This is a genomic window from Collimonas sp. (genome assembly GCF_035566375.1).
Lineage (GTDB): Bacteria > Pseudomonadota > Gammaproteobacteria > Burkholderiales > Burkholderiaceae_D > Collimonas.
In genome coordinates this window covers 1-57,671 of sequence record NZ_DATMRK010000011.1, presented here as the reverse complement: position 1 = coordinate 57,671, position 57,671 = coordinate 1, and the positions used below count along the sequence as shown (strand labels likewise).

Below are 57,671 nucleotides of genomic sequence, written 5' to 3'. Positions count from 1 at the left end.
AATTCAATGTAATGGCGCCGTCAGTCGATTGTTAGATACCGGCGCTAAGTCATTGACTTTACTCGAATATTTTGCAATTGCCTGCTGCTAAATGGCTTGACCTAGAATAGTGCATCCTCTAAAGTGGGTGGAAGTGTGGAAAAGTGTCTTTTTGTGGGGCATTTTTGCTGGCTTGCAAAGAAATTTTCAGGATCAAACAAAGGAGCGTGTGCGGTGTTTCAGGGTGCGTCAGCATTAAATCTCGATGCAAAAGGACGGATGGCAGTGCCGTCCAAGCATCGTGACGCCCTCACCGTTCAGTGCGAGGGGCGGCTAACGCTCACCAAACATCCACACGGCTGCCTGCTGTTATTTCCGCGCCCGGTCTGGGAAAGTCACCGCGAACAAATCGCGGCGTGGCCCATGTCGGCGCGCGCCTGGCAGCGGATTTTCCTTGGCAACGCCTCCGATGTCGAACTCGATTCCGCCGGCCGGATTCTGGTGGCGCCGGAGTTGCGCGCGGCGGTCGGCTTGACGCGCGACGTCATGTTGCTGGGCATGGGAAGCCATTTCGAGATTTGGGATGCAGCCAAGCTGGCTGAGAGCGAGTCGCAAGCAGTTGCGGCTGGCATGCCCGAAGTGTTAAGTAATTTTTCGTTCTGACGGGCCAGCCATGAGTGAACCAGTGGTGCCCGAGTTCCAGCACCGCACCGTGTTATTGGATGAGGCTGTCAGTGCGTTGGCGATTGTAGATGCGCGCGCGGATGGCATTTATGTCGACGGTACTTTCGGGCGCGGCGGCCATAGCCGAAAAATCTTAGAGAGCCTTGGGCCGCGCGGTCGTTTGATCGCCTTCGACAAGGACCCGCAAGCTATTGCCACCGCGAGCATGATCGCCGATCCGCGCTTTGAGATCGTGCACGACAGCTTTGCGACGATGGCGCAGGCATTGCAGGAAAGAGGAATACAACAAGTCGACGGCGTGCTGCTGGATCTGGGCATCTCGTCGCCGCAGGTGGACGACGCCAGCCGCGGTTTCAGCTTTCGTGCTGACGGCCCGCTCGACATGCGCATGGATACGACACGCGGCATGTCGGCAGCCGAATGGCTGGCAATTGCAGATGAACAAACAATCGGAAAGGTGGTACGTGATTATGGGGAAGAACGGTTTGCTGTTCAGATTGCAAAGGCGATTGTTGCTAGCCGGACAATCGAGCCCATCACTGGCACACGACAGCTTGCCAAGATCGTGGCAAACGCCGTCAAGACCCGTGAGAAAGGCAAAGACCCGGCCACTCGTACCTTTCAGGCTATACGGATTTTCATCAATCAAGAGCTTGAAGAACTCGAGATAGTACTGGATCAGGCATTTCGGCAGATGGCCCTGCAAGGGAGATTAGTCGTGATCAGCTTTCATTCGCTGGAAGATCGGATCGTCAAGCAGTTCATGGCTTCCAAAGCCAAGCTGCCGCAGCCTGACCGTCGCCTGCCGATCCGTGCTGTCGATCTGCCGCAACCGCAATTGAAACTGGTGGCGCGAGTCAAGCCATCCGACGCTGAAGTCGCGGAAAATCCGCGTGCACGCTCCGCCATCATGCGCGTCGGCGAGCGCCTGGCCGCTGCTGGAGCCAATGGAACCCCCGCATCTGCTGGAGCGCAGCCGTGAGCGGGCGTCTCAATTTTGTGTTGGCCCTGGCCTTGGTGCTGTGCGCATTGGCGCTGGTCAATGCGCAATATCAGGCGCGCCAGCTGTTCATCGAGCTGGAGCGGACCGCCAGTCAGGCGCGCCAGCTGGATATCGAGTGGGCTCAATTGCAGCTCGACCAGTCGACGCTGGGCAAGAACGCAAGAATTGAAGCCAGCGCCACGCGTGACCTGAATATGGTGCCGCTGACCGCCGCCCGTACCCAATATCTGACAGTGGGGGAAAAATGACACGCAATCCCCCGCGCAACTCCCACGCAGGACGGATCGCCGCCGGCAAGGGCGTGCCGTTTTCGGCCAGCCCGATGCTCAAAGTCAAATTGCCGGTATGGCGTTCGCGGGTGGTGTTGTTTGCCATGTTCGCAGCCTTCCTGGCGCTGATCGTGCGGGCGCTGTGGCTGCAAGGGATTTCCACCGATTTTCTGCAAAAGCAAGGTGCGTCGCGCTATGCGCGGACCTTAGAGTTGCCGGCCACGCGCGGCAAGATTACCGACCGCAATGGCCAGGTGCTGGCATCGTCGGTGCCGGTCAAGGCGATCTGGGCGATTCCTGAAGACGTGCAGGCTGCGCCGAAAGAGAAGTTGCAGGAATTGGCAAAACTGCTCGACATGAACTATGCCGAACTCAGCAAAAAACTCGATTCCGACCGCAATTTCGTCTACCTCAAGCGCCAGGTCGAGCAAGATGTTTCCGACAAGATCGTCAAGCTAGGCATCGATGGCATCGAAACCCGCAAGGAGTACAAGCGCTTCTATCCGGAAGGTGAAGTGGCGGCGCATGTGGTTGGTTTTACCAATGTGGAAGATGCCGGCCAGGACGGCATGGAGCTGTCACAACAAAAAAATCTGGCTGGCACTACCGGCAGCCGCCGCGTGATCAAGGATCGGCTGGGGCGTATCGTCGAGGATATCGAGGCAGTCAAGGAACCGCATGACGGCAAAGACCTGGTGCTGTCGATCGACAGCAAGATCCAATACATTGCGTTCACCCAGCTCAAGGAAGCCGTCGAAAAATCCAAGGCGAAGGCGGGCGGGATCGTGGTGATCGACGCCAAAACCGGTGAGGTGCTGGCCCTGGCCAACCTGCCCAGCTACAACCCGAATGACCGCTCGGTGCTGACCGGCGCCCAGTTGCGCAATCGCGTGATGACCGATACCTTCGAACCCGGGTCGACGTTGAAGCCGTTTACTGTCGCGCTCGCGCTCGACACCAACCGGGTGCAGGCCACCACGACTTTCCAGGTTCCCGACAAGATGACCATAGGCACCGCGACTGTGGGAGATTCCCATCCGCATCCGGTGCTGAACATGAGTGTGGCGCAGATTATCCAGAAATCGTCGAATATCGGCACCGCCAAGATAGCGCTGCAAATGCCGGCCGAAGAAATGTGGGAAATGTTCACCACCGTCGGCCTTGGCCAGCAACCGAAATTCGGCTTCCCCGGCGCGGTTGCCGGCCGCGTGCGTCCTTTCAAATCCTGGCGGCCGATCGAGCAGGCCACCATGAGCTATGGTCACGGCATCTCGGTATCCCTGATCCAGATGGCGCACGCTTACACGGTTTTTGCGCGCAACGGCGACTTGATTCCGCTCACATTCCAGAAAATCACCGAACCTCCGGCCGGTCAGCGGGTGGTTTCCGAAAAGACAGCGCTCACCATGCGCGCCATGCTGGAGCGGGTCACCGCACCGGGTGGCACTGCGCCTAAAGCGCAGGTGCCGGGTTATCGTGTGGGCGGTAAAACCGGCACCGCTTACAAGATTGAGGGCGGTAAATATGTTAAAAAATATATTGCCGATTTCGTTGGTTTTGCGCCAGCTTCCGATCCGCGCCTGATTATTGCAGTCATGGTCGATGAACCGTCGGTCGGTTCGCATTTTGGCGGCGACGTCGCCGCACCGGTGTTCGCGACAGTTGCAGCGAACGCCCTGCGGGCACTGAATGTACCGCCGGATTCCAGTGTCACCGACATCATCATTCCGACCGACGGTCCGCAGGAGAGCTTGTGATGAAGCCTACGGTACAGCAAATGCAAGACATCCAGCAGTGGCTCAGCGGCGTTGCCCCGGCTGGCGCCGAGCTGGTGTCAGACTCGCGCAAAGTGAAGGCCGGCGATGTGTTTTTTGCCTATCCGGGCGATGCCGCGGATGGCCGCGCCTATATTGAGCAGGCGCTGGAAAACGGTGCATCCGCGGTGTTATACGAGAGCCACAGGTTTACCTGGGATGGCTCCTGGAGCGGCGCTCATCGCGCGGTGAGCGGCCTCAAGCAACTGAGTGGCCAGATCGCCCATACTTATTACGGTCAAGCCGACCATGGCATGCTGGTGGTTGCCGTTACCGGCACCAATGGCAAGACTTCCTGCACCCAGTGGCTGGGCCATGCGCTATCGCATCTGGGCCAGACCACCGGCGTCATCGGCACCTTGGGCACGGGAATATATAGCCACGGCCAGCGCGGTGCATTCGAAGAAACCGGCAACACCACGCCTGATGCGCTGTTGTTGCAACAGGCGTTGAGCAGCATGCGCCAGCAAGGGGTAAGCGCCTTGGCCATCGAAGCTTCCTCGATCGGCCTGGAGCAAGGGCGCATGAACGGCACGCATGTCGACATCGCCTTGTTCACCAATTTCACGCGCGATCATCTGGATTACCACGGCGACGAACAGCACTATGAAGCCGCCAAGCGCATATTGTTCGACTGGCCCGGATTGCAGCAAGCGGTAATCAATCTCGACGACGCCATGGGCTTGCGCCTGGTAAAACATTTGCAGCAGAAGTCAGCCGCCATTCCGCTGATCGGCTATACCTGCGAGGCGCTTGCAGCGCCGCCGGGTGTCGCAGTGCTGCGCGCCTCGGCGATCCGCACCAACGCTGGCGGCACCGCATTTCATGTGGATTCGCCTTTCGGTTCGGCTCAGGTCAAAACGCATCTGGTGGGGCAATTCAATGTCAGTAATGCACTGGGCATTCTGGGCGTGTTGCTGGCCAAAGGGGTTGCCTGGGTTGCTGCGCTGCATGCGATTGAACTGTTGGTTGCCGTGCCGGGTCGAATGCAGCAGTTCGGCGGCCACGATGCGCCGCTGATAGTGATCGATTATGCACACACCCCTGATGCGCTGGAAAAAACCTTGAATACCCTGCGGCAAGTCGCGCAGCAACGGCACGGCGGATTGTGGTGTGTATTCGGTTGCGGCGGCGATCGCGATCCTGGCAAACGGCCGCAGATGGGCGCCGTGGCGGAACTCGCCGATCATGTCATCGTCACCAGCGACAATCCTCGCAGCGAGGAACCGGGCGCCATCATCGCCCAGATTCTGGCCGGGATGAAAGCGCCGCAGGCTGCGCAGGCGCTGGAAGATCGTGCTGCGGCGATTCTGTGGGCAGTGCGCCATGCAGGCAAGGCCGACGTGGTCTTGCTGGCAGGTAAAGGTCATGAAACTTATCAAGAAATAAAAGGAAAGAAATTGCCGTTTTTAGATGCCGACCATACCGCGCTGGCGCTCGCTGCACGGGCCACGATGAAAGGCGGCAACATATGAACGTCTCATTGCAGCAATTGCAGGCGTGGCTAGGATTGCCTTCGGCTGACGTTGGCAGCGCTCAGGTCGTGGTCAATGGCTTGTACACGGATAGCCGCGCGGTAACACCAGGCTCGTTGTTTGTCGCATTGCGCGGCGAGCGTTTCGACGCCCACGATTTCCTGGATCAGGTGCTGGCGCAAGGCGTAGCCGCTGTGGTGGTGGAACGGGCGCCAGCCGCACTGACGGTGCCGGCATTGGTGGTGAGCGATACCAGGGCCGCACTAGGTACGATCGCGCAACGCTGGCGGCAACAATTTACGCTGCCTTTGATTGCCGTCACCGGCAGTAACGGCAAGACTACCGTAAAAGAAATGATTGCCGCGATCCTGGTCGCGGCTTTTGGCGTGGATAAATCGCTGGCGACGCGCGGCAATTTCAATAACGAGATTGGCGTGCCGCTGACCTTGTTGCGGCTTGAGGCTGCGCATCAGGCTGCCGTGATTGAGCTGGGCATGAACCATCCCGGCGAAATCGCGCTGCTGACAGCGCTGGCCGAACCCACTGTGGCGTTGGTCAACAATGCGCAGCGCGAGCATCAGGAATTCATGGCCAGCGTCGCCGCGGTAGCCGAAGAAAACGGCAACGTGATACGCGGCTTGCGGGCGAACGGCATCGCCGTGTTCCCGGCAGATGATCCTTATACCGGCCTGTGGCGCAGTTATGCCGCCGGCAAGGCGGGTAGCATCAGCTTCGGCCTGACGCCTGACGCCGATGTCAGCGCCAGTTACAGCAATGCGGCGAATGGTTTCGGCAGCGATTTGACGGTTACTGTTGCCAGTGCAGCGGGCCCGCAAAAATTTGCAGTGCACCTATCTGCCGCCGGCGAACACAATGTGCGCAACGCGCTCGCGGCCATCGCTTGCAGCCTGGCCATCGGCATCGACATAGCTGCTATCAAGCATGGCCTGGAATCGTTTGCGCCGGTCAGCGGCCGTTTGCAACGCAAGCTGGCGCAAGCTGCTGGCTGCGTTGGCGCACTGGTGATCGACGATACCTACAACGCTAATCCGGATTCGGTGCGTGCCGCCATTGATGTGCTGGCGCAAGCACCGGCCGACGCGCCACGTTTGCTGGTACTGGGCGATATGGGCGAAGTCGGCAATGAAGGGCGCGAATTCCATCAGGAGATAGGCGCTTACGCACTACAAAAAGGCGTCACCCGCTTATTCACCCTGGGCCAGCTGGCGGCCGCCGCCAGCGCCGCCTTCGGCCCGCAAGCACAACACTTTAACGACATCGCAGCGTTGCTAGCCGCGCTCGACGTCACCATGACACCGGACACCACGGTGCTGATCAAAGGGTCGCGCTTCATGAAAATGGAGCGTGCGGTTCAGCATCTGGCCGGTACAACATCTGAGGGGACTCACTAACATGCTGCTATGGCTGGCACAAAATTTTCAGCAGGAATTCAGTTTCCTGCGCGTCTTCAACTTCATCACATTTCGCGCCGTGTTCGCGACGTTGACGGCGTTGATGATTGGTTTGATCGCGGGTCCTGGCGTGATCCGCATGCTGGCGCGCCTGAAAGTCGGGCAGGCGGTACGTACCGACGGCCCGCAAACGCATTTGATTAAATCCGGCACGCCGACCATGGGTGGGGTGCTGATCCTGATCGCGATCGGTATTTCGACTTTGCTGTGGAGCGATCTGAGCAATCGTTTTGTCTGGATCGTACTGGTGGTGACCTTGGGCTTCGGCACCATCGGCTGGGTCGACGATTATCGCAAGGTGGTCTACAAGGATCCGAACGGCATGCGTTCGCGCGAGAAGTATTTCTGGCAATCGGTGATCGGCGTGGTGGCTGCGATCTACCTGGCGTTCTCGGTATCGGCGCCGAACAATACCCAGGTTTGGGATTTGTTTGTGGCTTGGGTCGAATCCGGCTTCAGCCTGGATCTGCCGCCGAAAGCCGATCTGATCGTACCGTTTTTCAAGACCATCAGTTATCCGCTGGGAGTCTGGGGTTTCATGGCCCTGACCTACTTCGTCATCGTCGGCACCAGCAACGCGGTTAACCTGACCGATGGCCTGGATGGCCTGGCGATCATGCCGACCGTGATGGTGGGGGCGGCGCTGGGGCTGTTCGCTTACCTGACCGGCAACGTGACTTTCGCCAAATACCTGCTGATCCCGCATATTCCCGGCGCTGGCGAATTACTGATTTTCTGTGGCGCGATGGCTGGCGCCGGGCTCGCCTTCCTTTGGTACAACGCCTATCCGGCTCAGGTATTCATGGGAGACGTCGGTGCGCTGGCTTTGGGCGGCGCCTTGGGCACGGTGGCAGTGATCGTGCGTCAGGAAATAGTGCTGTTCATTATGGGCGGTATTTTTGTAGTCGAGACTTTGTCGGTGATGTTGCAGGTAATCTATTTCAAGTATACGAAAAAGCGCTACGGCGTCGGCCGCCGCGTGTTGCTGATGGCGCCTTTGCATCATCACTATGAACAAAAAGGCTGGAAAGAAACCCAGGTCGTGGTGCGTTTCTGGATCATCTCGATGATGCTGGTGTTGTTTGGACTTTCAACTCTGAAATTAAGGTAGCTACAAGGCAGAAAGTAAGCAGTAATGAACTATACGGGTAAACATGTTCTGGTATTAGGGCTCGGAGAATCGGGTCTGGCGTCCGCATTGTGGCTGGCACATTGCGGTGCCACCGTGCGCGTGGCAGATACGCGCAGCGCGCCGGAACGTCTGCCGTTGCTGCAACAGGCAATCCCGGCGGTGGAATTCGTCGGCCCTGGCTCTAACGGTGATGGCGGCGGCTTTGCCGTCAGCTTGCTGGACGGTATCGACTTTGCGGTTACCAGCCCGGGTCTGGCGCCAGGCGGCGAGCTGAAAGAAATCTTGTCGGCGGCGACCGACCGCAATATCCCGGTATGGGGTGAAATCGAAGTATTTGCGCAAGCCCTGGCGGCATTGCGCGAGAGCCACTCATATGCGCCGAAAGTGATTGCCATCACCGGCACCAACGGCAAGACCACGGTCACCAGCCTGACCGGATTGCTGTGCGAGCGCGCCGGCTTGACGGTGCAAGTGGCAGGCAACATCAGCCCGGCCGCGCTGGATGTATTGCGCAGCGCGCTGGAGAAAGACGCCTTGCCGCAGGTCTGGGTGCTGGAGCTGTCCAGTTTCCAATTGCACGCAACCTGCAACTTGCAAGCGGATGCAGCGACTATCCTGAATATCACCCAGGATCACCTGGACTGGCATGGCGACATGGATGCCTACGTGGCCGACAAGGCGCGTATTTTCGGCAGCGATACCATAAGGGTGCTGAATCGCGACGATCCGCTGACGATGCAATTTAAAACCGGCAACAGTATCAGTTTCGGTTTCGATGAGCCGATTGAAGGCGATTGTTTCGGCCTGGTCAGCGACAACGGCATGCAGTGGTTGTCGGTGGCGGTGCCGGGCGATGAAGAAGAACGAGTTGACGAAGCAGGCAAGAGACGGCGCGGCAAGAAAGAACAACTGGCCTTGCTGCCAGTGTCGGTCAAGCGCCTGATGCCGGCCGATGCGCTGCGGATCCGCGGTCGCCACAATGCGGCCAACGCACTGGCGGCGCTGGCCTTGTGCCGCGCCATCGATTTACCTTTTGCACCGCTGCTGCACGGTTTGCGCGAGTATCACGGCGAGCCGCATCGGGTCGAATTGGTGACGACGATCGGCGGCGTTGAATATTACGACGACAGCAAAGGCACCAATGTCGGCGCTACGGTAGCCGCTTTGAACGGCCTGGGACGCGGTTGCGACGGCGATGGCAACGCTAGCCGTCTGCTGCTGATCGCCGGCGGCGAAGGCAAAGGGCAGGATTTCGCGCCGCTGGCAGCACCGCTGGCTGCTTACGGCCGGGCATTGCTGCTGATCGGCCGCGATGCTGCGGCGATTCGCGCCGCAGTGGAAAACCAAGCGGCAGGTATCGACATCATTGCTTGCGCGACACTGGAAGAAGCCGTGACGCGTGCCGCCGAGCTGGCGCATCCGGGCGACGCCGTTTTGCTGTCGCCGGCTTGCGCCAGTTTCGACATGTTCCGCAATTACGCCCATCGGGCGCAAGTATTCGTCGATGCGGTACGTGAGTTGGCTTTGTCACGCGGCGAGGTCGGACTATGAAATTCGCGTTTCCATCATTTTCAGGCAAGCCGGCGGACAATGCGCCGTCGCGGCCGCGCACGCTCGATAGCCAGAAACCTGGCGTCCAGCGTTCGAAAATGATGGAGTACGACCAGCCGCTGGTGTGGGTGGTCATAATGCTGATGCTGTTTGGCTTGGTGATGGTGTATTCGGCCTCGATCGCGCTGCCGGATTCACCCAAGTATGCGAACTACACGAACGCGCATTTCCTGGCACGGCAAGCGATTTTTATCGGCGTCTCGCTGCTGGCTGGGCTGGTGACTTTCCGCATTCCGATTGCTACCTGGCAGCGCTGGGCGCCGTACCTGTTCGTGATTACCCTGATCTTGCTGGCGATGGTGCTGGTGCCAGGGCTCGGGCGCGGCGTCAACGGCGCCAAGCGCTGGCTGTCGTTCCGGGTATTCAATTTGCAACCGTCGGAATTGATGAAGCTGTTCATCGTCTTGTACGCCGCCAATTACACCGTGCGCAAACAGGAAGTCATGCACAAGCTGACCAAAGGATTTTTGCCGATGACCGCTGCGGTCGGGCTGGTCGGCCTGTTGCTCATGCTGGAACCAGATCTCGGCGCACTTGGCGTGATCGTTTGCATCGCGATGGGGATTCTGTTTTTAGGCGGGATCAACGGCATCTGGTTCGGTGGTATAGGCGCTATGCTGGCTGGCATGTTTACCTTGGTGATCTGGCTGTCGCCATGGCGGCGCGAGCGGATCTTTGCCTATCTGAATCCGTGGGCGGAAGAAAATGCCTTGGGCAAGGCTTATCAACTGTCGCATTCGCTGATCGCCTTCGGCCGCGGCGAATTGTTTGGCGTCGGCCTCGGCGCCAGCGTCGAAAAGCTGCACTATCTGCCGGAAGCGCATACCGATTTCTTGCTGGCGGTGATTGGCGAAGAGCTGGGGTTTGCCGGCGTGCTGGTGGTGGTCATGTTGTTTTACTGGATCATCAAGCGCGCTTTTGAAATCGGCCGCCAGGCGATTGCCATGGATCAGACTTTTGCCGGCTTGACCGCCAAGGGCATCGGCATCTGGATCGGGGTGCAAACCTTCATCAACATGGGCGTCAATCTCGGTCTGTTGCCGACCAAGGGTTTGACTTTGCCGCTGATGAGTTACGGCGGCTCCGGGGTGCTGATCAATTGCATCGGCCTGGCGATCTTGCTGCGCATCGATTACGAGAATCGGGTTCTGATGCGCGGAGGCCGGGCATGAAGCGCCTAGTCATCATGGCAGCGGGCACCGGCGGTCACATATTCCCAGGCCTGGCGATCGCCGACACCATGCGCGCGCGCGGCTGGCAGGTCAGCTGGCTAGGGACGACCCACGGCATGGAGTGCGATCTGGTGCCGCAGCATGGCATAGCGATGGACAAGATTACGTTTTCCGGTTTGCGTGGCAAAGGTCTGGCCCATACATTGCGTGGCGTCTGGCGCATGTTGCTCAGCTTCCCGGCTTGCTTCCGCATCCTCGGGCGGCGTCAAGCCGATGTGGTGCTCGGCATGGGCGGTTATGTGACGGTGCCGGGCGGCGCGATGGCGCGTTTGCGCGGTGTGCCCTTGGTGCTGGTGAATGCCGATGCCGCCTTGCTGTTATCTAACAAGACCCTGGCGCCGTTGGCGCAACGGGTGTTGTTCGGTTTCCCGGCGGATTTCGGGCGCGCTGCAAGCAAGGCGCTGGTTACCGGCAATCCAGTGCGCAAGGAAATCATGGCGTTGCCGTTGCCGGCAGAGCGGTATAGCAGCCGTACCGGCCCCCTGCATTTGCTGGTGGTGGGTGGCAGCCTGGGTGCGAAGGCGCTCAACGATTGTTTGCCGGCTGCCTTGGCTCTGATCCCGGCCGATCTGCGGCCAAGCGTCACGCATCAATCCGGCAAGCAGCATATCGAGGCCCTGCGCAGCGCTTATGCAGCGGCTGGTGTAACAGCGGAGGTGGTGGCGTTTATCGACGACATGCCGCGCCGCTACGCCGACGCCGATCTGGTGATTTGCCGCGCCGGCGCGATTACGGTCTCGGAACTGACCGCTGCCGGTGTCGCCAGCGTGCTGGTGCCGCTGGTGGCGTCGACTACTTCGCACCAGCGTGACAATGCGCGCTGGATGGCAACCCAGAAAGCGGCGATTCATTTGCCGCAAACCGAATTAAGCAAAGAGCGCCTGGCCGCGTTGTTGACACGGATCTCGCGTCAAGACTGCCAGACGATGGCGCAGGCAGCATATGAAAACGGCCGGCGCGACGCCAATCAGGCGATCGCGCAGGTCCTCGAAGAATTGGCGGGTGCGCAGTGAATCAAGAGCACGGAACAAGATCATGAAACATAAAGTCAAAAATATCCATTTCGTAGGAATTGGCGGAAGCGGCATGAGCGGCATCGCCGAGGTGCTGATCAATCTCGGCTATACGATTTCCGGTTCCGATCTCGGCGATAACGCCGCAACCCGGCGCCTGGCCGGCCTTGGCGCTAAAGTCAGCCGTGGCCATGCAGCCGCGAATATCGAGCAAGCCCACGCGATTGTCACTTCGACCGCGGTGCAAGCGGACAATCCGGAAGTCGTCGCGGCCCGTGAAAAGCACATTCCTATCGTGCCGCGCGCAGTCATGCTGGCGGAGTTGATGCGCCTGAAACGCGGCATCGCGATTGCCGGCACCCACGGCAAAACCACCACCACCAGCCTGGTCGCCAGCGTTTTGGCGCAAGGCGGCCTGGACCCGACTTTTGTCATCGGTGGCCGTCTTACCAGCGCCGGCGCCAACGCCAAGCTGGGTTCCGGCGATTTTATCGTGGCCGAAGCCGATGAGTCGGATGCGTCGTTCCTGAATCTGTCGCCGGTAATCGAAGTGATCACCAATATCGACGCCGATCATATGGATACCTATGATCACGACTTCGGCAAGTTGAAGCAGGCGTTCGTCGAATTCACGCAGCGCCTGCCGTTTTATGGCGTCGCCGTGCTGTGCATGGATGACGCCAATGTGCGTGAAATCATGCCGCAGATTTCCAAGCTGATTACCACCTATGGTTTCCACGCAGACGCCGACGTGCGCGCGATCGACGCCAAGGCGGTGGCCGGCCATATGCAATTCACGGTGATTCAAAAAGGCTACGCGGCAATGCCGATCAGCTTGAATCAGCCCGGCATGCATAACGTCCAGAACGCTTGCGCGGCGATTGCGATTGCGCGTGAGCTTGGCGTTGCAGATACCGCGATCCAGCAGGCATTGACTGAGTTTAACGGTGTTGGCCGTCGCTTCACCCGCTACGGTGAAATCAAATTGCAGGATGCCAAAGGCAAGCCACGCGGTGAATTTGCTCTGGTCGACGACTATGGCCATCACCCGGTGGAAACCGCGGCGACGATTTCAGCAGCGCGCGGCGCCTATCCGGGGCGGCGCCTGGTGCTGGTATTCCAGCCGCATCGTTACACCCGTACCCGCGATCTGTTTGAAGACTTTGTAAAAGTGTTGTCTACGGTGGATGTGCTGGTATTGGCGGAAGTGTACGCCGCCGGCGAAGCGCCGATTGTTGCGGCCGACGGCCGTGCCCTGGCGCACGCTCTGCGGGTGGCGGGCATGGCGGAACTGGTATTTGTGGAAGACATCAACGATATGCCGGCGTCGATCCTGAACATCGCGCGCGATGGCGATGTCGTGATGACCATGGGAGCGGGTTCGATTAGCGGAGTGCCTGGCAAGTTGGCGCAACTGGTAGAGCAATAGACATGGGTAACGACATGAGCAAAAAAATGACAGGTCATCAATTCGGAAAAGTCGGCGTGCTGTTCGGCGGGCGTTCGGCCGAGCGCGAAGTTTCCATCATGTCCGGCAACGGCGTGCTGCAAGCATTGAGAAGCCGTGGCGTCGATGCCCATCCTTTCGATCCGGCACAACGCAGTCTGGCGGAACTGGCGGCGGAAAAATTCGACCGCGTGTTCATCGCCCTGCATGGTCGTTACGGTGAGGACGGTACTTTGCAAGGCGCGCTGGAGCAGCTCGGCATTCCTTACACCGGCCCGGGCGTGATGGCGTCTGCGATCGCGATGGACAAGGTCATGACCAAACGGATCTGGCTCAGCATGGGATTGCCGACGCCGCGCTTCGTGATTCTGGACGCCCACAGCGCTACTCGTGAAGAGTTGCGCCAGGTGCCGGATGTGCTGGGCTTGCCGCTGATGTTGAAAGCGCCGCATGAAGGATCGACCATCGGCATCAGCAAAGTGGTCGGTTATTCCGACATGGCCGAAGGTTTTGCCTTGTGCGCCAAATACGATGAGGTGGTGCTGGCGGAAGAATTCATCAGTGGCAGCGAACTGACGGTGCCGGTGCTTGGCGCCGGCCGCAGCGCCCGCGCCTTGCCCATCGTCGAGATTCGCGCACCGCAAGGTAACTACGACTATCAGCATAAATATTTTACCGACGACACCAAGTATCTATGTCCGGCGCCGTTGGATGAGGCATTGACCAAGCGCATACAAACGCTGGCGGTGCAGGCATTCAACGCCCTCGGATGCGAGGGCTGGGCGCGTGTCGATTTCATGTTGCGCTCTACCGATAACGAGCCATTCCTGCTGGAGATCAATACATCGCCAGGCATGACCGGCCATTCGCTGGTGCCGATGGCGGCCAAGGCGGACGGTGTCAGCTACGAAGATCTGTGTGTCGAAATATTGAAATCGGCGTCGCTCGATTTGAAGCCGTCGGAAGATTGGAAACCGGACTGATCCGGGTTTGCTAAAGAAAGTATGAATATTTAAAGAAAACACTAACGATCCAAGCGATAAAGTCGATAACCATGTGGCAAGACATCAAAATGTTGAACGCGATCTCCGGCACCTTGCTGGGACTGGCTGCGCTCGCATTGCTGGCGTCTGGTGTCTGGTGGCTGGCGCAGCGTCCGATGTTTACGCTGAAGACGATTCGGATTGAAGCGGCCGGACAAAGTGAACTGCGACGCGTTAATCCATTGATCATCCGCGCCAGCGCACTGCCTCGCATCAAGGGCAATTTTTTTACCGCCAATCTGGATACGGTGCGCACTGCATTCGAATCGGTGCCGTGGGTGCGCAAGGCGGCGGTGCAGCGAGAATGGCCGAATACGCTGATCGTGACGGTTGAAGAGCATCAGCCGCTGGCGACCTGGGACGACGATGGCCGTTTGTTGTCGGTGCATGGCGATTTGTTTACCGCCAACCTGGACGAAGCGGAAGAGGACGGCGAGCTGCTGCGCCTGTCCGGCCCGAAAGGCAGTGAGAAAGATGTAACGGCGCGCCTGGCGGATTTTCGTGCGTGGTTTGCGCCGCTCAAGCTGAACCCGGTAGAGGTGGATTTATCGAGCCGTTATGCCTGGTCCGTGAAACTGGACAACGGCATGACGGTGGAGTTGGGGCGTGAGCAAAACAAGAGCACGCTGAAAGACCGTGTGGCACGACTGGTGCAGATTTATCCGCAACTGCTGTCGCGTTTGCAGAACCGGATTGAAAGCGTAGATATGCGGTATCCGAATGGCTTGGCGCTGAAGGCGAGCGGTTTGTCGGGCGGATTGGGAAGCAAGAAAAAATAAGCGGAACACTATGACAAAAGACGCAAAAAATTTGATCGTCGGCCTCGATATCGGCACCTCCAAAGTGGTGGCGGTGGTAGCCGAGGTATTGGCCGACGGGCGCCATGAAGTCATCGGCCTGGGCCAGGCTGAATCCAAGGGCATGAAAAAAGGTGTGGTGGTGAATATCGAAGCCACCGTCGAGTCCATCCAGCGCGCATTGGAAGAAGCGGAGCTGATGGCCGACTGCAAGATCCGCAATGTGTACACCGGGATTGCAGGCAGCCACATCCGCAGCTTCAATTCCAGCGGCATGGTGGCGATCAAGGACAAGGAAGTCAGCGCCGCCGACGTCTCGCGCGTTATAGAAACGGCCAAGGCGGTCAATATTCCTACCGACCAGCAATTGCTGCATACCGTGCCGCAGGAATTTATTGTCGATAGTCAGGAAGATGTGCGTGAACCAATCGGCATGAGCGGCATCCGACTGGAAGTCAAAGTGCATATCGTCACCGGTGCGGTGTCGGCGGTACAGAACATCGTCAAGTGCATCCGCCGTTGCGGGCTGGAAGTGTCGGATTTGATCTTGCAGCCGCTGGCGGCGGCAGACGCCGTATTGACGTCTGACGAAAAAGAACTGGGCGTGGTGCTGGTCGACATTGGCGGCGGCACCACCGACGTGGCGGTGTTCACCGAGGGCGCGATTCGCCACACCGCAGTGATTCCGATTGCCGGCGACCAGATTACCAACGATGTTGCAATGGCGCTGCGCACGCCGACCCATGAAGCGGAAGAAATCAAGTTGCGCTACGGCGTGGCCAAGCAGATTCTCGCTGATCCGGGCGAAACGCTGGAAGTGCCGGGCCTGGGTGATCGCAATCCGCGCACCTTGTCACGCCAGGCATTGGCGGCGGTGATCGAGCCGCGTGTCGAGGAGTTGTTTGCACTGGTGCACCAGGTGGTGCGCGAGTCGGGCTACGAAGAAGTGTTGTCGAGCGGGGTGGTGCTGACCGGCGGCTCGGCCATGATGCCCGGCATGATCGAGCTGGCGGAGGATATTTTCCTTAAGCCTGCGCGCCTGGGCACACCGGAGTATCACGGCCAGCTGGCGGACGTGGTGCGCAGCCCGCGCTATTCGACGGTGCTGGGCTTGCTGCTGGAAGCGAAAAAACAATACCTGCGCGGCTACATCGTGACGCGTCAGGAAGGTTCGGCGAAGGCGATCTGGCAGCGCATGAAGGAATGGTTCTTGGGTAATTTTTAATACGGGTTTTTTGAATTCGACATTTGTTTTTAACGTTGTTTGTGCAACACGCAGTTGTCAGTTGCTAGGCCTCACACAGCGTGATGCCTATTGACTGAATGCTGCATCTTTATGAGGAAATATCATGGAAATCGATATGCTTGACAATGCAACTTTGGGCACCGTGATTAAAGTCGTTGGCGTCGGAGGCGCTGGCGGCAATGCTGTCCAACATATGATCAACAAGGGTGTGTCCGGCGTGGAGTTTATCGCCGCTAACACTGATGCACAGGCGCTCAAACAATCGAAGGCGCATAACGTGATCCAGATCGGCGAGACCGGTCTGGGTGCCGGTATGAAGCCGTCGGTTGGCCGCCAACTGGCCGAGGAATCGCGCGGCCGCATCGAAGACGCCCTGCGTGGCGCACATATGGTGTTCATCGCCGCCGGCATGGGTGGCGGCACTGGCACCGGTGCGGCGCCGGTGGTGGCGCAGATCGCCAAGGAACTAGGCGCGCTGACGGTGGCGGTGGTGTCTAAGCCATTCTCTTACGAAGGTCAGAAGTGCATGGACATCGCCGATGAAGGTCTGGAAGCATTGTCTCAGCATGTTGATTCGCTGATCATCATTCTCAACGAAAAACTCGAAGAGATTTATGAAGACGACAGCATGATGGAATGGCTGCAGCACGCCGACGACGTGCTCAACAATGCGGTAGCCGGGATCGCCGAAATCATCAATGTGCCGGGCCATATCAACGTCGATTTCAATGACGTCAAGACCATCATGGGCGAGCAAGGCAAGGCAATGATGGGTACGGCCACCGCACACGGCGTAGACCGTGCACGTCTGGCGGCGGAGCAGGCAGTTGCCTCGCCGCTGTTGGATGGCATCGATCTGTCCGGCGCCCGCGGGGTGTTGGTCAACGTTACTGCCAGCCGCAGCCTGAAGGGTAAGGAAATCAAGGAAGTGATGGCAACCGTGCGTGCCTTTGCGGCGCCGGATGCCTCGATTGCCCAAGGGATTGCTTACGACGAAACCATGGGCGACGATATCCGCGTCACTGTGGTGGCAACCGGTCTGGGCCGTACCCGCAAGGCGGTGCAACTGGTGCAAGCGCCAATGATGCGGACCGGTACCCACAACGAACCGATGATGCACGGCCAAGCCTCGGTAGGGCATGGCAGCTCATCGTTCGAAGGCATGAAGGCGCCGGCAGTATGGCGCCGCGAGTCGGCTTCCGATACGGTGCGGGCTTTGGAAAAGAACGGTATGGAAACCTACGACATCCCGGCTTTCTTGCGCAAGCAGGCCGATTAAATCGGGGTTGTCCTGGCCAGAGATGATGGCGAGTTCTTATACTCGCTATCAGCGCCGGTCTTCTGCATGAATTTGCGGAACAAGGCATACTGCGGGTTCCACGCCGCGTCGAAAGGCGCGGCGTTTTCTTTTGTGGCATCCACTAACTCCGATGCCTCTGAAATACCGGCGTATTGCTCGGCTTGGCTCAGCGTTGCAGGTTTTCGAGGCTTCATCATCTAGACAAGGATTTCATCATGAGCATCAAGATCGGCGATCGCCTGCCAGAAGGCAAATTAGCAGAATTCATCGAAACCGAAACCGAGGGCTGCGCGCTCGGACCAAATACATTCAATGTCAGCGATCTGGTCAAGGGCAAGAAAATCGCCTTGTTCGCGGTACCGGGCGCTTTCACGCCGACTTGTTCCGCCAAGCATTTGCCAGGCTATATCCAGCACGCGGCAGAATTCAAGGCCAAGGGCGTAGATGAAATCTGGGCGATTTCGGTCAATGATGCGTTCGTCATGGGCGCTTGGGGTCGTGATCAGAAAGCCGCTGGCGTTGTACGTTTGCTGGCCGACGGCAATGCCGATTTCGTCAAGGCACTGGGTCTGGACGCTGACTTTGGCAAGTTCGGCATGGGCGTGCGCTCGCAGCGTTTTTCGGCGCTGATCGACGATGGCGTGGTCAAGCAACTGAACGTTGAAGAGGGTGGCAAGTTCGAGGTGTCGAACGCAGAAACCCTGCTGGCGCAACTGGCATAACTCGCGTTATTGCTGTAGTTATTGCCGTAAACAAGGCGGCGCCTCGGGGCGCCGCTTTTGTATTCATGGACAGCTTACGTCAGGCCGTGTTTTTTCCCCCACAACGACTACACATCGTTACAGAATAATTATCAGTCAGACTTATAATGTCACTATGTTGAAACAGCGTACCATCAAAAAAATTGTCAAGACGACAGGCATTGGCGTCCATTCCGGCACCAAGGTCGAGCTGACCTTGCGTCCGGCAGCCGTGGATACCGGGATCATTTTCCGCCGTGTCGATATCGATCCGGCCGTCGACTTCCCGGCCAAAGCCACCGAGGTCGGCGATACGCGCATGGCGTCGGTGCTGGTCAAGGACGGCGTGCGGGTATCGACCATCGAGCATTTGATGTCGGCTTGCTCCGGGCTTGGCATAGATAATTTATATGTCGACGTGACTGCCGAGGAAATCCCCATCATGGACGGCTCGGCATCGTCGTTCGTGTTCCTGTTGCAGCAAGCCGGGCTGGAAGAGCAAAACGCCGCCAAGAAATTTGTCCGTATCAAGAAAACCGTCGAAGTGCGTGAAGGCCAGGGCGAGCGCGAGAAATGGGCGCGCCTGGATCCTTGCAACGGTTTCAAGCTGAAGTTTTTTATCGAATTCAATCACCCTGCAGTGGATGGCACCGGCCAGACTGCGGAAGTGGATTTCAGCGTCCAGTCGTATGTGAAGGAAGTGGCGCGTGCGCGTACTTTCGGCTTTATGCAAGATGTGGAAACCATGCGTGGCCTGGGGCTGGCGCGCGGCGGCTCACTGGAAAACGCCATCGTGATGGATGAGTACCGCATCCTCAACAGCGACGGCTTGCGCTATGAAAACGAGTTTGTCCGCCACAAGATTCTGGACGCGATTGGCGATCTGTATCTGATCGGCCATCCTCTGCTGGCCAGCTATACCGCCCACAAGTCTGGCCACGGATTGAATAACCAGTTGTTGCGTGCCTTACTGGCTCAGCCGGATGCGTATGAAGTGGTCAGCTTCGATGAGCTGGCAGAGGCGCCCGGCGCCTATCAACGCCAGGTCGGGCAAGAGTGGGCCCTGAACTAAGCGTTGGTACTAAGCGTTGGTACTAAGCGCTGGTGTATAATGCCATTTTTGCAAGATGGCGATTTTCCCCGCCTATAGCGCTTATTTTTTGTCGCTATAGCGCCTGACCATCGCTGCGATGGCGCTTTTCAGTGCTTCGTTTGCAGCCGATGGCTCCAGTTCTTCCATTAACGAAGAGAATGCCGAAACAGCCTTGGACGAAAGTTGGGCTTGCTTGACAGCTGGCGCTTTTGCCTGGTTTTGGCTTACTTGCACTTTGATTCGGATTGCATTAATCTGCCAATTTCCTGCCAGCAATTGGTTTTGCAGGCGTGGCAGTTGCTGCTTCAATTTGCTGGCAAGAGCCGCGTTGGGCGCTGACAGTACCAGCTGCCCGGCTTCGCATTGCAATACTTCGCAGGTACTGAACATGGCAGGCAATTCAATGGCACATTGCTTTTGCAATGCCGCCATGCGTGTGACAGCGGGCAGCAACGCCGCCATCTTGTCATTTCCCCGTAAAAAATCGGCAACGGCTTTTTGAGTTTGAGGCCTGGAACCCGTTGTCGCTGGCCGGTAAGAAGAAGGTGAGAGTCTACGCATCATGGTGAAACCATATCACACCTGTGACCAGGAGCCTATTGAGAGTCAATTTGGGAGATGCGTTCAAACCAAAACGTGTGCTGGCAAGGCGCGTGGCACAGCAGGGGCCGAGGCCCCTGCAAGCCATGCAACGCAGTCCAGCGCACGTTTTGGTTTGAACCCGGAGGGAACGAGCCATAGGCGTCGCATGCCGTTGTTGCAACTCCTTGCCGTAGCACCGCTACGTCGCGTCGTTGCGCCTAGGCCTGCAACGCCTATGTCACGTTCGCACTCCCAAATTGACTCTCAACAGGCTCCAGTCAGGTCGTCACCGGAGCTGCAATGCAGGTAATTCTGTTGCATCCGCGCTTTAATCGCGCAAAGTCCATCACATTAGGTGCCAGGCACATCGCCTTGATGATCGCCGGTTTTTTGTTGGCGGTATTGCTGGCAACCGGATTGCTGTATTTCCTGACCGCTCGTTACGCGGTGGGCTTGCCGTTCCTGCCGTTCATCGGCAAGGAAGTCAGCAACTCCGCGGCCGGAGTGCCGGATAAAGATAAGTATTTAAAAGAAAATCTGGCGGCGATGGCCGTCAAGCTCGGCGAGATGCAGGCCCAGTTGATGCGCCTGGATGCGTTGGGCGAACGGGTGCAGGGTCTGGCGGGGGTCAAGCCGGAAGAATTCAATTTCAAGGAAGCGCCGGGACGCGGTGGCGCCGAATCCAGCAGCCTCTACGACAGGCGCTCTCACGACATGAGCATGAGCGAATTTCAACATGCGCTGGACGCCATGTCGCGCGATGTCGGTTATCGCAACGATTATCTGAATGTGGTGGAAACCGTGCTGATGAGCGACAAGATCAAATCCAAGCTGCTGCCGACCAACCAGCCGGTCAATGTTAATTACAACTCTTCAAGTTTTGGCTGGCGGCTCGATCCTTTTAGCGGTCGCAGCGCGTTTCATGAGGGACTGGATTTCCCGGCCTCGGTCGGCACCGCCATCGTCGCTGCCGCAGCGGGCGTGGTGATTGCCGCCGAATATCATCCGCAATACGGCAACATGCTTGATATTGACCATGGCAATGACATCATCACCCGTTATGCGCATGCGTCGAGGTTGTTCGTGAAGGTAGGTGATATTGTGCAGCGCGGCCAGCATATCGCCGATATCGGCACCACCGGGCGTTCGACCGGGCCGCACTTGCATTTCGAAGTAAGAATCAAAGGCGTGGCGCAGGATCCGCGTAAGTTTCTAAACGCCGGCACTGATTTAGCCAAGGTGGCAACATTGGCAGGCAAGCAATAGATGTTGTCGTAATGCAAGCAGGACGGCTTGGATGCAGAGCCAATCTGGCGCAATTTGCGCAACTTGCTATTGTTTCCTGCCGCATAACCCCAATGTGTCGGGGACTGCATGATAAAATTCTCCGATTATTTAGCCACAGCCCGGTTTCGGGGTCATCCATAAGATGCCTCGGAATGTCGCCGGCACTTTTTTTAGAATCCAAGCATGTCATTACTGACCCAGATTTTCGGTAGCCGCAACCAGCGCCTGCTCAAACAATATAAAAAAGTCGTCCGACAAATTAATGCACTTGAACCCGCATTCGAAAAACTGTCCGATGCCGAGCTGCAAGCTAAGACGCCGGAACTGAAACAGCGTATTGCCGGTGGCGAAAAGCTCGACGCCTTGTTGCCGGAAGCGTTCGCGGTTTGCCGCGAAGCCGGTAAGCGGGTCTTGAAAATGCGCCATTTCGATGTGCAGCTGATCGGCGGCATGGTGTTGCATTACGGAAAAATTGCCGAAATGGGCACCGGCGAGGGCAAGACGCTGATGGCGACTTTGCCGGCTTATCTGAATGCACTTTCCGGCAAGGGCGTGCACGTGGTGACCGTCAATGACTACCTGGCGCAGCGCGATGCCGAATGGATGGGGCGCCTGTACGGCTGGCTCGGCCTGACTACCGGGGTCAACCTGTCGTCGGTTGAGCACGATGCCAAGCAAGTTGCCTACGCGGCTGACATTACCTACGGCACTAACAACGAATTCGGTTTCGATTATCTGCGCGACAACATGGTGTACGACGCCGCCGACCGCGTGCAGCGCACCCTGAATTTCGCAATCGTCGATGAAGTCGACTCGATCCTGATCGATGAAGCGCGTACTCCGCTGATTATTTCCGGCCAGGCCGAAAATCACACCGATCTGTACTACAAGATCAATGAGGTGCCACCGCTGCTGATCCAGCAAATCGGTGAAGAAACGCCGGACGGCAAGGGCAAGGTTGAAGTGCCTGGCGATTACACCAAGGATGAAAAAGCACATCAAGTCCTGCTGACGGAAGCCGGCCATGAAAGGGCTGAGCAGATCCTCACCAATATGGGCTTGCTGGCAGAAGGCGCGTCGCTGTACGACGCCGCCAATATCAGCCTGATCCATCACTTGTACGCTGCGCTGCGCGCACACTCCCTGTATTTCAAGGATCAGCACTACGTGGTGCAGAACGGCGAAATCGTCATCGTTGACGAATTCACCGGTCGCATGATGACCGGCCGTCGCTGGTCGGACGGCTTGCACCAGGCGGTTGAGGCCAAGGAAGGCGTCAAGATTCAAAACGAGAATCAGACCCTGGCCTCGATTACCTTCCAGAATTACTTCCGCATGTACGGCAAGCTGGCCGGCATGACCGGTACGGCCGATACCGAAGCCTACGAATTCCAGGAAATCTACGGTCTGGAAACCGTGGTGATTCCGCAAAACCGGCCGAATCAGCGCAAGGACCGGCAGGACCAGGTCTACAAGACTTCGCAGGAAAAATACGGTGCAATGCTGAAGGATATTCAGGATTGCTACGAGCGCGGACAACCAGTGCTAGTCGGCACCACTTCGATCGAAAACTCGGAGCTGCTGTCGGGAATCCTGACTAAAGCCAAGTTGCCGCACAATGTGCTGAACGCCAAGCAACATGCACGCGAAGCGGAAATCATTGCGCAAGCAGGCCGTCCGCAAGCGATCACTATCGCTACTAACATGGCTGGTCGCGGTACTGACATCGTGCTGGGCGGGAATGTCGAGAAACAAATCCAGTTCATCGAGGCCGACGCCGCGCTCAGCGAAACCGAAAAAAAACTGCGCTCCGACAAGTTGGGCGATGAATGGCAATCGCTGCATGACCATGTGGTCAATTCAGGCGGTTTGCATATTATCGGTACTGAGCGTCATGAGTCGCGCCGGGTGGACAATCAGTTGCGTGGCCGTGCCGGACGCCAGGGCGATCCAGGCTCATCGCGTTTCTACCTGTCGCTGGATGACGCTTTGCTGCGCATTTTTGCCGGTGACCGTGTGCGCGCCATCATGGATCGCCTGAAAATGCCGGAAGGCGAGCCGATCGAGGCTGGCATCGTATCGCGTTCGATTGAATCGGCGCAGCGCAAAGTGGAGGCGCGCAACTTCGATATCCGTAAGCAGTTGCTGGAGTACGACGATGTCGCCAACGATCAGCGCAAAGTGATCTATCAGCAGCGTAATGAGTTGCTCGAAGCGCAAGGCGTTTCCGAGACCGTTGCATCCTTGCGCGAAGGCGTTCTGGACGACACCTTCCGCAGCTTCGTGCCGGAAGAATCGCTTGAAGAGCAATGGAATATTCCCGCACTGGAAGCGGCCCTGGCTAGCGAGTTGCATCTGGAAGTTCCGCTGGCTGAGATGCTGAAGTCGGAGCCGAACCTGACCGATGAAGAGTTGCTGGAGCGGGTGCTGGCAGCGGCAGACAGTTCGTATGCCGCCAAAACTGAAATCGTCGGCAAGGAATCGTTCGCCGGCTTCGAACGCAGCGTCATGTTGCAAAGCGTCGACAGCCATTGGCGCGAACATCTGGCGGCGCTGGACCATCTGCGCCAGGGGATTCATCTGCGCGGCTACGCACAGAAAAATCCAAAGCAGGAATACAAGCGCGAAGCATTTGAATTGTTTGGCCAGATGCTGGACCTGATCAAGAATGAAGTGGTCAAGGTGGTAATGACGGTGCGTATCGAAAACCGTGAGGAAATTGCTGCTGCCGAAGAAGAAATGGCGCAGTCTCACGTTGAAAATGTGCACTATCAACACGCCGACTTTGACCCAAGCGCAGCGCCGGAAGCCTTGCTGGCGCCAACCGCGCATAGCGAAGAATCGCATCAACAGGCCAATGCGTTGCCGAAGGTCGGTCGCAATGATCCTTGTCCTTGCGGCAGCGGCAAGAAATACAAGCAGTGCCATGGCCAACTGATGTAATCGACAATGATCAGCTATAGCTAGAGCAGGGCGGGGAAACCCGCCCTTTGCTTTTGTTGCCGCAGATGTACACATCGCCAAGCCAGGCCATTAGCCCTTAAAATAAGCACCTGAATTACCATGCCGGCCCCACTGGGCCGAGCGGACCAATAGCCCAACAACCACTAATCTCGGCAAATTACCGCCACCAACATCACCACCTAGTTAAGGATTCTCATGGCCGTCAACTCCCCTATTCCTGTCGCCGCCGACCTGCTGCCTGTGGCCGGCATCGAGCTTGGTCACGCCGAAGCCGGCGTCCGCAAAGCGAATCGCAAGGACTTGCTGGTGATGAAGCTGGCGCCGACGGCGACAGTGGCCGGGGTGTTTACGCAAAATCGGTTTTGCGCCGCACCGGTGCAAGTGAGCAAGGCGCATCTGGCCGCTGCCGAGATTGCCGGCGAGCCTATCCGCGCGCTGCTGATCAACACCGGTAACGCCAACGCCGGAACCGGCGAAGCTGGCTTGGCGGCCGCCAATGCTACTTGCGATGCGTTAGCAGAATTGCTGGGTTGCCACGCGGCGCAGATCTTGCCGTTCTCGACCGGAGTGATTCTGGAACAGTTGCCGGTGGAGCGTGTCACTGCCGGCTTGCCGCAGGCGATACAGAATCTGCAGAGCGACAACTGGTTCAACGCCGCTGAGTCCATCATGACCACCGATACCCAGCCGAAAGCCGCGTCGCGTCGCCTGACCATCGCCGGCAAGACCGTGACGCTGTCGGGTATCAGCAAGGGCGCCGGCATGATCAAGCCGAACATGGCGACCATGCTCGGTTTTCTCGCTATCGATGCGAAAGTGGCGCAGCCGGTCCTGGAGCAGATGGTGCGGCAGGCCGCCGACCGTTCGTTCAATTGCATCACGATTGACGGCGATACCTCGACCAACGATTCATTCATGCTGATCGCCACCGGCGCCGGCGAACTGGAAGTCAATAGCGTCGATAGCCCGGAATATGCCGAGCTGGCGGCTGCTGTCACCGATATCTCCCAGCATCTGGCGCAAATGATCATCCGTGACGGTGAAGGCGCCACCAAGTTCATCACGGTCACCGTGGAGCAGGGGCAGAACGTTGCCGAATGCCGCAAGATCGCTTATTCGATCGCCCATTCGCCGCTGGTGAAGACGGCGTTCTTCGCTTCCGATCCAAATCTCGGCCGGATTCTGGCAGCGATTGGCTACGCCGGCGTCGACGATCTGGATGTCAGCAAACTGGATTTGTATCTGGACGATGTGCTGGTTGCCAAAAATGGCGGCCGCAATCCTGAGTATCAGGAAGCTGATGGCCAACGCGTCATGAAGCAAAGCGAAATTACGGTGCGCGTGCAATTGGCGCGTGGCGATGCAGCTGCCACCATCTGGACTTGCGATCTGTCGCATGATTATGTATCGATCAACGCTGACTATCGCTCCTGAGTCCGTTCTTGATCCGGTAGTTTTCCTGTCAGCTACGCTACCTGAGGTCGCTATCGGCCAAGGGTAGCGAATTCCCTCCGACAAATAATATTCATCCGGTAGCGTTTTGCTTTGCGTCAGAATGGGGCGATCATCCCATTTGTTTTCGACCTCTTGTAGCCATGACTCAACTAAATCAATTTCTGATCCGTGCCGAAGCCCTGCTGGCGCGCCTTGAATCCATTTTGCCGCAAGCCAAAGCGGCACCCGACTGGCAGGCGGCGACCGCCTTTCGCTGGCGCCATCGGGGCGGATCGGCGGGCGGCTACTTGCAGGCGGTTGGTCATATTTCGGATATTGCGTTGTCGGATCTGCATAATATCGAGGTGCAAAAGCAGCAGATCGACCAAAATACCCGCCAGTTCGTCGACCGCAGGCCTGCCAATAATGTATTGCTGACCGGCGCCCGCGGTACCGGTAAATCATCATTGATCAAAGCTTGCCTGAATCAGTATGCACCCCAGGGTTTGCGTCTGATCGAGGTGGATAAAGACGATTTGGCGGCGTTGCCGGATATTGTCGACCTGGTGGCCGATCGTCCTGAGCGTTTCATTATTTTCTGCGACGATCTTTCGTTTGAAGAGGGCGAGAGCGGTTACAAGGCGCTCAAAGTGGCGCTCGACGGCAGCATTGCGGCGCAGTCGGACAATGTGTTGATTTATGCAACCTCCAACCGGCGCCATTTGCTGCCGGAGCGGATGTCCGATAACGCCAGCTATAAAACTACCGAGGATGGCGATCTGCATCCAGGTGAAACCGTCGAGGAAAAGATTTCACTTTCCGAACGCTTCGGCTTGTGGGTGTCATTTTATCCATTTAAGCAAGATGACTACCTGGATATCGTCGCTCATTGGCTTGGCCATTTCGGCTGCAATGCGGAGCAGATTGCCGAGGCCCGCGGCGACGCTTTGCGCTGGGCCCTGCAAAGAGCATCGCGTTCCGGCCGGGTAGCCTGGCAGTTTGCCCGCGATTACGCTGGCCGAATGACGCAGCCATGAGCACTACCCCCTCTAACGCAATCATGAACACGCCGACACCAGTGAATGTTGCCGTCGGCATTCTGATGAAGCCCAATGGCGATGTGCTGCTTGGCCAACGGCCGGAGGGCAAGCCGATGGCTGGGTATTGGGAATTCCCGGGAGGGAAGGTGGAGTCGGGCGAGTCGATTTTCGATGCCCTCAAGCGCGAGCTGATGGAGGAACTGGGGGTTGAGATTGCCTCTGCCGAGCCTTGGTGCGGGATTGAGCATCAATACGCGCATGCCCACGTGCGACTGCACTTCTATATCAGTCGTGAATGGCGTGGTGAACCGCAAAGCCTGGAAGGGCAGGCTTTTTCCTGGCAAGGTACTGTAGGCGTGGAGCCCTTGTTACCGGCGGCGATTCCCTTGATTGAATGGCTGGATGAATTGCGCCGGGAAGGTTTTTAGTCTGTCTGGTGTGTGGCAGCTAATGCGTGGCAGCAATGCAGCCGCAGTGACGACTACTGCGGCAGCTTGCCATCATCGTCAATCTCATCCCGCGGATTGACCGCAGGGATTGCATATTTCTCTTCGGCCCAAGCCCCCAGGTCGATCTGCTTGCAGCGCTCCGAGCAAAACGGCCTGAACCGGTTGGCGGCAATCCATTCAACTTTTGCGCCGCAAGTCGGGCAATCAACGGTAGTAGTCATACAAATCTATTCAGAAAAAGCATTTAAAAGTTACAAAGAGTCAGTTCAAACGGTACATCACCCTCATACGCTTTGGGCTTCAGATCGCCGCCTTGGGTGGTGAAACGCACCCATAGCATGTATTTGTTGGCGGATATTTCAGGGATCGCCGCCAGCTGCTCATCGATGATCAGGCGCAGCATCTGGTAGGACTTACCCTGCAGCATTTGCTGATAACTGCCGTTTTGTGCATCTATTTTTACCGAACTCCCCGTTTCTCGCAGTAGCCGAAGTACGATGCTGATGGCGTCGAACAAAGGCGCCAATGGCCCAAACCAGCCGATAATATCGTTAAACCGTCGTTCGGCAGGGTATTGTTGCCAGGCGTAATACGAGGGCAGGTCGAATTCACAGGCGCCGCCGGGAATGATGGTGCGGCCACGAATGCTCATCAGCCATTCATTCTCGCGGATATGCTGGCCGGTTTTCCCTTGAGTTGCCATGAGCGCGGTGCTGACCCTGTCGATCTCTTGCAAGATGGCGTCCAGCATATCGGGGGCAACGTTCGGATTGGATTTAAAGCCGAGCAGGGTTTGTCTTTGTCGTTCCAGTTCTTGCAGCAAATCCGACTTCAAATCGGCACGCCCGGCAACCTCCAGCATCTCGAAAATGGTGGATAGCGCGATGTGGTGCTGCAACGGACTTTCCTGTTGCACGAAAAAACCAAACCTTTCATGCAGGTCTTCCAGCCGCAACAGGGTGCGAATGCGCTCGTTGAAAGGATATTCGTAGACGATCAAAGTGACATCCCTTAAAAATTTGAGCCGGATAAGACATGATTCTGAACGATGCGAACAGAAATTACAAACACCCCTCAATTTTTAACATTCAACGAGAGGTTTTTTCATCCGATATAAAAGCTTTATACCATTATAACGATCGGCTCATTGCTTCATATAAGGCGTGTAATTGCTCTACTTGCGGCAATAGCGCCGCCGGCTCGCTATCATTAACAATCACGTCGTCAGCAGCCTGCAAGCGCTGCTGCCGAGAGGCTTGCGTCGCCATGATGGCGTGTACTTGCGACTGGCTCAACGCATTGCGCTGCATCACGCGGCGTAATTGAATCTGTTCGTCGCAATCTACGACCAGTATGCGCTTTACCCGCTCCCTCCAGTTGCCGGATTCAATCAACAGCGGCACCACGAAAATCAGATACAAACCTTTGGCGCGTTCTGCTGCGTTAGCGGTTTCAGCCCGGATCAATGGATGCAAAATCGATTCCAGGCGCTGTTTTGCCGATGCATCCGAAAATATATGCGCGCGCATCTTGGCTCGGTCCATGGCGCCGCTGGCGTCGATGAATGCGCTGCCAAACTCGCTGATAATCGCTGCGATGGCAATGCCGTTCGCCGCAGTTAGCTGATGGGCGATGACATCGGTGTCGATGACGGCGGCGCCGCGCTCGGCAAACATGTTGGCAACGGTGGTTTTGCCGCTGCCGATACCGCCGGTCAGGCCGACAGTAAATCTGTGCGTAGTTGGCGCTAGTTTGTCGTCATTATCCGCATCGTGCTGGTTCATACGATGTTAGGTAGCAAAACCGAAATAAGTTTCCAGAATTGTCTGGCCGTATAACATGGCCAGCAAGCCGGCTGCGGCAAGGTAAGGGCCAAAGGGGATCGGTTTGTCGCGTCCACGGCGGGCAAAAACGATTAATGCTATTCCGACTGCAGCGCCAACCAATGATGAAAACAAGATAATGATGGGAAGCATTTTCCAGCCCAACCAGGCCCCCAGCGCGGCCAATAGCTTGAAATCGCCGTAACCCATGCCTTCCTTGCCAGTCAGCAGTTTGAATGCCCAGTAAATCGCCCACAAGCTCAGATAGCCGGCGGCGGCGCCGATCACCGCATCGTGCAGCGGCACGAACAGGCCGGACAGGTTAAGCAGCAGGCCTATCCATAGCAGTGGCAAGGTCAGGTCGTCGGGCAGCAGCTGGGTATCGGCGTCGATAAACGTCATGGCGATCAGCAGATAGACAAATACCAGGCTTGCCAGGCCGGCCCAGCCGCTGCCAAAACGCCAGATGAGCAGCCCGGACAAGGCGCCGGTCAATATTTCGACTATCGGATAGCGTATCGAGATCGGCGTTTTGCAGGCCGCGCATTTACCTCGTAAAAACAGGTAACTGATTACCGGCACATTCTCCAGCGCACCGATCTGATGCTGGCATTGCGGGCAGGCAGAGCGGGGGACGACCAGGTTGTAGCGCTCGGTATGCGGCAGCGGTTTACCGCTTTCGTGGGCCACATAGTTGTCCGACTCACGTTGCATCATGACCGGCAGTCTATGAATCACTACATTCAGGAAACTGCCGATCAATAGTCCAAAAACGGCTGCCAGCATGGCGGGAAGCAGGCTCCCCGCCGCCATGAAAAAAATCCCATCTTGCATCAGACCACCGAACCCAGTTTGAAGATTGGCAAATACATGGCGATCACCAGGCCGCCAATCAGCACGCCCAGGATCACCATGATCAAGGGCTCCATCAGGCTGGACAGGGACGCTACCGCGTCGTCCACTTCAGCTTCATAGAAATCGGCAACCTTACCGAGCATTTGATCGAGTGAACCGGATTCCTCTCCGATTGACACCATCTGCGTCACCATATTCGGAAATACGTTGGCGTTTTCCATGGCGGTCGTCAAACTGGTGCCTGTGCTGACTTCGCCCTGGATTTTTTTGGTTGCGTCCAGATAAACCGCATTGCCCGATGCGCCCCCCACCGAGTCGAGCGATTCAACCAATGGCACGCCGGCGGCAAACATGGTCGCCAGAGTGCGGGTCCAGCGCGCAATCGTGGCTTTGCGTATCACCTCACCGAAAATTGGCGCTTTGAGCAATAACCGATCCATGTAGCGCTGCATCTTGAGCGAGCGTTTCCATGATTGGAAGAACAGATATAAGCCGGCAAATATGGTGGGGAAGATGATGTACCAGTTAGCCACCATGAAATCCGAGATTCCCATCACAAACAGGGTCGGTGCCGGCAAATCTGCCCCGAAACTTGAAAATACGCTTTTGAATGCCGGCACCACCCAGATCATGATGACTGCCGTAACGATAAATGCGACTGCCAAAATCGACACCGGATAGAACATGGCGGATTTGATCTTGCTTTTGATCGCCAGGGTTTTTTCTTTGTAGATCGCCAGCCGCTCCAGCAAATCTTCAAGAATACCGGCTTGCTCGCCGGCGCCGACCAGATTGCAGAATAGCGGGTCGAAATACAGCGGAAATTTGCGGAAAGCCTGGCTCAGGCTGGTGCCGGTTTCGACATCGCCGCGGATATCGTTGACCAGTTTCGATACCGATGGGTTGGCATGGCCCTTGGCCACGATATCAAAAGACTGCAGCAGCGGCACGCCAGCCTTCATCATGGTGGCTAGCTGGCGGGTAAACAGCGAAATATCCTTCTCGGAGACTTTTTTGCCGTTGCGGAAGGTTTTCTTTTTAACTTTGGTAACCAGGATCCCTTGACGCCGCAGGGTGACGTTGACCACGGTCTCGCTGCCCGCGCGTAATTCGCCGCGCATCACCTTGCCCTTTTTATCCTTGCCCTCCCAAAGATAAACCGTCTCTTTGACCTGGCGTGCGCTTGCGGCGCTACGTGCAGCAGTTGCCATGAACTATTCCCCTAATTAGATACTAAATATTGGTGCAACCAAGCACTTCTTCGAGGCTGGTCAACCCTTGTTTTACTTTTACTAATCCTGACATGCGCAAGGTCTTGACGCCCTCGCGCTTCGCTTGTGCTTCGATTTCCAGCGCCGTCCCGTGGGCCAGGATAATGCGTTCTATTTCTTCGGTGATCGGCATGATTTGATAGATGCCTACCCGCCCCTTGTAGCCGGTGCCGTTGCAGCGTTCGCAACCAACCGCCTTGTAGGGCATCCAGCTGCCGTCGATGTCATCTTCGGTGAAGCCGGCTTCGAGCAAGGCTTCCTCCTGGATCGAAATCGGCTGTTTGCAATTGCAAAGACGCCGTGCCAGCCGTTGCGCGGTGATCAGAATTACCGATGACGCGATATTGAAGGCCGGCACGCCCATATTCATCAGGCGTGTCAGGGTCGACGGCGCATCGTTGGTATGCAGCGTGGAAAACACCATATGCCCCGTTTGCGCCGCCTTGATCGAAATATCGGCAGTTTCCAGATCGCGGATTTCACCGACCATGATGATGTCGGGATCCTGCCGTAGAAAAGCCTTCAACGCCACCGGGAAAGTCAGCCCGGCGCGGTCGTTGATATTGACTTGATTAACGCCGGGCAAATTGATTTCGGCAGGGTCTTCGGCAGTGGAGATATTGATACCGGGCTGGTTCAGGATGTTCAGGCAGGTATATAGCGATACGGTTTTACCGGAACCGGTCGGACCGGTCACCAGCACCATCCCGTATGGGCGCTGAATGGCGTTCATCAGGATTTCTTTTTGATCCGGATCGTAACCCAGCGCATCAATCCCCATCTGAGCCTGGCTCGGGTCCAGAATACGCATCACGATTTTTTCGCCAAACAAGGTCGGCAAGGTGCTGACCCGGAAATCGATCGCTCGGGTCTTGGACACCACCAGGCGCATGCGGCCATCTTGCGGCACCCGTTTCTCGGAAATATCCAGCTTGGAGATCACCTTGATGCGAGACGCCAGTTTTTCTTTGATCGACAGTGGCGGTTGCGCCATGTCGCGCAATACGCCGTCGACCCGGAAACGGATCCGGTAGAATTTTTCAAACGGCTCGAAATGCAAGTCGGATGCGCCCTGGTTGATGGCGTCGGTTAATATTTTTTGCAAGAAACGGACTACCGGCGCATCGTCGATATCGGTCGCTGCGGCATCCGCAACTGCTGCCGCATCGTCTTCGACGAAGTTGATTTCCTGCTCGTCGCCGACCATCTCGCTCAGGCTTTGTTCGGCCGATTTGACTAATTTTTGAATCTGTTTGAGCAGAGTCGGATGCTCGACGATGATAGGTTCAACCGTCAGTTCGGTTTGAAACTTGATCTGGTCCAGCGCCTGGATATTGGTCGGGTCGGACAGTGCGACATAGATCTTGTTGCCGCGTTTCGCCAGCGCCAGGACCGTATGGCTTTCCATCAGTTTGGCGTCGATTGCTTTTTCCGGCAGCATGCTTAAATTGAGCACGCTCAGGTCTAGCTGGGGATAACCAAAGGTCTCGGCACAAAACAAGGCGAGCGAACGTGCATCCAGATGACCGCTTTCCAGCAAGGCGGCGATAAACGGCGTTTGACTGTCGCTAGCTTTTTTATGCAAGGCCTCGATTTGCGGCACGGAAAGACGCCCGGCTTGCAGCAATGCACGGGCTAGTCCTGAGATCGGGCTAGTGGAATTAGCGTTGGGAAATACTGCTGCCATAGGAGGGTCAATACCAAAAGGTGTGCGGAACCATTCAAACCGACCAATGATGCCCTACGGGAAACTCACTTGTAAAGGATTTGTGGAGAAATGTGTCGTAAAAGTTGCTGTGCGGCAGCTTGCATCATCGTTCTTGTAGTTTATTCGGACGCATCAATTTGGCAACCTTGATCGCTTGATTTTGCACTTGCACGATTTCTATGATGCATCCGGCAATTTTCAGGCTGACGTTGTTGTCGGGAATGTCCTGCAGCCATTCGAGCAGCAAGCCATTCAAGGTCTTTGGGCCGTCCAGCGGGAAATTCAAGCCGAGGCGCTTATTGATATCCCGCAGGGTGGTTGCACCCTCGAGCAGGCATTGCCCTTGCGGGTTCCAGGAAAAACTGTCGGCACGCGCCGCTCCCGGTTTGGATGTGGTGAATTCGCCAATCATTTCTTCAATGATGTCTTCCAGGGTGACCAGTCCCTGCACTTCGCCATACTCGTCGACGATGATGCCCAGCCGCTCGTGGTTTTCCTGGAAATACTGCAGTTGCGTGAAAACGTCAGTGTCTTCCGGTACGAAATAGGGGGTGGTTAGCAGCTGACGAAAATGCTCGACCGTCAGTTCTTCTTCCTGATTCAGCAATGCCATCGCTTTGCGCACATGCAAAATACCAACGATCTGGTTGATTTCACCTTCATAAACCGGCAGTTTGTTGTGATAGCAAGTGGTCAACTGATGTTTGATATCGTCCACCGAGGCCGACAGATTCAGCGCTTCGACTTGCGCCCTGGGCGTCATGACGTCTTCCACCGAGATTTTTTCCAGATCGAATAAATTCAGCAAAATGCTCTTGTGCTTTTGTGGCATGAAATTGCCGCCTTCCAGCACGATGGAGCGCAGCTCTTCCGGCGAGACCCGTTGTTCCTGCGCGTGTTTGCCGGTTTTGATATGCAGGATCTTGAGGATCGCCGATACGAACAAATTGACAAACCAGATCAGCGGCTTGGCCAGCGTCATCAAGGGCTTGAGCACAAAGCTGGTCGGTAAGGCAATCCGTTCTGGATAGGTCGCGCCTATCACTTTCGGCGTGATTTCAGCAAATACGATCAGGAGGAAGGCGACCGCCGCGGTGGCGACGGTAATCACTTTCTGGTGATTGCCAAATGTGGTAATGGCAATCGCTGTCACCAATGCAGTGGCCAAGGCATTGACCAGGGTGTTGACGATCAGAATCAGCGATAACAGTTTATCGGTACGCTCCAGCAGCCACAGGGTAGTGGTGGCGGATTTGCTGCCGCGCTTGGCCAGATGGCGCAGGCGATGCTTGTTGGCGGCAACCAGCGCGGTTTCTGCCATTGCAAAAAAAGCCGACAAGAAGATGAGGACGACTAGTGCAAGTATCTGCACCCATATGGGCACGGCATCCAAAGGGTCACCGTAAAATGAAAAGTTAATAAACCAATGTGTTGTATGGTCGGGGTGAGAGGATTCGAACCTCCGGCCTCTACGTCCCGAACGTAGCGCTCTACCAGGCTAAGCTACACCCCGATCTAGCTGTTCAATGACTTGAACAGGTTTTGGGGCCGCCGACTCGCTGGCAGTCCCCCCTTGTTGAGTTCTCAGTGATTTCTATCCACTGCGAACGCAGATAATTGTAGCAAAGAATCTTTGAACTGACTATTTGGCAAGCCTGCGATCGCTGCTGCCGCACGCTGCGCGGCTTTCTCCGCTTCGTGCCGCGTGTAGTTCAAGGCGCCCGAGCTGGTGATGGCGGCCAGGATTTCATCGAAATGCTTTTCATCGCCGTTTTCGATGCAGCTGCGTACCAGGGCTCGCTGTTCGGCGCTGCCGTGTTCCATCAGGTAAATCAGGGGCAGGGTCGGTTTGCCCTCGCGCAGGTCGTCGCCGACATTCTTGCCAATATCGCTAGCGTTGCCGGAATAATCCAGGACATCGTCGATCAACTGGAATGCGGTGCCGAGCGAACGGCCGTATTCGCCCGCAGCGTCGATCACATCATCGCCGGCGCCGGCAATCAGGACGCCGAGCTGGGCCGCCGCTTCAAACAGCTTGGCGGTCTTGGAGCGAATCACCTGCAGATAGTTTTCTTCGGAAACGTCCGGGTTGTGCATGTTCAGCAATTGCAGCACTTCACCTTCGGCGATGACATTGGTGGCGTCGGCGACGATCTGCATCACGCGGGCATTATCGACTGCCACCATCATCTGAAAGGCGCGCGAGTACAGGAAATCGCCAACCAGCACCGAGGCGGCATTGCCGAACAGGGCATTGGCGGTCTGGCGTCCGCGCCGCAAGGACGATTCGTCGACCACGTCGTCGTGCAACAGGGTGGCGGTATGAATGAACTCGATCACCGCCGCCAGCTCGTGGTGTTTGTCGCCGCTATAACCGTAGGCCTGGGCCATCAGCAATACCAGCACCGGGCGCAGGCGCTTACCGCCGGCGCTGATGATGTATTCGGCAATCTGGTTCACCAGCGGCACTTCTGAATGCAATTGCCGGCGAATCACCGCGTTGACCGCTTCCATATCGGCCGCGATCGGGGACATCATGAATTGTGAGGATGAAGTGTTGGGAGCGGCTGACAAAATAAAACCTGTTGGAAATCGATTGTGCCGTGATTATACGATGAGCGCCGCGATTAGGGCCTGTCGGCGCTAAATTGGCTGTCGTTGGATTTTGTGCCGGCAATGCAACGCTAAGTTGCAGCGGCTGGGATACAGAACGGCTCGGCCCGCGTTAGCACAAAACGAGCCGTTCGATCACGCAGATATTGTTATCCCTTCAACTTTGCAAAAGCCGCCGCCATCGCGCCATTTGCCGGCGCCGCTGTCGATGCTGCTTGACGTTGCTGCGACATGCGCTTGGCGTCATTCCGATCCGCACGTTGCTCCGGCTTGGCGCCGGCGACCGGCGCGTTATCGGTCAAACGCATGGTCAGGGCAATCCGCTTGCGCTTTTCGTCGACTTCCAGAACTTTCACTTTGACCACCTGGCCGGCTTTGACGACCGTGTGCGGATCTTTGACGAAAGTATTGGAGAGCGCCGAAATATGCACCAGGCCGTCCTGATGTACGCCGATATCGACAAACGCACCAAACGCCGCCACGTTGGTGACTACGCCCTCCAGAATCATGTCGGGACGCAGGTCGCGAATCTCTTCGACGCCATCCTTGAAGGTCGCGGTGGTGAATTCCGGGCGCGGGTCGCGGCCTGGTTTTTCCAGTTCCTTGAGAATGTCGGCGATGGTCGGCACGCCGAATTTTTCATCGGCATATTTGGCCGGATTGAGTGACTTCAGCAATTTGTCATCGCCAATCACGCCCTTGACGTCCTTCTTGATATCGGCCAGGATTTTTTCCACCAACGGGTAGGACTCAGGATGCACCGCAGAGCCGTCCAAAGGATTGTCGCTGTTCATGATGCGCAAGAAACCGGCCGCCTGCTCGAAAGTTTTTTCACCCAGGCGCGGCACGTCGCGCAGCGCTGCGCGCGAGGTAAACATGCCCTTCATGTCGCGATAAGTGACAATGCTCTGAGCGACGCTGGCGTTGAGGCCAGAGACACGCGCCAGCAGCGGCGCCGATGCGGTGTTGACGTCAACCCCGACCGCATTCACGCAATCTTCCACCACCGCATCCAGTGAGCGCGCCAGCTGGCTCTGGCCGACGTCATGCTGATATTGGCCGACGCCGATCGATTTCGGATCGATCTTGACCAGTTCCGCCAGCGGATCTTGCAGGCGGCGTGCAATCGACACCGCGCCGCGCAGCGACACATCCATGTCCGGCAATTCGCGCGAGGCGAATTCGGAGGCCGAGTAGACCGAAGCGCCGGCTTCTGACACGACGATCTTGGTCAGCTTCAACTCTGGCCGCAGCTTGATCAGATCCTGCGCCAGCTTGTCGGTTTCACGCGAGGCGGTGCCGTTGCCGATCGAGATCAGTGCAACCTTGTGTTTTTCCGCCAGCTGCGCCAGCGTGTGCAGCGAACCGTCCCAGTCGTTGCGCGGCTGGTGCGGATAAATCGCGGTAGTGTCGACCACCTTTCCGGTGGCGTCGATCACGGCCACTTTGACGCCGGTGCGCAGGCCAGGATCGAGGCCCATGGTGGCGCGCGGTCCGGCCGGGGCCGCCAGCAACAACGCTTTCAGATTGCGGGCAAAGACATTGATCGCTTCGACTTCGGCGGTTTCGCGCAGTTTTGTCATCAGCTCGGTTTCCAGATGCATGAAGACTTTAACGCGCCAGCTCCAGCGCACCGTGTCGCTCAGCCATTTGTCGGCGCTGCGGCCTTTGTTGCTGATGCCGAAACGAGCGGCGATGCGTCCTTCGCACGGATTGTGCGGGGCGTCCCACTTTGGCTTTTCTTCTTCCGTATCGAGACGCAGCACGACATTCAGGATTTCTTCGCGACGGCCGCGGAACAGCGCCAGCGCCCGATGCGATGGAATCGTGCCGATGGTTTCGGAATAGTCGAAGTAGTCGGCAAATTTTTCGCCGGCGTCTTGTTTGCCTTCCACCACTTTGGATTCGACTACGCCGTGTTCGGTCAGATATTCGCGCAACGCTTGCAACAGCGCGGCGTCTTCCGAAAAGCGTTCCATCAGAATCTGGCGGGCGCCGTCGAGTGCGGCCTTGGCGTCGGCAACGCCAGGATTGTCGCCGTTGTCGGTGCTGAACGCCGGCTTCAGATATTTGTCGGCTTCTTGCTCCGGATTCAGATCGGGATTGGCCAGCAGGGCATCCGCCAATTCCGTCAAACCGGCCTCAGCGGCGATTTGCGCCTTGGTGCGGCGTTTGAGTTTGTACGGCAGGTACAAGTCTTCGAGGCGGGTCTTGTCTTCGGCCAGGGAGATTGCTTGCAACAGTGCCGGCGTCATTTTCCCCTGTTCTTCGATCGAGGCCAGGATCGCGCCGCGGCGCGCTTCCAGTTCGCGCAGGTAGCGCAGGCGTTCTTCCAGCAAGCGCAATTGAATATCGTCCAGGCCGCCGGTGGCTTCCTTACGGTAGCGAGCAATAAAAGGCACGGTGGCGCCTTCGTCCAGAAGGGCGACGGCAGCGGCGACTTGCGCCGGTTTGGCGGCAAGTTCAAGGGCGAGACGTTGTTCGATCGAAGGCAGCATGAGAGGTCTTAAGAATGAAAATCAAGCGTTGGATCATACGCAATCCAGATAATTTCGCTAGTCTTGACAGCCCGAAAAGAAACCGGCCTGAAATTCCTGCCGCTTATTTCTGCTGCGTAAATGCTCGTTATATCGCGACAATATGTTTCTCGATGGTACTATTTACGCCGTCAGAGTAGCTGATAGGAAACTGTCAGGACTAGTCTGATCAGAGGTTGATGGAGATAGCTTGCAAATGAAAAACATTGTTAAATAACAATATTTTTCTTGTTTGTCGATGAGTCAGCAAATATGCTTGTGGCCGTATGCGGCAGGGTAAAGCTCTAAAGCCTGTTGTTAATCAAGGTAAAACACACAGTAGTATTTCTTCAGGAGTCGAACATGCATCTTTCTAAACGTCTGGGCGCAGAAGCGCTCGGCACATTCTGGCTGGTTCTTGGCGGTTGCGGCAGCGCGGTGCTGGCGGCGGGATTTCCGGGCCTCGGGATTGGCTTCCATGGTGTCGCGCTGGCTTTCGGCCTGACGGTATTGACGATGGCGTTTGCCATTGGCCATATTTCCGGTTGCCACCTGAATCCGGCAGTGACGCTTGGACTGGCTACCGCCGGCCGTTTTCCAAAAAGCGAAATCCTGCCTTACTGGGTAGCCCAGGTAATCGGCGGCATTATTGCAGCGGGCGTTTTGTATCTGATCGCCACCGGCAAGGCGGGCGCAGATATCGGCGGCTTTGCAGCCAACGGCTATGGCGAACATTCACCCGGCCTGTATTCAATGAGTGCGGCCCTGATCTCCGAAGTGGTAATGACCTTCATCTTCCTGATCGTGATTCTGGGAGCGACAGACAAACGTGCGCCGGCTGGTTTTGCACCGATTGCGATTGGCCTGTGCCTGACCCTGATTCACTTGATCAGCATCCCGGTTACCAATACCTCGGTGAATCCGGCGCGCAGCACCAGCCAGGCCCTGTTTGTAGGCGGCTGGGCATTGCAGCAACTGTGGTTGTTCTGGGTGGCGCCGCTGGTTGGCGCGGTCATCGCGGGCTTTGTGTATCCGGCAATCTGGGGTGAGAAAGACTGATTTCCTGATCTTGTACCGATGAAAAAAAGCGCGGCATGCCGCGCATTTTTGTTTCCTAACTTAGTGCTCCCTGTCTGCTGCATCTGCCGCCGCTGACGCGTTCGATAGCGGCGATGTCTTGCCAACTTTGTACCGCCTCAAACCGCCGTGCTTGCAGCAAGGCGCGGACTGCCGCCGCCTGATCATAGCCGTGTTCCATCAACAGCCAACCGCCAACTTTCAGGTGACGGCCGGCGCCATCGATAATGCTGCGCAGTGCGCTCAAACCATCCGCATGGTCGGTCAGCGCATCCTGCGGTTCGAAGCGCAAATCGCCTTGGGTGAGATGGCTGTCGCCGGCAACGATATACGGCGGATTGGCAACGATCACATCGAAGCGCTGGTCCGCCAGTGCGCTATACCAGTTGCTTTGCAGGAGCTGCAATGGTGTTTGGCCCGGGATCAAAAGGCGTGCCGCATTGCGGCCCGCCACCGCCAGCGCTGCGGCGCTGAGATCCAGTGCGGTCAGCTTAAGATCGGGGCGGCTGTGGGCGATGGCTACCGCGATGGCGCCGGAACCGGTGCCCAGATCCAGTACGCTCAATGTGTTCTGATTGTCGGCGGCAGGTAAATGCTGCAAGGCCAGGTCGACCAGCAGTTCCGTCTCCGGACGCGGGATCAAAACATCCGGTGTGACTTCGAATTGCAAACCATAGAACTCGCGCTGACCGACAATATACGCAATCGGCTCACCTAGCAGGCGTCGCTGAAACAAGGCCGAGAGCTGCTGAGCCTGCTGCGCATCGATAGTCCGCTCGTCTTGGGTAATCAGCTGTATCCGCGTCAGCTGTAGTGCGTGCATCAGCAGAATGCGGTTCTCTAACGGATTCAGCGGTGCTTGTTTCAATACCGCGGCGATGCTGCTGCCGGCGTCTATCTGAAACATATCGGGAATGCCTGCCATTTAATCGCTGCCGTTAATTGTGTTGAAAGCGCGTATGTTGAATGCGCTTGTTAATAGCGGCTGGCGCCATTGCGTTTGAACAGCGTGGCAACCAAAATCACCACCAGCACTGCAAACCACAGCAGCGACCATTGCGGTAACGACAAGCCCAGGATCGGATCGTAAGGGGTCGAGCAGAGTGCGTAAGCATCAACCTTGAACACGGACGGCAGCAGAGCCGCAGGTGGCAGCGCATTCATTGGCGCTTCCAGCGCATCTCTGCCGCATGAGACCGATGGATGGGCGATCACCCACAGATGCCAGATGGCGGTGCCGGCGCCACCCAGTCCTGCCAGAATTCCGATCCCTGCACCGGCTTTTTGAGCGCCTGCCGGCAAGCCGGCGCAAATCAGGCAAATCAGCGCGATCGACGCGAATGCATAGCGCTGGATCACGCACAGCGGACACGGCTGCATATCCTGGAAGTGCTGCAGATACAGGGCGCCAGCCAGGATGGCCAGGGCGATGAAGGCGACTGCCAGCAAAACGGATTTGGATGTTTTCATTTGGAGTGATGGGGTTGGGTCGAAGAGAGCTTATCTTTCGTGCATCTGATGCAGGTTGCGGTGCTTGGTTCCCACGTCAGCCGTTAGCATATGCGATTTTCAAATCGCTTGCGCGTGGATTGTCCGCGCCGTCAAACCGCATCGCCCAACGCCGCCAGCAAATCAGCCTGATGCTCTGCGGCCAGCGCATTGGTCAACTCTGCCAGGTCGCCATCCATGATGAAATCGAGTTTGTACAAAGTCAGATTGATGCGATGGTCGGTCATCCGGCCTTGCGGGAAATTGTAGGTGCGAATCCGCTCGCTGCGGTCGCCCGAACCGATCAGCGATTTGCGGGTTGCGGCTTCTTTCGATTGCTGCGCGCGCAGTTGACCGTCCTTGATGCGGGCCGCCAGCACTTTCAGGGCGGACGCCTTGTTCTTGTGCTGGCTGCGGTCATCCTGGCATTCGACCACGATGCCGGTCGGCATATGGGTGATGCGCACCGCGGAATCGGTCTTGTTGATGTGCTGGCCGCCAGCGCCGGAGGCGCGGTAAGTGTCGATGCGGATATCGGCCGGATTGATGTCGACATCGCCGACTTCATCCGCCTCCGGCATGATGGCCACGGTGCAAGCGGAAGTATGGATGCGGCCCTGGGTTTCCGTGGCAGGCACCCGTTGCACGCGATGACCGCCGGATTCGAATTTCAGCTTGGAGTAGGCGCCAAAGCCGATCACGCGCACGATCACTTCTTTGTAACCGCCGATTTCCGACGCCGATTCCGACACCATCTCTACCTGCCAGCGATTGCGTTCGGCAAAGCGCGTGTACATGCGCAGCAGATCGCCGGCGAACAGCGCCGATTCGTCGCCGCCGGTGCCGGCCCGGATTTCCAGGAAAATATTGCGTTCGTCGTTAGGATCTTTAGGCAGCAGCATCTTTTGCAGATCGGCCTGCAGCTGCTCCATGCGCGCTTTGGCCGCGACGATTTCATCCTGGGCGAATTCCTTCATGTCAGGATCGGCTTGCATTTCTTGCGCAGCTGCGATATCGGCGTCGGCCTGCAGGTAAGACTGGTATACGGCCACCAGCGGCCCCAGTTCCGCATGTTCGCGGGTCAGCTTGCGGTAGCTGTCCATGCTGGCGGTCGCATCCTCCTGCATTAGCAGGTCATTGACCTCGACTAAGCGATTGGCGAGTTGATCGAGCTTGGCGAGCATTGATGGTTTCATGGCGGGTTTCAGTCAGGGCAAGGCGAATCGAAGGGGGGCAACAACGTCACGCGCAAGGCAACACGATCAGACGTGGCCATGCGAGGCATAGCGCAGGCGCGCTAACGTTTAGTACGGAATAATTGCGGCAGGAGGGCTGCCAGGCGCGCGCGTTCGTCGCCATGGGCATTGTGCAAAGCCTGTTGCGGGCCGTGCAGGAACTTGGCGGTCAGGCCCTTGGAGAGCGCTTCCAGGACAACCTCGATATCTTCGCCCCTGGCCAGCATCTTGCGCGCGCGCTCCAGCTCCAGGCGGCGCATGGCTTCGCTCGATTCTTGCAAATCCTGGATCACCGGTACCACCGCCCGGTTATCGACCCAGTGCATGAATGACTGCACCCGGGTTTCGATGATGGCTTCCGCTTGCGCCACCGCGGCCTGGCGATTTTCCATGCCGGTTTGCACAATCGAACCAAGATCATCGACTGTATACAGAAAGATATCGTCGAGACGGCCGATTTCGGTTTCGATATCGCGCGGCACCGCCAGGTCCAGCATGAACATTGGTTTGTGGCGCCTGGCTTTGACGGCGCGTTCGACCATGCCAAGACCGATGATCGGCAAGGTCGATGCGGTACAAGAAACGATAATGTCGAACTTGCCCAATTGTGTCGGCAAATCGGCCAGCCGGATTGCCTGGCCGTCGAAACGGTGGGCCAGCAATTCGGCGCGCTCCAGGGTACGGTTGGCGACTGTCAAGGATTTCGGATTTTGCGCAGCAAAGTGGGTGGCGCATAACTCGATCATTTCGCCGGCGCCGATAAACAATACGTGCTGCCCGGCTACGGTATCGAAAATGCGTTCCGACATACGAACCGCAGCGGCGGCCATGGAGACGCTATGGGCGCCGATTTCGGTGGTGCTGCGGACTTCTTTGGCGACGGCAAAAGTACGTTGAAACAACTGATGCAAATAAGTACCGAGTCCGCCCACGGCTTCTGCGTGACGCACCGCATCCTTCATCTGGCCAAGGATCTGCGCTTCGCCCAGCACCATCGAATCAAGTCCGGAGGCAACCCGGAACGCATGGCGCACGGCGTTGTCTTGCGGCAAGGTGTACAAATGCGGACGCAAGTCGGCATAGGGCAACTGGTGGTAATGCGCCAGGAAATGTGCGGTGGAATCAATCGAAGTATCGATAACGTTGGCGCCGCCATGCTGAAAATTGCCGGCCGCGTACAGTTCGGTGCGATTGCAGGTTGACAGAATCGCAGCTTCATCCGACATGTCGGGCGTGTTGCCACCGCTGAACCAGGCGCGCGCCGCCATCACTGCCTGACCGATCTGGTCAGCAGGGAAGGCCACCTTTTCGCGCAGGGAAACAGGCGCGGTGGTGTGGTTGAGTCCGACGGTTAGCAAGTGCATAGGTGCGGGTGGCAGCGGGAAGGGACAACATTGTTAACCCAAGATTATACTCTTTGTAGCCAAGGAACAAATTTCAGCCCGGCTGGGGCTGCAGGCTAAGGCTGTGACCCGCAGCCCGAGTCTAGTTGGTGAGAGCTGGTAACGTCACCATGAAAGTACTACCTTCGCCCAGAGTGCTTTCCAACATGATTTCACCGAAATGACGTTCCACAACGGTTTTTACAAACACCAGGCCGAGACCGGTGCCGTCCGAATGCGGCTGGCCGGGGGCGCTGACACGTTGATAACGTTGGAATAACCTGGCCTGGTCATGCGGTGCGATGCCGAAACCCTGGTCGCTGATCCGGCAGGTTACCTGTGGCAGCAATTTGACGTATTTCAGGCGCAGGGTGCAGGTAATCCTGGTATCCGGCAGGCTATAGCTGATGGCGTTCGAGATCAGGTTGCACAACGCTCGCGCCATCAGGGAACGATCGATATTGGTCAGGAATTCCTGGCCTTCGATATCGGTGATCAGCTCGATTTTCTTATTGTTGGCAAGACTCCACATTTCATCGACGGCGTCATACAGCACGTCCTGGAAATCCACCTCTTCGAGCCGGTATTCGGAGGACTCGGCGCGCGCCAGCTGGACAAAATTATCCGCCAGCCCCAAGGTCTTGCGTGCAGCCTGCTCCAGGCGGGCGAAGAATTCCTTTTGCGGCAGCGCCGATGAGGGATTTCCTTGCAATTCGAGCAAGGCCAGGATCGACGCTTGCGGTGCCCGCATGTCATGCGACAGGAAGCGCAGGGTCTCATCCCGGCTGCGTTCAGCGGCGCGGATAACGGTGATATCGACGATGCTGACGATCCAGCCGGTCAATACCTGGTGTGCAGAGTGGCAAGGACCGCTCTTGATCAACAGGTCGCGCCCTTGCTGGTCTTGTACCGTGGTGCCGCTGGTGAGGGTTGAGACATGTTCCAGATCGATCAGATCCCACCAGCTGAAGGTATGGCCGGCCGAGGTATTGCTTGCTTGCGGCGTGTTCATGTTGGAAAACAGGTAGGGCAACAGCGCGCCGTCGATATTCCGTATGCCGGCGGCGGCGAAGTAATCTCTGGCGAACTGATTTGACACCAGCACATGGCCGTCGACGGTGGTGATCAGAGTGGCGTCCGGCAGGCTGTTCAGGCTGTCGGAAATAAACTGGCGCAAATCGCGCACCCGGCGTGCCGCCACGCGCATGGCATTGATGCGTTGCTCAAGTATGTCTTCCACCTGTTGCGGAGCGGGCTCTGTATTTATCTCGGGCAGCAAATGCGGTTCCTGGTCCAGCAACATGAACTCTTGCCCGAGATAGGAAATCGCCGATTCGAGGCGGATCCAGTTCCATATGGGATGAGCGATGGCCAGCGCGATCAAGGCTGCGGTAGGGGCAATCCAGAACCCCAGCATCAACAGGAAATAGCTGGCCGCCATCGTCAACAGCATCAGGGCTGCCGTGATCAGCAAGGAAATCCGTGGCGTCCACAGCAGGTAGCTGGATAGCGCGATCAGGACCGGAATAATGCTGAACAGGGCAGTCTGCAGAGGCCGGGCGATGCTGATCGACTTGTGATCGAGCAGGCCCGCCAGGATGTTGGCGTTGATCTCGATGCCCGGCATGACGCCGGAAGTGCCTGATACCGGGGTCGGAAAAGTATCCGCCATGCCAAGCGCGGTGGCGCCGATCAATACATATTTGCCGGTGAAAAATTGATCGGGAACGTCGCCACGCAGTACCGAAGCATACGGTACGGAGCGGAAATGGCCGCTGCCGCCGGCGAACGGAATCTGGATTTGATAATCGCGTTGCCAGCTGTCTGCCTGGTGCGGACCGAGCTTGGCCGGTGTGTCATCGAGGCGCGCACCTGGCAGATTGCCATTGGCGTCGGTAATCCTCTGTCCGGTGACGCCGGCCAGCGCGACCGCAAAATGCGGCCACCATTGGTTGTCCTGGCCTTCTTGCAGAAAGACACTGCGGACTACCCCGTCCGGATCGAGTTCCAGATGTATGTGGCCGACACTGCGTGCAGCGTTGAGAAAATCCGGCGTTGGCGGCAAGGCCTTGAGCCCGGGGCCGGCACTGGCGACGACAATCGGCAGCACTGTCAGTTTGCTGGCGGCCAGCGCTTTGGTCAGCGCCCGATCATCGGCACGCTGGCCAGGGGACTGTCCCTGTTCGGCTTCCGGCATGATCACATCCAAGCCGATTGCCAGGGGATTGGCATGCATGATCCGGTTCAGCAATTTCGCGTGCAGGCTGCGCTCCCAGGGCCAGCGCCCCAGCTTGCTGATACTGTAGTCGTCGATGGCGACGATGATGATGTCATCGCGCGCCGGCCGTGAATCGGCCCGCATGAACTGATCGTACAAGGTTCTGTCGAGACGGCCGAGGCCGTTTACATAACCCATGCTGCCGGCCACGATCAGCATCAATACGGTGATCGCCATCCATTGGCGAAACGCCACCCGTTTGATGAGCGGAAAAACCTGCTTGATCATGAGCGCCTGGCGAGAGATCGCATGGTCACGGCCGGGTTAATAACCGGCCTGGGTAGTGCCGCCGGCATTGAGCAGAGGCGAGCCGTCGCTGGTGACCCAACGGCTGCCGATGTAGATTTTTTGCGGCGCTGAAAAGGGGCTGACATAACCGTCCGGATCAATCGCTTTGACGCGAATGAAATAGGCGCCGGCAGCCGGACGCGGGACGCTGATTTCCGGCGTTGCCGTGGTTTGCGTCAGCAGTAGCGTCGAGAAGGCTGCGTCGCGGCCGATCTCGACCACGAAATTTTGCCCCGGCTCTGCGGACCAGCTGAATGACAGGTCGCCATCAAGCGCATCGGCAATCTTGGGAACCTGCAAGGCTGGCAGCAAGTTGAAACTTTGCGGATCGCCATAAGGTCCTTGATCGCGGCCGTTGGTTTGTTCGACGATGGTAGCTACGCGCCAGTAGTAAGTACCCAACGCCAGTTTGCCGGCGCTGAATTGCGGTGCGGTGAGCGCCGCCTGGTCGACTACCAGTTGCTGGAACCCGGCATCGCTGGCGACTTGCAAATGATAGGCTTGCGCATTGCCGACCTCGGCCCAGCTAAACATCACATCTTCGCTGCGCGATTTGTTTTTTGGTTCGATCGAGATGGGCGGCTCTGGCCGGGCTTTTAATGTAAACGCGGCTATCCGCGGAATACCTTGCAAACCGATTTGATCGAGCGCGGTGATGCGGACGAAATATTGGCCATCCGCCAGTCCGTCGATCTTCAGCTCGATATTGTCCGACTCTGCCTCGCTAACGATATTGCGCGCATCGGCATCGGTGGCGATTTGCGCGCGATAACCATGCGCACCAGCTATCGGGGCGACGGTAAAGCGCACCCTCGGCCGTTCTTGCAGTTGCGGACGGCCGCTGAACTGCGGCGCGGGCAACAGCGCAACCGCCTTGCCCACCCCTTTGGCATTGGTCACATTACCTTGGCCTGGATGCAGGGTCAGCGCTGGCGGCTGGCTTTTCTTTGCCACCGCAACACCGCCGCTCAGCACTTCGGTCATGACGCTGTCGCCGACCAGATCGACCCGGAAGTCGGTGCCGCGTACGCCTGCCACCGCCAGTGGCGAATGGACTTCGAAGCGGCCTTTGTTTTTGTCCAGCGGCGAGACTTTGGATTCGACCCGGCCTTTCAACAGCGTAATTTCAGTGCGCGGACTCTTGGTATACCGTGCAGTACGCAGCTTGCTTAGTTTTACCTGGCTGTTGGAGGGGAGGGCGATATGCGATTGATCGGGCAGGGTGAGAGTCAGAAAGCTGTTGCTGCCGGTATTGATGATGGCGCCTTCGGACAGCGTGGCGCCGATGTTGATGTCGATCGCACGGCCGTCGGCAGCGATTGCATCGATGTTGCCTGACATGGCTGATACCTGGGCAGTGCTGGGATCATCCGGCAGCAGCGCCACCGGAATGATGACGGCGGTGCCGACCGGGATCGTACGGTCGTTCCCGATATGGTTGAGTTGTGCCAGTTGCACCCAGTTGCTCTTGCTGGCAGTAAGCTGCTCGGCGATCACGCTCAAGGTGTCGCCCAGTTGTGCGCGGTAAGTGACGGTTGCGACGCCCACCTGCAGCGCAGATGGATCGAACGCCGGCGAGGCAGCCAATAGCCGGGACGGACCGGCAACGAAAAGAGCCAGAAAAGCTATTTTTTTGAATGTGCTGCGCATGTCTGTCTGTCAGCGCAACCGAAACGCGCCTTATCCTGTTAGTTGTTCTAGTCGATAACCGTAGCTATAAACCGGAGCTAGTCGATAGCCGTTTTCTGGTCGTAATTGTAACTTACTCCGCACCCGCGAGACGTGGGTATCCATGGTGCGAGACGGAATATCGACATCGCGTGACCAGACTGCTTCGAGGATGTAGGCACGTGAAAGGGGACGGCCGAGGTTGCGAAAAAACAACAATGCCAGGTCGAATTCCTTCTGCGTGATCTCGATCGGCTTGCCAGCCAGGGTCAAACGGCCTGAGCGGGTCTCAAACAAATAATCGTTAAACACGATTTGTTCGCTTGAATTCTGAATCGGATAAGCGCGTCGCAACAGGGCTTGCACGCGTGCTACCAACTCGCTGCGCCGGATCGGCTTGATCATGTAATCATCGGCGCCGGCGGCCAAGCCTTCGACAATGTCGTCTTCGCCGGAGCGGCTGGTGATGAACAGGACCGGGATCGTTTTAGGGAGTTTGTCTCTTACCCAGCGCAAGACTTCCGGGCCGCTGAGATCAGGAACCTGCCAATCCAGAACCAGCATGTCGTAGCTTTCCCGACGCAACTGATTCAATATTTCTTTTCCACTCTGAAATGGATGGCAAATATGCCCACTGGATGTGAGCACCTGGCAAACTAGATCGGTTTGACTGGGATCGTCATCAAGGACAGCAATTCTCATATTTTATATATGTTAGGTGACTTCAGCGCTGGTGGCCGGCATCGGTTTGTGGCAGATACAAGGAGTATATTAATCTTATTGCCACATTGCTGTAGACAAATATTTTATATATTTCCAATGTCTTTCATTTGCCACAAAAATTAAAAAATTCAGTGATGTCAGATGCGTTCCACAAAGCCCATGCCAAAACCGCAACTGAGGCAGTATTTGTCTTGGTGTAATACGCAATTGTCACAAACAGTGTACGACGGGATTTGTAAAATTCTACCAACGGCGTCAATAATGAGCGCCCGCTCGGGGCAGGGATCCGAGACAGTCATTGAGCGGGCTTTTGCCGACGCAGCGTTGCGTCGAATCCGGCCTTGAGTCGAGTTTTAATCTCAGCTTTAACGCCAGCTTTAATGACTGGCTTCCTAACCCCGAGCCTTAAATATTGACTTACGCGTCCGGCAGTACCACGTTGACGTCCAGTACTTCAAGATTTCCCTGGCGATCCAGGGAAATCTTGATGTCGTCGGCGTTGACCTTGGTGTATTTCGAAATGACTTCGATCAGTTCTTTATGCAACGCCGGCAAGAAATCGTGGCCCTGGCGGCCATTCCGTTCGCGGGCAATGATGATTTGCAGGCGCTCCTTGGCGGCTGACGCCGTTTTGGGCTTGCTGTTAAACAAGAACGAGAGCAATGCCATGTTACTTCCCTCCAAAAATGCGGTGCAGGAACCCCGGTTTTTCATAGGAGGTAAAACGCAGGGGGACTTCTTCCCCAAGGAAGCGCGAGACCACGTCTTCGTAGGCCAGGGCGACATCGCTACCCTTGATATGAATTGCCGGATTACCCTGGTTAGAGGCGTGCAATACCGATTCCGATTCAGGAATGATGCCGACCAACGGGATGCGCAGAATATCTTGAACGTCGGTATACGACAGCATTTCACCGGCCTCGACGCGTTTTGCCGAATAGCGGGTGATCAGTAAATGTTCCTTGACCGGCTCGCCGCCATTTTGCGCGCGCCGCGATTTTGCCTGGATGATGCCGAGGATGCGATCGGAGTCGCGCACCGACGACACTTCAGGATTGGTCACGACTACTGCCTCATCGGCAAACGTCAGCGCCATCACGGCGCCGCGTTCGATGCCGGCCGGCGAATCGCAAATGATGTATTCGAAATCCATCTTGATCAGGTCATTGAGAACGGTCTCAACGCCTTCTTCGGTCAAGGCATCTTTGTCGCGAGTTTGCGAAGCCGGCAAAATGAACAGATTTTCGCAATGCTTGTCCTTGATCAAAGCCTGGGTCAAGGTTGCTTCTTTATTGACGACATTGATCAGATCGTACACTACGCGTCGTTCACAACCCATGATCAAATCCAGATTGCGCAGGCCGACGTCAAAGTCGAGCACCGCGGTTTTGTGGCCGCGCATGGCCAGACCGGATGCAAAACTGGCGCTGGAGGTGGTCTTGCCAACTCCGCCTTTGCCGGACGTAACAACGATGATTTTTGCCACGAAGAGCTCCTAAGGTTATGCATTGCTGGACAGAGTTTAATAGTCGCCGCCGTGCGACGAATTACTCTGTCCCCAACTGATTAGATAAATGGTTACAAGATCCCAAGTCCGATTAAGTGCGAGCAGCGGAACTGAGCGATAGTACGTCAATCCGATCGCCGCTAAGGCGAATTTGTGCCGGCTGGCCCTTCTGTTCCGGCGGCAGGCCGTTTTCAAAAGTGCGATACACGCCGGCGATTGAGACCAGTTCGGCTTCCATGCTGGCTGCAAAAATACGTGCCGAGGTATCGCCGCTGGCGCCGGCCAGCGCCCGCCCGCGCAGTGGCGCGTAGACGTGAATGCTGCCGTCGGCAATGATTTCGGCGCCATTGTTAACTGTAGCGGTGATGACCAGATCGGCGTCGCGCGCATAAATCCGTTGCCCTGCGCGTATCGGCGTATCGATGATCATGGTGCTGGCGGCAACTCTGGCAGGCGCCGCAACCGGGGCCGGCGGCGGCGCAGGGGTGGCAGGCTCCTGGCGTGTGGCTACGACCTGATCGATGCTCAAGCCGCTGGCGACGATGTCGGCTTCCATTTCCGTGGGTGCATTGCGCACCGCAACCGCATTCAAGCGATATTTCTTCAGAAGCGCAATCAATTGCGGCCAATCTATATGCGATCGGTCCGATCCCAGCGCAGCAACATCGATAACTGCAAACTCGTTGTCAAAGAAATCGGCGCTGCCGCCGGTCATTTCCTGCAAGGCAGCCTCCAATGCCATCGGATCGGAATCATGCAAGATGGCGGATACGGCGACCACGGTTGCAATTTTTATTTCAATCGGCTTGCGGGATTTGTTTTTGAGCATAAAGCAGTGAGATGTATGGGCAGACCAAGGCGGAAAGTGCTGACGAATTGGTTTATAGAACGTTTAGATGGCAATTGGTTCGGTTTGAATGAATATAAAATACTGTCTTAATTTGCGATCTTACCAAATCTCGGGAGGATCACGAAAAAAGCATTGCCGCTGTCTATCCGTTGTCTCATATTTGTTTGCCGATCTCGTTGCATTTGCATGCTGCTTTACCTGGCCCGGCCAGCGGATTCCGGCGCTTCGGATTGGGTAGCTGGTTGGGTAACCGATTGGCTAACCGATTGGCTAACAACTCGCGCCACAAATGCAAAAAGGGCTTAGCCGAAGCTAAGCCCTTTTCTGTTCTTGGTGGCCCGGGGCGGAATCGAACCACCGACACAAGGATTTTCAATCCTCTGCTCTACCGACTGAGCTACCAGGCCAAGGGACAGGAGTATAGCAAAACATTTTCGATCCGCAAAGCCCCTTGTTGAAACTTCTTGAAAAAACTTTGTGTTGCTCAAATTGTGAGCGGAAATTTCGGGCCGGGGTTCATGGAAACCCTTATTTAACGGGGTAGACGAGGCCTCGTATGCGTAGTCGTTATAATGACGGCATGAAAGATATCGGATCAATCTCGAAAAATGCTGGCGCCGCGCCGACGGTGAAATACGATATTTGTATTGTGGGCAATGGCGCTGTCGGCAAGGCGGCGGCATTGGCCTTGGCGCAGATCGGCTTGCGCGTCACTTTGCTGGGGATGCCGGCGGCTGCATCTGCGGCAGCGGCAAAGCCAGATGTTTGGGATACGCGCGTGTACGCGCTGAATCATGTGGCGCGCAGCCTGCTGTCGACGATCAAGGTGTGGGACGCCTTGGACCAGGCGCGGGTTAGCGCCGTAGACGGCATGGCGATCAAAGGCGGGACTGACAGCGCAGCCGGCAATCTCACGTTTGACGCTTACAGCGCGCGTGTCGATGCGTTGGCATGGATTGTTGAGGATGACAATTTGAATCAGGCGCTGGATGCAGCGCTGAAATTTGCGTCGAATGTGCGCGTGCTCAGCGGCCGCGTCAAGACGATGCTGGTGGATGCGGCAGCGGCGACTTTGCAACTGGAGTCCGGCGAGACCATCAGCGCTGCCCTGATCGTGGGCGCCGACGGCGCGCAATCCTGGGTCCGTAGCCAGTGCCAGATTGGAATCGATTACCGCTCTTATAAGCAGCGCGGGGTGGTCGCCAATTTCTCATGTGAGCGGCCGCATCATGGCATTGCCTATCAATGGTTTACCGAAACCGAAGGGATCGTCGCCTTGCTGCCTTTACCGGGGCAACGAGTATCCTTGGTCTGGTCGGCGCCGGAAGCTCTGGCGCTTTCACTATTGGATGAACCGCTGTCGCAACTGGCCGTGCGTCTGTCTTCGTTGGCAAGCGAGAAGCTGGGGCCGTTGCAACCATTGCACCCGGAACTGGCGCAAGCGTTTCCTTTGTCCTTGCTCAAGACCCATGCCTTGGTGGCGCCGCGGGTCGCTCTGATCGGTGATGCCGGCCACGTGGTGCATCCGCTGGCCGGGCATGGCATGAATCTCGGTTTCGGCGATGTCGCGGCCTTGATCCAGGTGCTGGCTGAGCGCGGCATGCATCGCGATTGCGGCGACGCCAGTGTGCTGGCGCGTTACGCCCGTGCGCGCAAGGAAGAAATACTGTTGATGCAAGTGACTACCGACGGTCTGGAACGGCTGTTTGGCGTCGATTTCGGTCCGCTGCGCTTGCTGCGTAATGTCGGGTTGAACTTGCTGGATAAAATACCGGTCTTAAAAAGACAATTGATGACCCACGCGGTGGGTCGAACCACCGATAAAGAATAACTGGAATAACGATGAAAAAAATAAGCGTGATGTTGGTCGCCTTGCTGGGCTTGTGGGTAAGCGTTGCAGGCGCCGAGACTTTGCAGGAAGCGTCGGTTAAAAAGCTGATCGAGCCGCGTCTGGGGGATGGCGTCAAGGTTGATGAAGTGACCAAGACCCCTTATTCGGGTTTGTTTGAAGTGCGTGTCGGCAACGATATTTTTTATACCGACGCCGCTGCCAAATATGTTTTTGTCGGCCGCATCATGGACGCGCAAAGTTCGCGTGACTTTACCCGGGAACGGGTGGATGAGTTGAGCAAGATCAAGTTTTCCGATTTGCCGCTGGATCTGGCCATGAAAAAGGTCAAGGGCAACGGCAAGCGTGTGATCGCGGTGTTCGAAGATCCCAACTGCGGCTATTGCAAACGCTTCCACAAGAACACTTTGCCGGAAGTCGATAACGTTACTGTATATACCTTCCTGTATAACATTCTGGCGGAAGATTCCGCCGTCAAAGCCCGAAACGTCTGGTGCAGCACGGATCGCAACAAGGCCTGGACCGATCTGATGGTCGACGGCAAAGCCGCCGTTGCCGCCCCGACTGCCTGCCAGTCGCCGAACGACAAGGTGCTGGCGCTCGGTCAAAAATTGAATGTGACTGGCACCCCGACGATTATCTTTGCCGACGGTTCGCGCGCGCCAGGCTGGATCGATGCGAAAACCATGGAAGCCAAATTCAGTTCTTTGAAATAAATCAGGCGCCTGCCATTCGGCATTCGCGACATCTCTCTGAATGCTGAAACCTGTCATGGGTCTTCAACAATATAGTGGGCAAATGAGTGGGCAAATGAGCGGACAAATCGTCGGCCTGTTGCTGGCCGCTGGCCGCGGCCGGCGCTTTGACCCGAGCGGCAGCCGCAGTAAATTGCTGCAATCGTTGCCGACCGCTTGCGGCCAGACGGTACTGGCAACTGCCGCCGGCAATTTGGCCGCAGCGTTGCCGATATGTGTGGTCTTGCGCTATGACGTAGCGGAACTGATCACGCAAGTTGCAGGCTACGCGTGGGTGCAATGCGAAGCTGCCGACGATGGCATGGCGGCGTCGCTGGTATACGGTTTGCAGCAGACCGCGGATGCCGCTGGCTGGGTAATTGCCCTGGCCGATATGCCCTATGTGCAGACATCCACCATCCATGCTCTGGCCTCGGCGCTGCGGCTAGGGGCTGACATTGCCGTGCCGACTCATCTGGGCCGGCGTGGTAACCCGGTCGGCTTTGGCCGCAAGTATTTGCCGCAGCTGCTGGCTCTGCGCGGTGATCACGGTGCGCGCAGTTTGTTGCAGTCATTGCCCGTCGTTGAAGTAGCGGTGGACGATCCTGGCATCCATCAGGACATCGATACCGTCGCTGATATACGACATTCCTCGACCTGAAGCCGGTAATCCGCCGGTCTTTTTTGTTCCTGGCAACCGAGGCGAGGTCTAATCTGCGCAATCCCGCTACACTATCGTCTTTTTTGCGCAGCCGGCGACCAGCCCGCGCATACTGACGTTTCCCCTGACGAAGCCCCCCAGATGAATCCACATTTCCTGAACAAACGTATTATCCATTTACTTGGTTATGCCGGGCTGATTCCGTTCGTGCTATTGACGCTTGCCTGCTGGCTGGTCAACGCCGACTGGCTGCGTGATTTTATTCGCGGGCAACTGGCGTATGGCATCGCTGCCTTGTCTTTTCTCGGTGGAATCCACTGGGGCGCGGTGGTGTTGCGGGCCGATCTGTCGGCTGATCACACGAAAAAAGCCTTGATCTGGGGCGTGGCGCCGACCAGCATCGCCTGGTTCTCGACCATGGCCGGCGGTTTCGGTTTCGCCTTGCTGATCGCGGGTTTTATCGCGGCTTACCAGGCAGACAAGCGCTTGTTCCCATGGTACGGCTTGCCGGCCTGGTTTATTAAATTGCGTTTCAGATTGACTTGTGTAGCGGTGGCGGCGCTGATGCTGACCGTGATCGCGGGTAATGTTCGGGGATAAAAGATGAAAAAAAATACTGCCAAATTAAGTGCCAAGTCTGCTCTCAGCTACAGCATCGTTGCCGCCGATCCTGCGGCCCATTTGTTTGCCGTTACGCTGAGTATTGCCGAGCCGGCTGCGGTCGGGCAGATCGTCGCCTTGCCGGCATGGATTCCTGGCAGTTACATGATCCGTGAGTTTGCGCGCAACGTCGTACAAATCCGCGCTGAGTCGAACGGCCGCAAGATCGCCCTCAAGAAACTCGATAAGCATTCGTGGCAGGCAGCGCCCTGCGACGGCCCGCTGACCTTGCATTACCTGGTGTACGCATGGGATCTGTCGGTGCGCACCGCACATCTGGACCAGACCCATGGTTTCTTCAACGGCACCAGCGTATTTTTGCGCGTAGTCGGCCAGGAAAGCACGCCGCATATCGTCGATATCCAACGTCCGCAAGGCGAAGCATTCGAAGCGTGGCGCATCGCCACCGCGCTGCCGACGCTGAAAGCCAAGCGCGGCTCTTTCGGCAGTTATGTCGCCGCCAACTACGACGAACTGATCGACCATCCGGTCGAAATGGGGACTTTTCAACTGGCCAGTTTCAAAGCGCACGGCGTGCCCCATGAGATTGCGATTACTGGCAATGTGCCGAATCTGGATCTGGTGCGCCTAAGCGCGGACCTGAAAAAGATTTGCGAGACCCAGATCGCTTTCTTCGAACCGGCCGGCAGCAAGTTTGCCAGGCGCGCACCGATGCAACGCTATGTGTTCCTGACGCTGGCAGTGGGCGATGGTTACGGCGGACTTGAGCATCGCGCTTCGACCGCATTGATCTGCGCGCGGGCCGATTTGCCGGTCAAGGGGCAAGCGGAAATGAGCGACGGTTACCGCACATTCCTTGGCCTGTGCAGCCATGAATACTTCCATACCTGGAACGTCAAGCGTATCAAGCCGGCTGCGTTTGCGCCTTATGATCTGCAAGTGGAAAATTACACGCCGCTGTTGTGGCTGTTCGAAGGTTTCACCAGTTACTACGATGATCTGATGCTGTTGCGCAGTGGCTTGATTGACCAGCCGGCTTATTTCAAGCTGATTGAAAAAACCATCAACGGTGTATTGCTAGGCAGCGGCCGGCATAAACAAAGCGTGGCCGAATCCAGCTTCGATGCTTGGGTCAAGTATTATCGCCAGGACGAAAACGCGCCAAACGCTATTGTCAGCTATTACACCAAGGGTTCCCTGGTGGCGCTGGCGTTGGATCTGACTATTCGTAGCGAAACCAAGGGGCGGAAATCGCTGGACGACGTGATGCGCGCCTTGTGGCAAAAATATGGCCGCGATTTTTACGCTGACAACGCCTTAAGCGGCCGTGGTGTCAGCGAGGCTGCCGCCGAAGCCTTGTTCGACGAGGTAACCGGCCTCAAACTGAAACGTTTCTTCGATCGCTATGTACGTGCAACCGATGATTTGCCGCTGGCGAAATTATTGGCGCCGACCGGCATCGTGTTGAACGATAGCCGCAAGCCGGGCAAGCCCTCGCTCGGCGTGCGTACCGCGCGCAATGGCGGCGATTGCAAGCTGGCGAATGTGTATGAAGGCGGCGCTGCCCATCGCGCCGGTTTGTCTGCCGGCGACCTGCTGGTGGCAATCGACGGTATTCGGGTCCCTAACAGCCTGGATGCATTGCTGGCCCGTTACCGGGTTGGCGACAGCATCATCGTCCACGCTTTCCGGCGCGATGAGTTGATGACTTTCAAGGTCAGATTGTTAGCCGACAGCGCGCCGCAAATTGGCCTGCAAGCGGAAGCAAGGCCGGCGCTGGTGCCGGCGTTGCGTACCGCATGGCTGGCGGGGCGCAGCGGACGTTAAGCGCATAAAAATGTAAAAAAGAAGTGTAAAAAAAGCCGGAGCAGTTTGTCCGGCTTTTTTTAATCGGCTTTCAAGCCATTCCAGCGTGGCGTCAGCGTATGCTGGACGGCGAATAAATCCAGCACCCGCCCCAGCGTATGGTCGACCATCTCTGCAATGCTTTGCGGCCGGTGATAGAACCCCGGCAGCGGCGGGAAGATGATGCCGCCCATTTCGGTGACGCTGGTCATATTGCGCAGATGCGCCAGATTGAAGGGCGTTTCGCGCACCATCAGGACCAGGCGTCGACGCTCCTTGAGCACAACATCGGCGGCGCGTGTGATCAGATTATCGGACAAGCCGTTGGCAACTGCAGCCAGGGTTTTCATCGAGCAGGGCGCGATGATCATGCCTTCCGATTGAAACGAGCCGCTGGCGATGGCGGCGCCGATATCGCGCACATTGTGTACTACGTGCGCCAGCGCTTCGACTTGCTTGCGCCGCATCTCCAGTTCCTGATGCAGGTTGAGGACGCCGGCATCGGAAATCATTAAATGGGTTTCGACGCTGGGTATTTCGCGCAACAACTGCAATAACCGCACGCCGTAAATGACACCGGTAGCGCCGGTAATGCCGACAATCAGGCGGCGCGGCGATTGCGTGGTTTCTGCGGCTGGACGGTTGGGCGAGACCACTTGCGGTCTCAGGCCTTCAACAAGGTTTGCAGTTCGCCGGATTCAAACATCTCGTTCATGATGTCGGAACCACCGACGAATTCGCCGTTGACATAGAGTTGCGGAATGGTAGGCCAGTTGGAATAGTCCTTGATGCCTTGGCGCACGGTCGGGTCTTCCAGGACATTGACGGTGACGATGTTTTCAGCGCCGCTGGTCTTCAATAACTGGATGGCGCGGCCGGAAAATCCGCATTGGGGAAATTGCGCGGTTCCTTTCATGAACAGCACCACTGGGTTGCTGGTCACGGTTTCCTTGATCCACGCTTGTACATCGCTCATGGCAATACCTTAAAAAGTTTCAGAATACCGTCATTATATGAAAAAGGCCGTTGTGCTGCTGATGAGTCTGTGGCGGCGAGTGGCCGTACGGCAAGATTTGACCAGAGTTGCCCGGCAGCAGCGCAGAAGTGTGGTGAATTCCGCACTTGTCAAGAGATTTTGACGAAACTGCCCAGTCCATGTACAATCTCAGGTTCTCCCGATTCCGCCCAGCGATTTAGTGTTTGTTTGTCGCTGAATATGGTGTTTTAGGAAAGAAATTTTTTTAATAGTCTTCAATCATTTCGATGAGGTTTCATATGTACGCGGTCATAAAAACCGGTGGCAAACAATATAAGATTGTTGCCGGCGAAAAACTCAAAATAGAACAGATACCTGCAGACATTGGCACCGAACTCACTATTGATCAAGTGCTCGCAGTTGGCGCTGGTGACACCATTAAGTTTGGTGCACCGCTGGTCGAAGGTGCTACGGTGTCGGTTAAGGTATTGGCGCAAGGTCGCCACGATAAAGTCAAGATCTTCAAAATGCGTCGTCGTAAGCATTATCAGAAGCATCAAGGCCATCGTCAAAATTACACCGAAATTCAAATCGTTT

52 protein-coding genes and 2 tRNA genes are annotated in these 57,671 nt (G+C 56.9%); 29 read left to right on the top strand and 25 right to left on the bottom strand.

What is annotated here, in order from left to right:
• Nucleotides 1-213 precede the first annotated feature (213 nt).
• The 15 genes from mraZ to ftsZ all read left to right on the top strand — a co-directional run bounded on the left by mraZ (nucleotide 214) and on the right by ftsZ (nucleotide 17,496).
• A complete protein-coding gene (mraZ, locus tag VNZ60_RS02520; protein ID WP_325656846.1) occupies nucleotides 214-642 on the top strand; it encodes a division/cell wall cluster transcriptional repressor MraZ in 429 nt (142 codons plus the stop codon).
• Nucleotides 643-652: 10 nt separating this feature from the next.
• Nucleotides 653-1,645 carry a 16S rRNA (cytosine(1402)-N(4))-methyltransferase RsmH gene (rsmH, locus tag VNZ60_RS02515; protein WP_325656845.1) on the top strand — a complete coding sequence of 331 codons (993 nt, stop codon included), beginning with the start codon at nucleotides 653-655 and terminating at the stop codon, nucleotides 1,643-1,645.
• Nucleotides 1,642-1,914 (top strand): cell division protein FtsL, encoded by a 273-nt coding sequence (gene ftsL, locus VNZ60_RS02510; protein ID WP_325656844.1) that lies wholly within the window; start codon nucleotides 1,642-1,644, stop codon nucleotides 1,912-1,914. The genes rsmH and ftsL overlap by 4 nt, the downstream gene beginning before the upstream one ends.
• The gene (locus VNZ60_RS02505) at nucleotides 1,911-3,692 is read left to right on the top strand and encodes a peptidoglycan D,D-transpeptidase FtsI family protein (protein WP_325656843.1); all 1,782 of its coding nucleotides are present in this window, start codon (nucleotides 1,911-1,913) and stop codon (nucleotides 3,690-3,692) included. Before ftsL ends, VNZ60_RS02505 begins: the two co-directional genes overlap by 4 nt.
• Entirely contained in the window at nucleotides 3,692-5,224 is a 1,533-nt protein-coding gene (locus tag VNZ60_RS02500) for a UDP-N-acetylmuramoyl-L-alanyl-D-glutamate--2,6-diaminopimelate ligase (protein ID WP_325656842.1), read from the top strand. The genes VNZ60_RS02505 and VNZ60_RS02500 overlap by 1 nt, the downstream gene beginning before the upstream one ends.
• Nucleotides 5,221-6,636 carry a UDP-N-acetylmuramoyl-tripeptide--D-alanyl-D-alanine ligase gene (locus VNZ60_RS02495; RefSeq protein ID WP_325656841.1) on the top strand — a complete coding sequence of 472 codons (1,416 nt, stop codon included), beginning with the start codon at nucleotides 5,221-5,223 and terminating at the stop codon, nucleotides 6,634-6,636. The genes VNZ60_RS02500 and VNZ60_RS02495 overlap by 4 nt, the downstream gene beginning before the upstream one ends.
• A gap of 1 nt (nucleotide 6,637) precedes the next feature.
• Nucleotides 6,638-7,807 carry a phospho-N-acetylmuramoyl-pentapeptide-transferase gene (gene mraY, locus VNZ60_RS02490; protein WP_325656839.1) on the top strand — a complete coding sequence of 390 codons (1,170 nt, stop codon included), beginning with the start codon at nucleotides 6,638-6,640 and terminating at the stop codon, nucleotides 7,805-7,807.
• Nucleotides 7,808-7,831: 24 nt separating this feature from the next.
• Entirely contained in the window at nucleotides 7,832-9,379 is a 1,548-nt protein-coding gene (gene murD, locus VNZ60_RS02485) for a UDP-N-acetylmuramoyl-L-alanine--D-glutamate ligase (RefSeq protein ID WP_325656837.1), read from the top strand.
• A complete protein-coding gene (ftsW, locus tag VNZ60_RS02480) occupies nucleotides 9,376-10,611 on the top strand; it encodes a putative lipid II flippase FtsW (protein ID WP_414648762.1) in 1,236 nt (411 codons plus the stop codon). Before murD ends, ftsW begins: the two co-directional genes overlap by 4 nt.
• Nucleotides 10,608-11,684, top strand: coding sequence for an undecaprenyldiphospho-muramoylpentapeptide beta-N-acetylglucosaminyltransferase (gene murG / locus VNZ60_RS02475; RefSeq protein ID WP_325656835.1), 1,077 nt, complete (start codon nucleotides 10,608-10,610; stop codon nucleotides 11,682-11,684). Before ftsW ends, murG begins: the two co-directional genes overlap by 4 nt.
• Nucleotides 11,685-11,706: 22 nt before the next feature.
• On the top strand, nucleotides 11,707-13,113 hold the full coding sequence (gene murC, locus VNZ60_RS02470; protein WP_325656833.1) for a UDP-N-acetylmuramate--L-alanine ligase: 1,407 nt from the start codon (nucleotides 11,707-11,709) through the stop codon (nucleotides 13,111-13,113).
• 26 nt (nucleotides 13,114-13,139) lie between these two features.
• Nucleotides 13,140-14,114, top strand: coding sequence for a D-alanine--D-alanine ligase (locus tag VNZ60_RS02465; RefSeq protein ID WP_325656831.1), 975 nt, complete (start codon nucleotides 13,140-13,142; stop codon nucleotides 14,112-14,114).
• Nucleotides 14,115-14,185: 71 nt separating this feature from the next.
• Complete coding sequence (locus VNZ60_RS02460; RefSeq protein WP_325656828.1) at nucleotides 14,186-14,953, top strand: cell division protein FtsQ/DivIB; 768 nt, start codon at nucleotides 14,186-14,188, stop codon at nucleotides 14,951-14,953.
• 10 nt (nucleotides 14,954-14,963) lie between these two features.
• On the top strand, nucleotides 14,964-16,196 hold the full coding sequence (gene ftsA / locus VNZ60_RS02455; RefSeq protein ID WP_325656826.1) for a cell division protein FtsA: 1,233 nt from the start codon (nucleotides 14,964-14,966) through the stop codon (nucleotides 16,194-16,196).
• 124 nt (nucleotides 16,197-16,320) lie between these two features.
• On the top strand, nucleotides 16,321-17,496 hold the full coding sequence (gene ftsZ / locus VNZ60_RS02450; RefSeq protein ID WP_325656824.1) for a cell division protein FtsZ: 1,176 nt from the start codon (nucleotides 16,321-16,323) through the stop codon (nucleotides 17,494-17,496).
• On the opposite strand, the gene VNZ60_RS02445 is transcribed toward ftsZ, so the two are convergent.
• Nucleotides 17,493-17,714, bottom strand: a complete 222-nt coding sequence (locus VNZ60_RS02445; protein ID WP_325656823.1) for a hypothetical protein — start codon at nucleotides 17,712-17,714, stop codon at nucleotides 17,493-17,495. The two genes, ftsZ and VNZ60_RS02445, sit on opposite strands and share 4 nt — an antisense overlap.
• An 18-nt stretch (nucleotides 17,715-17,732) precedes the next feature.
• Here VNZ60_RS02445 and VNZ60_RS02440 point away from each other — a divergent pair, with 18 nt between their 5' ends.
• Together VNZ60_RS02440 and lpxC are read left to right on the top strand one after the other, a co-directional pair.
• Nucleotides 17,733-18,239 (top strand): peroxiredoxin, encoded by a 507-nt coding sequence (locus VNZ60_RS02440; protein WP_325656822.1) that lies wholly within the window; start codon nucleotides 17,733-17,735, stop codon nucleotides 18,237-18,239.
• 154 nt (nucleotides 18,240-18,393) lie between these two features.
• Nucleotides 18,394-19,329 (top strand): UDP-3-O-acyl-N-acetylglucosamine deacetylase, encoded by a 936-nt coding sequence (lpxC, locus tag VNZ60_RS02435; RefSeq protein WP_325656821.1) that lies wholly within the window; start codon nucleotides 18,394-18,396, stop codon nucleotides 19,327-19,329.
• Between the two features lie 81 nt (nucleotides 19,330-19,410).
• On the opposite strand, the gene VNZ60_RS02430 is transcribed toward lpxC, so the two are convergent.
• Nucleotides 19,411-19,782, bottom strand: coding sequence for a hypothetical protein (locus tag VNZ60_RS02430; RefSeq protein ID WP_325656820.1), 372 nt, complete (start codon nucleotides 19,780-19,782; stop codon nucleotides 19,411-19,413).
• A gap of 450 nt (nucleotides 19,783-20,232) precedes the next feature.
• Between VNZ60_RS02430 and VNZ60_RS02425 the strand changes: the two genes are divergently transcribed.
• The 5 genes from VNZ60_RS02425 (at nucleotide 20,233) to VNZ60_RS02405 (ending at nucleotide 27,085) form a co-directional block, all read left to right on the top strand.
• Nucleotides 20,233-21,198, top strand: coding sequence for a M23 family metallopeptidase (locus tag VNZ60_RS02425; RefSeq protein WP_325656819.1), 966 nt, complete (start codon nucleotides 20,233-20,235; stop codon nucleotides 21,196-21,198).
• A 204-nt stretch (nucleotides 21,199-21,402) separates the two neighbouring features.
• The gene (gene secA / locus VNZ60_RS02420; RefSeq protein ID WP_325656818.1) at nucleotides 21,403-24,162 is read left to right on the top strand and encodes a preprotein translocase subunit SecA; all 2,760 of its coding nucleotides are present in this window, start codon (nucleotides 21,403-21,405) and stop codon (nucleotides 24,160-24,162) included.
• Between the two features lie 216 nt (nucleotides 24,163-24,378).
• On the top strand, nucleotides 24,379-25,617 hold the full coding sequence (gene argJ, locus VNZ60_RS02415) for a bifunctional glutamate N-acetyltransferase/amino-acid acetyltransferase ArgJ (protein ID WP_325656817.1): 1,239 nt from the start codon (nucleotides 24,379-24,381) through the stop codon (nucleotides 25,615-25,617).
• A 161-nt stretch (nucleotides 25,618-25,778) separates the two neighbouring features.
• A complete protein-coding gene (locus VNZ60_RS02410) occupies nucleotides 25,779-26,654 on the top strand; it encodes an ATP-binding protein (RefSeq protein ID WP_325656815.1) in 876 nt (291 codons plus the stop codon).
• Complete coding sequence (locus VNZ60_RS02405; RefSeq protein ID WP_325656813.1) at nucleotides 26,651-27,085, top strand: NUDIX domain-containing protein; 435 nt, start codon at nucleotides 26,651-26,653, stop codon at nucleotides 27,083-27,085. The genes VNZ60_RS02410 and VNZ60_RS02405 overlap by 4 nt, the downstream gene beginning before the upstream one ends.
• Before the next feature lie 53 nt (nucleotides 27,086-27,138).
• Here VNZ60_RS02405 and yacG read toward each other — a convergent pair whose 3' ends face one another.
• The 10 genes from yacG to VNZ60_RS02355 all read right to left on the bottom strand — a co-directional run bounded on the left by yacG (nucleotide 27,139) and on the right by VNZ60_RS02355 (nucleotide 37,874).
• On the bottom strand, nucleotides 27,139-27,327 hold the full coding sequence (gene yacG / locus VNZ60_RS02400) for a DNA gyrase inhibitor YacG (RefSeq protein WP_325656811.1): 189 nt from the start codon (nucleotides 27,325-27,327) through the stop codon (nucleotides 27,139-27,141).
• Between the two features lie 23 nt (nucleotides 27,328-27,350).
• Nucleotides 27,351-28,106: a cell division protein ZapD gene (gene zapD, locus VNZ60_RS02395; RefSeq protein ID WP_325656809.1), complete on the bottom strand. Its 756-nt coding sequence runs from the start codon at nucleotides 28,104-28,106 to the stop codon at nucleotides 27,351-27,353.
• A gap of 130 nt (nucleotides 28,107-28,236) precedes the next feature.
• A complete protein-coding gene (coaE, locus tag VNZ60_RS02390; protein WP_325656807.1) occupies nucleotides 28,237-28,890 on the bottom strand; it encodes a dephospho-CoA kinase in 654 nt (217 codons plus the stop codon).
• A gap of 6 nt (nucleotides 28,891-28,896) precedes the next feature.
• Nucleotides 28,897-29,763 carry a prepilin peptidase gene (locus VNZ60_RS02385; RefSeq protein ID WP_325656805.1) on the bottom strand — a complete coding sequence of 289 codons (867 nt, stop codon included), beginning with the start codon at nucleotides 29,761-29,763 and terminating at the stop codon, nucleotides 28,897-28,899.
• Nucleotides 29,763-30,995, bottom strand: a complete 1,233-nt coding sequence (locus VNZ60_RS02380; protein ID WP_325656803.1) for a type II secretion system F family protein — start codon at nucleotides 30,993-30,995, stop codon at nucleotides 29,763-29,765. Before VNZ60_RS02380 ends, VNZ60_RS02385 begins: the two co-directional genes overlap by 1 nt.
• 22 nt (nucleotides 30,996-31,017) lie before the next feature.
• Nucleotides 31,018-32,742, bottom strand: a complete 1,725-nt coding sequence (gene pilB, locus VNZ60_RS02375) for a type IV-A pilus assembly ATPase PilB (RefSeq protein ID WP_325656801.1) — start codon at nucleotides 32,740-32,742, stop codon at nucleotides 31,018-31,020.
• A 124-nt stretch (nucleotides 32,743-32,866) separates the two neighbouring features.
• Nucleotides 32,867-34,156, bottom strand: coding sequence for an HlyC/CorC family transporter (locus VNZ60_RS02370; protein ID WP_325656799.1), 1,290 nt, complete (start codon nucleotides 34,154-34,156; stop codon nucleotides 32,867-32,869).
• Between the two features lie 43 nt (nucleotides 34,157-34,199).
• Nucleotides 34,200-34,276 (bottom strand) — tRNA-Pro (locus VNZ60_RS02365).
• Between the two features lie 71 nt (nucleotides 34,277-34,347).
• On the bottom strand, nucleotides 34,348-35,298 hold the full coding sequence (gene ispB / locus VNZ60_RS02360) for an octaprenyl diphosphate synthase (protein ID WP_325656862.1): 951 nt from the start codon (nucleotides 35,296-35,298) through the stop codon (nucleotides 34,348-34,350).
• Nucleotides 35,299-35,525: 227 nt separating this feature from the next.
• Nucleotides 35,526-37,874 (bottom strand): Tex family protein, encoded by a 2,349-nt coding sequence (locus VNZ60_RS02355; protein ID WP_325656797.1) that lies wholly within the window; start codon nucleotides 37,872-37,874, stop codon nucleotides 35,526-35,528.
• A gap of 381 nt (nucleotides 37,875-38,255) precedes the next feature.
• On the opposite strand from VNZ60_RS02355, the gene aqpZ reads away from it, so the two are divergent.
• Nucleotides 38,256-38,951, top strand: coding sequence for an aquaporin Z (gene aqpZ / locus VNZ60_RS02350; protein WP_325656796.1), 696 nt, complete (start codon nucleotides 38,256-38,258; stop codon nucleotides 38,949-38,951).
• Between the two features lie 55 nt (nucleotides 38,952-39,006).
• Here the strand turns inward: aqpZ and prmC are convergent, their stop codons facing one another.
• The 11 genes from prmC to VNZ60_RS02295 form a co-directional block, all read right to left on the bottom strand.
• A complete protein-coding gene (gene prmC / locus VNZ60_RS02345; RefSeq protein ID WP_325656795.1) occupies nucleotides 39,007-39,894 on the bottom strand; it encodes a peptide chain release factor N(5)-glutamine methyltransferase in 888 nt (295 codons plus the stop codon).
• A gap of 50 nt (nucleotides 39,895-39,944) precedes the next feature.
• Nucleotides 39,945-40,439 carry a disulfide bond formation protein B gene (locus tag VNZ60_RS02340; protein WP_325656793.1) on the bottom strand — a complete coding sequence of 165 codons (495 nt, stop codon included), beginning with the start codon at nucleotides 40,437-40,439 and terminating at the stop codon, nucleotides 39,945-39,947.
• Nucleotides 40,440-40,570: 131 nt separating this feature from the next.
• Nucleotides 40,571-41,653: a peptide chain release factor 1 gene (gene prfA / locus VNZ60_RS02335; protein ID WP_325656791.1), complete on the bottom strand. Its 1,083-nt coding sequence runs from the start codon at nucleotides 41,651-41,653 to the stop codon at nucleotides 40,571-40,573.
• Nucleotides 41,654-41,754: 101 nt separating this feature from the next.
• Complete coding sequence (hemA, locus tag VNZ60_RS02330; protein ID WP_325656789.1) at nucleotides 41,755-43,056, bottom strand: glutamyl-tRNA reductase; 1,302 nt, start codon at nucleotides 43,054-43,056, stop codon at nucleotides 41,755-41,757.
• Nucleotides 43,057-43,177: 121 nt separating this feature from the next.
• On the bottom strand, nucleotides 43,178-45,580 hold the full coding sequence (locus tag VNZ60_RS02325) for a CHASE2 domain-containing protein (protein ID WP_325656787.1): 2,403 nt from the start codon (nucleotides 45,578-45,580) through the stop codon (nucleotides 43,178-43,180).
• 36 nt (nucleotides 45,581-45,616) lie between these two features.
• Nucleotides 45,617-47,290 carry a FecR family protein gene (locus VNZ60_RS02320; RefSeq protein WP_325656785.1) on the bottom strand — a complete coding sequence of 558 codons (1,674 nt, stop codon included), beginning with the start codon at nucleotides 47,288-47,290 and terminating at the stop codon, nucleotides 45,617-45,619.
• A 30-nt stretch (nucleotides 47,291-47,320) separates the two neighbouring features.
• Entirely contained in the window at nucleotides 47,321-48,010 is a 690-nt protein-coding gene (locus VNZ60_RS02315) for a response regulator transcription factor (RefSeq protein ID WP_014007885.1), read from the bottom strand.
• Nucleotides 48,011-48,448: 438 nt separating this feature from the next.
• Nucleotides 48,449-48,700, bottom strand: a complete 252-nt coding sequence (minE, locus tag VNZ60_RS02310) for a cell division topological specificity factor MinE (RefSeq protein WP_325656780.1) — start codon at nucleotides 48,698-48,700, stop codon at nucleotides 48,449-48,451.
• A gap of 1 nt (nucleotide 48,701) precedes the next feature.
• The gene (gene minD, locus VNZ60_RS02305; RefSeq protein WP_325656778.1) at nucleotides 48,702-49,517 is read right to left on the bottom strand and encodes a septum site-determining protein MinD; all 816 of its coding nucleotides are present in this window, start codon (nucleotides 49,515-49,517) and stop codon (nucleotides 48,702-48,704) included.
• Nucleotides 49,518-49,629: 112 nt separating this feature from the next.
• Complete coding sequence (gene minC / locus VNZ60_RS02300) at nucleotides 49,630-50,367, bottom strand: septum site-determining protein MinC (RefSeq protein WP_325656776.1); 738 nt, start codon at nucleotides 50,365-50,367, stop codon at nucleotides 49,630-49,632.
• A 352-nt stretch (nucleotides 50,368-50,719) separates the two neighbouring features.
• A tRNA-Phe gene (locus VNZ60_RS02295) sits at nucleotides 50,720-50,795 on the bottom strand.
• Nucleotides 50,796-50,968: 173 nt separating this feature from the next.
• On the opposite strand from VNZ60_RS02295, the gene VNZ60_RS02290 reads away from it, so the two are divergent.
• From VNZ60_RS02290 to VNZ60_RS02270, 5 genes are all read left to right on the top strand, one after another.
• Nucleotides 50,969-52,219, top strand: a complete 1,251-nt coding sequence (locus VNZ60_RS02290; protein WP_325656861.1) for a UbiH/UbiF family hydroxylase — start codon at nucleotides 50,969-50,971, stop codon at nucleotides 52,217-52,219.
• Nucleotides 52,220-52,230: 11 nt separating this feature from the next.
• Nucleotides 52,231-52,953, top strand: coding sequence for a DsbC family protein (locus tag VNZ60_RS02285; RefSeq protein WP_325656774.1), 723 nt, complete (start codon nucleotides 52,231-52,233; stop codon nucleotides 52,951-52,953).
• 94 nt (nucleotides 52,954-53,047) lie between these two features.
• Nucleotides 53,048-53,632, top strand: a complete 585-nt coding sequence (locus VNZ60_RS02280; protein ID WP_325656773.1) for a nucleotidyltransferase family protein — start codon at nucleotides 53,048-53,050, stop codon at nucleotides 53,630-53,632.
• 141 nt (nucleotides 53,633-53,773) lie between these two features.
• A complete protein-coding gene (locus tag VNZ60_RS02275; protein ID WP_325656771.1) occupies nucleotides 53,774-54,232 on the top strand; it encodes a DUF3429 domain-containing protein in 459 nt (152 codons plus the stop codon).
• A 3-nt stretch (nucleotides 54,233-54,235) separates the two neighbouring features.
• Nucleotides 54,236-56,080: a M61 family metallopeptidase gene (locus VNZ60_RS02270; protein ID WP_325656769.1), complete on the top strand. Its 1,845-nt coding sequence runs from the start codon at nucleotides 54,236-54,238 to the stop codon at nucleotides 56,078-56,080.
• Nucleotides 56,081-56,139: 59 nt separating this feature from the next.
• Here the strand turns inward: VNZ60_RS02270 and VNZ60_RS02265 are convergent, their stop codons facing one another.
• Nucleotides 56,140-56,754: a UbiX family flavin prenyltransferase gene (locus tag VNZ60_RS02265; protein WP_325656767.1), complete on the bottom strand. Its 615-nt coding sequence runs from the start codon at nucleotides 56,752-56,754 to the stop codon at nucleotides 56,140-56,142.
• A gap of 8 nt (nucleotides 56,755-56,762) precedes the next feature.
• The gene (gene grxD, locus VNZ60_RS02260) at nucleotides 56,763-57,074 is read right to left on the bottom strand and encodes a Grx4 family monothiol glutaredoxin (RefSeq protein WP_325656765.1); all 312 of its coding nucleotides are present in this window, start codon (nucleotides 57,072-57,074) and stop codon (nucleotides 56,763-56,765) included.
• A gap of 299 nt (nucleotides 57,075-57,373) precedes the next feature.
• Here grxD and rplU point away from each other — a divergent pair.
• Nucleotides 57,374-57,671 (top strand): 50S ribosomal protein L21 (gene rplU, locus VNZ60_RS02255; protein WP_325656763.1); only part of this gene is annotated, 298 nt, incomplete at its 3' end.

Coding starts and splice junctions, on each gene's coding strand:
- VNZ60_RS02380 (WP_325656803.1), bottom strand. CDS start 30,995: ATGGCAACTGCTGCACGTAGCGCCGCAAGCGCACGCCAGGTCAAAGAG.
- yacG (WP_325656811.1), bottom strand. CDS start 27,327: ATGACTACTACCGTTGATTGCCCGACTTGCGGCGCAAAAGTTGAATGG.
- VNZ60_RS02410 (WP_325656815.1), top strand. CDS start 25,779: ATGACTCAACTAAATCAATTTCTGATCCGTGCCGAAGCCCTGCTGGCG.
- VNZ60_RS02505 (WP_325656843.1), top strand. CDS start 1,911: ATGACACGCAATCCCCCGCGCAACTCCCACGCAGGACGGATCGCCGCC.
- VNZ60_RS02500 (WP_325656842.1), top strand. CDS start 3,692: ATGAAGCCTACGGTACAGCAAATGCAAGACATCCAGCAGTGGCTCAGC.
- aqpZ (WP_325656796.1), top strand. CDS start 38,256: ATGCATCTTTCTAAACGTCTGGGCGCAGAAGCGCTCGGCACATTCTGG.
- VNZ60_RS02440 (WP_325656822.1), top strand. CDS start 17,733: ATGAGCATCAAGATCGGCGATCGCCTGCCAGAAGGCAAATTAGCAGAA.
- secA (WP_325656818.1), top strand. CDS start 21,403: ATGTCATTACTGACCCAGATTTTCGGTAGCCGCAACCAGCGCCTGCTC.
- VNZ60_RS02290 (WP_325656861.1), top strand. CDS start 50,969: ATGAAAGATATCGGATCAATCTCGAAAAATGCTGGCGCCGCGCCGACG.
- VNZ60_RS02465 (WP_325656831.1), top strand. CDS start 13,140: ATGACAGGTCATCAATTCGGAAAAGTCGGCGTGCTGTTCGGCGGGCGT.
- prfA (WP_325656791.1), bottom strand. CDS start 41,653: ATGAAACCATCAATGCTCGCCAAGCTCGATCAACTCGCCAATCGCTTA.
- ftsZ (WP_325656824.1), top strand. CDS start 16,321: ATGGAAATCGATATGCTTGACAATGCAACTTTGGGCACCGTGATTAAA.
- VNZ60_RS02445 (WP_325656823.1), bottom strand. CDS start 17,714: ATGATGAAGCCTCGAAAACCTGCAACGCTGAGCCAAGCCGAGCAATAC.
- murG (WP_325656835.1), top strand. CDS start 10,608: ATGAAGCGCCTAGTCATCATGGCAGCGGGCACCGGCGGTCACATATTC.
- pilB (WP_325656801.1), bottom strand. CDS start 32,742: ATGGCAGCAGTATTTCCCAACGCTAATTCCACTAGCCCGATCTCAGGA.
- prmC (WP_325656795.1), bottom strand. CDS start 39,894: ATGGCAGGCATTCCCGATATGTTTCAGATAGACGCCGGCAGCAGCATC.
- grxD (WP_325656765.1), bottom strand. CDS start 57,074: ATGAGCGATGTACAAGCGTGGATCAAGGAAACCGTGACCAGCAACCCA.
- ispB (WP_325656862.1), bottom strand. CDS start 35,298: ATGTCCCCGATCGCGGCCGATATGGAAGCGGTCAACGCGGTGATTCGC.
- VNZ60_RS02270 (WP_325656769.1), top strand. CDS start 54,236: ATGAAAAAAAATACTGCCAAATTAAGTGCCAAGTCTGCTCTCAGCTAC.
- ftsA (WP_325656826.1), top strand. CDS start 14,964: ATGACAAAAGACGCAAAAAATTTGATCGTCGGCCTCGATATCGGCACC.
- minC (WP_325656776.1), bottom strand. CDS start 50,367: ATGCTCAAAAACAAATCCCGCAAGCCGATTGAAATAAAAATTGCAACC.
- mraY (WP_325656839.1), top strand. CDS start 6,638: ATGCTGCTATGGCTGGCACAAAATTTTCAGCAGGAATTCAGTTTCCTG.
- VNZ60_RS02320 (WP_325656785.1), bottom strand. CDS start 47,290: ATGCGCAGCACATTCAAAAAAATAGCTTTTCTGGCTCTTTTCGTTGCC.
- rsmH (WP_325656845.1), top strand. CDS start 653: ATGAGTGAACCAGTGGTGCCCGAGTTCCAGCACCGCACCGTGTTATTG.
- VNZ60_RS02430 (WP_325656820.1), bottom strand. CDS start 19,782: ATGGCGGCATTGCAAAAGCAATGTGCCATTGAATTGCCTGCCATGTTC.
- murD (WP_325656837.1), top strand. CDS start 7,832: ATGAACTATACGGGTAAACATGTTCTGGTATTAGGGCTCGGAGAATCG.
- VNZ60_RS02340 (WP_325656793.1), bottom strand. CDS start 40,439: ATGAAAACATCCAAATCCGTTTTGCTGGCAGTCGCCTTCATCGCCCTG.
- VNZ60_RS02280 (WP_325656773.1), top strand. CDS start 53,048: ATGAGCGGACAAATCGTCGGCCTGTTGCTGGCCGCTGGCCGCGGCCGG.
- VNZ60_RS02460 (WP_325656828.1), top strand. CDS start 14,186: ATGTGGCAAGACATCAAAATGTTGAACGCGATCTCCGGCACCTTGCTG.
- lpxC (WP_325656821.1), top strand. CDS start 18,394: ATGTTGAAACAGCGTACCATCAAAAAAATTGTCAAGACGACAGGCATT.
- VNZ60_RS02385 (WP_325656805.1), bottom strand. CDS start 29,763: ATGCAAGATGGGATTTTTTTCATGGCGGCGGGGAGCCTGCTTCCCGCC.
- VNZ60_RS02275 (WP_325656771.1), top strand. CDS start 53,774: ATGAATCCACATTTCCTGAACAAACGTATTATCCATTTACTTGGTTAT.
- murC (WP_325656833.1), top strand. CDS start 11,707: ATGAAACATAAAGTCAAAAATATCCATTTCGTAGGAATTGGCGGAAGC.
- VNZ60_RS02405 (WP_325656813.1), top strand. CDS start 26,651: ATGAGCACTACCCCCTCTAACGCAATCATGAACACGCCGACACCAGTG.
- coaE (WP_325656807.1), bottom strand. CDS start 28,890: ATGAACCAGCACGATGCGGATAATGACGACAAACTAGCGCCAACTACG.
- VNZ60_RS02315 (WP_014007885.1), bottom strand. CDS start 48,010: ATGAGAATTGCTGTCCTTGATGACGATCCCAGTCAAACCGATCTAGTT.
- VNZ60_RS02325 (WP_325656787.1), bottom strand. CDS start 45,580: ATGATCAAGCAGGTTTTTCCGCTCATCAAACGGGTGGCGTTTCGCCAA.
- minE (WP_325656780.1), bottom strand. CDS start 48,700: ATGGCATTGCTCTCGTTCTTGTTTAACAGCAAGCCCAAAACGGCGTCA.
- hemA (WP_325656789.1), bottom strand. CDS start 43,056: ATGCACTTGCTAACCGTCGGACTCAACCACACCACCGCGCCTGTTTCC.
- ftsW (WP_414648762.1), top strand. CDS start 9,376: ATGAAATTCGCGTTTCCATCATTTTCAGGCAAGCCGGCGGACAATGCG.
- VNZ60_RS02355 (WP_325656797.1), bottom strand. CDS start 37,874: ATGCTGCCTTCGATCGAACAACGTCTCGCCCTTGAACTTGCCGCCAAA.
- VNZ60_RS02425 (WP_325656819.1), top strand. CDS start 20,233: ATGCAGGTAATTCTGTTGCATCCGCGCTTTAATCGCGCAAAGTCCATC.
- VNZ60_RS02495 (WP_325656841.1), top strand. CDS start 5,221: ATGAACGTCTCATTGCAGCAATTGCAGGCGTGGCTAGGATTGCCTTCG.
- VNZ60_RS02285 (WP_325656774.1), top strand. CDS start 52,231: ATGAAAAAAATAAGCGTGATGTTGGTCGCCTTGCTGGGCTTGTGGGTA.
- argJ (WP_325656817.1), top strand. CDS start 24,379: ATGGCCGTCAACTCCCCTATTCCTGTCGCCGCCGACCTGCTGCCTGTG.